This is a genomic window from Streptomyces sp. NBC_00236, assembly GCF_036195045.1.
Lineage (GTDB): Bacteria > Actinomycetota > Actinomycetes > Streptomycetales > Streptomycetaceae > Streptomyces.
Genome location: NZ_CP108100.1, coordinates 1600078 through 1657220, shown reverse-complemented (window position 1 = coordinate 1657220; position 57143 = coordinate 1600078). Strand labels below are relative to the sequence as shown.

Genomic DNA, 57143 nt, shown 5'->3' with positions numbered 1-57143 from the left:
ATGTGGATCTGCCGGCGTGGATGTGGAGGACGGCATGGTGACAAGGACGCGTTTCGACGACAGCGACTGCCCCGTCGCGCGGTCGGTGGACGCGATCGGCGACTGGTGGTCTCTTCTGATCGTGCGGGACGCCTTCGACGGGAGTCGGCGCTTCGGGGAGTTCCAGCGCAGCCTCGGCGTGGCGAAGAACATCCTCACCGCACGCCTGCGCGCCCTGGTCGCCGGCGGTGTCCTCGAATCCGTCCCCGCTTCGGACGGCAGCGCCTACCGGGAGTACGTACTGACTCCGAAGGGCGAAGCGCTCTTCCCCGTCATCGTGGCGCTGCGGCAATGGGGGGAGCAGAACTTCTTCGCCCCGGACGAACCGCACTCGCAGTTGCTCGACCGCCGGCAGGGACAGCGTCTGCGCGCGCTGGAGGTCCGGGCGGCGGACGGGCGGCGGCTGAACCCCGAGGACACCACCGTCCACAAGGTCTCCCCCCGGTGATCCTGGGGGGCGGCCCTCAGGCCAGCGGGGCCCCGTGCCACTTCCATGACGTGACGCGCTCGCGGCCCGGCAGGTCCGCGCGGCCGGTGGACCAGAGCAGGACGGTCCACCGGTCCTCGTCGGCCGGGGCGTCGGGGAAGAGCCGGGCCAGCACCCGGTCGCACAGGTCGGCGGGCGGCGTCCAGGTGACGCCGAGGCCCTGGGCGATGTCGTGGGTGTGCACGAGGGTCTCCACGATGCCCATCGCGGCGAACCCCTCCGGGTCCGAGACGCCGTAGGAGTGGTACGAGCGGACATCGGGGGAGGCCGTCCGCACCATCGCGGACAGCAGGGCGCCGCTCGCCTCCAGGGTCTGGAGCAGCCCCGCGGTTCCCGCCTCAGGGTCCGCGAAGATCGCGTTCCAGGGGCCGCCCTCACGCTCCGGAGCCCAGCGATAGGGAACCTCGGTCTCCAACGGGGGCCTGCGCGGGCCGAGCTGGACGGCGTACGCGAAGAGGTCGTCGCTCAGGTGCTCCACGGTCTCCCAGCAGTCCCAGGTGAGCGTGCCCGCGGGAATGCGCCAGTCCTCGGCCGGCGAGCCCGCGAGCGTGTCCACCGCCAGGCTCACCGCCGATGTCACGTCGTCCGCGGTGACCGGCAGCCGCTTCCCGGTCAGCCGCGCCCGCTCACGCGCACCGCACTCCACACAGAACTCGTTGCCCTCCGGATCGGCCAGGGTCGCCCAGCCCCGCCCGTCCGGCCTGCGGCGGTCGGCGACCAGCGTGGCGCCGAGGCCGAGCAGCCGCTCGACCTCCTCGTCACGGGTGCGGTCCTCCGGCTGGATGTCGAGGTGGATGCGGTTCTTGACGCTCTTCGGTTCGGGCACGGTGACGAACAGCAGGGCGGCATCGGGGGTCTCGACCAGAGCCTCGGGATCGCCGGGGAAGTCGTCGTCGGCGAGGGAGGAACCCAGCACCTCCGCCCAGAACGCGCCGAGCTTGTAGGCGTCGGCGCAGTCGATGGTGACGTGGTGTACGTGTGAAGTCATGGGGGTCACTGTCGCCGCTTACCCGTGCGGAGGTCCAACGAGTTGAAGCGCCGGGGGCATCCGCGTCGATCCGGATCCCTTGCGCACCACCGGGAGCCGGCCCGCGGCCCGGTCACTCCCTTTCCTCCCGGCTGTACAGCCGCCGCCCCTGCCCGCTCTCGTCCGCTCCCCAGAAGTCGGTGTACTCCTTGTCGTCGAGGCTGCCGGAAACCCGGAAGACGCCGACGCCGGTACCTGGCTCGTTCACGACGAGAGAATGCTGACTGCCCTTTTTGTCAAGGTAGTTCACCTTCAGGTGGTATTCGACGTACTCCCTGCCCAGGAGTTTCGCCTCGACGGCCATGACGAAACCCTCTCCCGCCTTGAGGACCTGTGACTGACGGGTGAAGTAGGGCCTCCCGCGATCACCGTGCGCGCCGAGTTCCGGTCGGCTTCCGGCCTTCCTGCGGCTCGCCGTCGTTCGGACACCCGCCGAAGGTGTTCACGTTGGCTGACCCGTCGCACCATGCTGCCCCCGCTCCGGAAATTTCTTGATCCTAGCGCGGTCCACGAGGGTGGGCCCAGCGGATTCGCGGCGGGTCGAGGGCAAGCCCAAGGGGCGGGACGCATCGCCGCGTCCCGCCCCGACCAGCTGTCGTACGCCCCTACTTCACCGGCGTGAAGTCGCGCGCCCCGATGAACTCCGGGCGGCGGATCGGAGCCGCGAACGGCTCCTGTGCCGTGTTCTCCACACTGTTGAACACGATGAAGACGTTGCTGCGCGCGTACGGGGTGATGTTGTCGCCCGACCCGTGCATCGCGTTGCAGTCGAACCAGGTCGCCGAACCGGCCTTGCCCGTGAAGAGCCTGATGCCGTGCCGGTCGGCCATCTTCGTCAGCGCCTCGTCCGACGGGGTGCCGGCGTCCTGCATCTGAAGGGACTTCTTGTAGTTGTCCTTCGGCGTCTCGCCCGCGCAGCCGAGGAACGACTTGTGCGAACCGGGCATGATCATCAGCCCGCCGTTGGTGTCGTAGTTCTCGGTCAGCGCGATCGACACGGACACGGTCCGCATGTTCGGCAGTCCGTCCTCGGCGTGCCAGGTCTCGAAGTCCGAGTGCCAGTAGAAACCCGAAGCCCCGAAGCCCGGCTTCACGTTGATCCTCGACTGGTGGACGTACACGTCCGAGCCCAGGATCTGACGGGCCCGGCCCACCACGCGCTCGTCGCTGACGAGCCGGGCGAAGACCTCGCTGAGCCGGTGGACCTCGAAGACCGACCGTACGGAGTCCGACTTCGGCTCGATGATCGAGCGCTCGTCGGCCCGCACCGCCGGATCGGCGATCAGCCGCTCCAGCTCGGCGTGGTAGCCGGCCACCTCGTCCGGGGTGATCAGCTGGTCGACGGTGAGGAAGCCGTCGCGCTCGAAGCCCTGGAGCTCCTTGGCGGCGACCGGACCCGGCGCGCCCGGCGCGGACCAGATGACCGGGTCCTGGCGCGGAGTGGTCATCTCGGCGGCGCCGCGCGAGGGGTACAGGTCGGCGCGTACATCAGTGGTCATGGTGGTTCAGCCCTCCTCGGTCAGCAGTGGGTAGACACCGTTCTCGTCGTGCTCCTCCCGTCCGGTGACGGGCGGGTTGAAGACACAGACGCAACGGAAGTCCGTCTTCGGGCGCATGGTGTGGTGCTCATGGCCGTTGAGCAGGTACATCGTGCCGGGCGTGATCCAGTGCTTCTCACCGGTCTCGTCATTGGTGAGCTCGGCCTCGCCCTCGACGCACAGGACCGCCTCGATGTGGTTGGCGTACCACATCGACGTCTCGGTACCCGCGTACATCGTGGTCTCGTGGAGCGAGAAGCCGACCTTCTCCTTGGCGAGCAGGATGCGCTTGCTCTCCCAGGTGCCTGAGGCGGCCTTCACATGCCGGTCGGTGTTCTCGATGTCACTGAACGATCGGACGATCACGGTGGGTCAGTGCCTTTCTCTCTACGGTGTTTCTCGTCGGGCCCGCCCGGGGCGGGCCCGGGTCAGGCGGTCTCCCGGACGCAGCGGGCCAGCGTGCGCAGGCCCTCGTCCAGCTCCTCGGGGGTGATGGTCAGCGGCGGCAGCAGCTTGACGACCTCGCTCTGCGGACCGGAGGTCTCCAGCAGCAGTCCCAGCTCGAACGCGCGGGCGCAGACGGCGGAAGCGCGGGCCGGGTCGTTGAACTCCATGCCCCACACCAGTCCGCGGCCGCGGAACTGCGCGCTGTCGTGCTCGGCGCAGATCGCCAGCAGGGCCTGCTCGACCTGCTCGCCGCGCGCCAGCGTCTGCTTCTCCATCTGGCCGTCCGCCCAGTAGGCGTCGAGCGCCGCGGCGGCGGTGACGAACGCCGGGTTGTTGCCGCGGAAGGTGCCGTTGTGCTCGCCCGGCTCCCAGATGTCCAGCTCGGGCTTGAACAGGCAGAGGGACATGGGCAGTCCGTAGCCGCTGATGGACTTCGACAGCGTCACGATGTCCGGCGTGATGCCCGACTCCTCGAAGGAGAAGAAGCCGCCGGTGCGGCCGCAGCCCATCTGGATGTCGTCGACGATCAGCAGCATGTCCTGGCGGTGGCACAGCTCCTGGAGCGCGCGCAGCCACTCGGCGCGGGCGACGTTGATGCCGCCCTCGCCCTGGACCGTCTCCACGATCACCGCCGCGGGCTTGTTGAGCCCGGAGCCCTGGTCCTCCAGCAGCCGCTCGAACCAGAGGAAGTCCGGGACGGTGCCGTCGAAGTAGTTGTCGAACGGCATCGGCGTGCCGTGCACCAGCGGGATACCGGCCCCCGCCCGCTTGAAGGCGTTGCCGGTGACGGCGAGCGAGCCGAGCGACATGCCGTGGAAGGCGTTGGTGAACGAGACCACGGACTCGCGGCCCTTGACCTTACGGGCCAGCTTCAGCGCCGACTCGACCGCGTTGGTGCCGGTCGGGCCGGGGAACATCACCTTGTACGGCAGGTCGCGGGGCCGCAGGATGACGTTCTGGAACGTCTCCAGGAAGGCCCGTTTGGCGGTGGTCGCCATGTCCAGGCCGTGGGTGATGCCGTCGCGCTCGATGTAGTCGATCAGTGCGCGTTTCAGCACCGGGTTGTTGTGGCCGTAGTTGAGGGAGCCGGCCCCGGCGAAGAAGTCGAGGTACGAGTGGCCGTCCTCGTCGGTCAGCCGGGCGCCCTGCGCGCGGTCGAAGACGGCGGGCCAGCCTCGGCAGTAGCTCCGTACCTCGGACTCCAGGGTCTCGAAGACACTGAGGGCGGGCGGGGTGATGGTCACAGCGGGTCTCCTGCGTGAGGGGGTGTGACGGGCGGCGGTGAAGGTGACTGCGACGGGCGGCACCCGCCGGGAAGGGCCTGCTCAGGCGTGGAACGGGCCGATGCTGTAGAGCACTTCCGGCAGGTGGGTGCCCTCGGGGAACAGGCCGCCGTCGAAGAGCACCTCGCGTTCCAGTGCCACGTCGTGGCGCTGTGCGTAGGAGGTGAACAGGCGGTCCGATGCCTTGTTGTCCGGGGTGATGGTCGTCTCGACCGAGGCGAGGCCCTGCTCCGCGGCGACGCGTGCGGTCAGGTCGTCCAGCAGCTTCGCGGCCAGTCCGGTACCTCGGTGGCCGTGGTCGACGGCCACCTGCCAGACGACGAGCGTCTCGGGGCGGTCGGGCCTGATGTACCCCGTCACGAAGGCGACCGGGGAGCCGGTCTCGTCGCGGGCGACCACGGAGGTCGCCGCGAAGTCACGGCACCACAGCAGGTAGCTGTACGAGGAGTTGAGGTCCAGGACCTCGGAATCGCGGGCGATACGCCAGATCGCGGCTCCGTCCTCCACTCGTGGGGTGTCGATGGTGATGAATTCGCTTCGGGCACGTGCAAAATCTGCTGGTGCGGCGGTCATGCGAATTGAATTTACCCAGCAAATTTCGAAATTGCATCGGGCCAAGGGGTTGGGTGAGGCGATGTGCTGTGTTATCACGCGAGCGTGCGCCCCGGCGCGAAACCGCTACGCTTTCTTCCGATTTGGTACGCATTTATCCGGCATAACGCCCCCGGTTGTGGAGTCGGTCACAAGGTCGTAACTCTCGCGCGACGCAACCGAATTGTGGAGATGGAGTCCCGTGGAAACTGGGGTGTTTAGCCTCCGGGAAAGCGGGCAGAAGAATGCGGGGAGCTGCTCTGAATAAGGCAGCTCCCCGCATTTGTGGATTGAGCCTGAATTTATGCGGCGGTCCAGGTTTCCGAAACGGCCTTCCGGGCAGCTTCCAGATCGACCTGCCGGCCGGTATCGGCCAGCGCCGCCCCCAGAGCCGCGAGCGAGGAGAGCACCGCGCCCCGCGTCGCATCCACACCGTAGTGATTGACCCGGATCATCTCCTTGGCCAGCGCCCCGCCCCCCGCGATCAGCGGCAGCGACGGGTCGGCCGCCCGTGCCTGCGCGACCAGTTCCGCGGCGTCCACGCCGTCCGGCGTCCGCAGTGTGGTCGCCACCGGAGCGGCATCCCGCGCCTCGTGCACGTACGGCGTGAGGCCGCCGCCGAGCGCCACCGCGCCGGCCCGGGTCGCCGCGGCCGCGGCGGCGTGGCGGGCCATCAGCGCGTCCAGTCCCTCCGCCTCGATCCGCTCCACGCAGGCCTCCAGGGCCAGCATCTCCAGCTGGGCCGGGGCGTGCAGCAGCGCCCGGCGGCCGCCGTCGATCCAGCGCTCCTTCCAGTCCAGCAGGGAGAGGTAGGAGCGGCGTGGGGCCTGCGCGTTGGCGGCGATCCGCTCCCAGGCGCGTGCGCTCACCGACACCGCGGACACCCCGGCCGGACCGCCCATCGCCTTCTGCGCCCCGATCACACACAGGTCCACGCCCCAGGCGTCCGGCAGCAGCGGCTCGGCGCCCACCGAGGCGACCGCGTCCAGCATGAACAGCGCCCCGTGCGCCCGGACCACCTCACCGATCTCCGCGACCGGGTTGGTGTTGCCGGTCGCCGCCTCCGCGTGCACCAGGGACACGAAGTCGATCTCGGGGTGCGCGGCCAGCGCGTCCGCGACCTGACCGGCGGTGACGGCCGTGTGGAAGGGCACCTCCAGATCGATGACCTCGGCACCGCAGTCGCGCAGCCAGTTGCCGAACGTCTGCCCGTACGGGCCCGTGACGACGTTCAGCGCCGTCGATCCGGGCCGGGCACCGCCCCTGATGCAGCCTTCGAGGGGGAGGAGCGCCTCGCCCTGCATGATGACGACGTCCTGCTCGGTGGCGAGGAGACCGGCCACGCGCCGCTCGATCGCCGCGAAATGCGCGGCGGTGAGCGGGGTCAGGTCGAGGAAGGGGTGCGTCACGGTGGTGCTCTCTTCGGGATCGGGTCGGTGTGCGGGCCGGCCTGTGGGCCAGGCCTGCACCGAGGGTACCGAGCCCTCCGGGGGCGGCCCGGACCCGTCCGCCGGACGCCGTCCGGCGGGGCGCGGCCCGCGGACCGGTGCCTCGTACAGTGCTGTCCATGAGCGATCACGAGGCGCCGCGGGTGCTGCAGGTGAAGGGGCGGGTGCTCGTCGGCCCCGAGGACGTCAGGGACGAGATCTGGGCGGTCGACGGGAGGGTGACCTACGAGCGGCCCCCGGGCGCGGACGAGGCGGTCGTCGTCACCGGCTGGGCCCTGCCCGGACTGGTGGACGCCCACTGCCACGTCGGGCTCGACCACCACGGCGCCGTCGACCCGGCGACCACCGAGAAGCAGGCCCTCGACGACCGGGAGGCGGGCGCGCTGCTCCTGCGGGACGCGGGATCGCCCGCCGACACCCGGTGGATCGACGACCGCGAGGACCTGCCGAAGATCATCAGGGCCGGCCGGCACATCGCCAGGACCCGGCGGTACACCAGGAACTACGCGTACGAGATCGAGCCGGACGAACTGGTGGCGTACGTCGGGCAGGAGGCGCGCCGCGGAGACGGCTGGGTGAAGCTCGTCGGCGACTGGATCGACCGCGAGGTGGGCGACCTGACCGCCTGCTGGCCGCGCGAGGAGGTCGGGGCCGCCATCGCGGAAGCGCACCGGCTGGGGGCCCGGGTCACCGCGCACTGCTTCGCCGAGGACTCGCTGCGTGATCTCGTCGAGGCAGGGATCGACTGCGTCGAGCACGCGACCGGGCTGACCGAGGAGACCATCCCGCTCTTCGCCGAACGCGGGGTCGCGATCGTCCCCACCCTGGTCAACATCGCCACCTTCCCCATGCTCGCCGAGGGAGGCGACGCCAAGTACCCCCGCTGGTCCGCCCATATGCGCCGGCTCCACGAGCGCCGCTACGACACCGTGCGCGCCGCGTACGACGCGGGGGTGCCGGTCTTCGTCGGCACCGACGCCGGCGGGGTGCTCGCGCACGGTCTGGTGGCCGACGAGGTGGCGGAGCTCGTCAAGGCGGGCATCCCGGCCCTGGAGGCGCTGTCCGCGACGACGTGGGCGGCCCGCGCCTGGCTCGGCAGGCCGGGGCTGGAGGAGGGCGCGCCGGCCGACCTGGTGGTGTACGACGAGGATCCGCGGGCGGACGTGCGCGTGCTGGCGGCCCCGCGCCGGGTCGTCCTGAACGGGCGCGTGATCGGCTGATCCGGGTGTCCCGGGCCGGGGTCGGCCCGGGATGCGCCGTGTTGACCGCCAGTGACCCGGAGCGCGCGCGCTCGTTGAATCACTCCGCGAACTCGGCGTGGTCCGGTGCGAGACCCTTCCGAGCCGCCCGCGTTCAGTGAAACGGGTGAACTCAAGGAACGCACGTGCCGGATTATTCGAATACAGACACGGAAACCCCCCTTTGGGGTGAACTCACGGCAGGTGTCTGCCAGTTCACCCTCTGTGCGTAAAGATTCACGGAGTCGAGGCCACCGGTGCCCGCGATGTCCCCCATTGGACGGCGCCGGTGGCTCCATGTCTCTTGTGGGGGTTCCACCATCTTGAACAGCAACACCTTCCGCCTCGCCGCCCTGGCGGTCGCCGCCGCTCCCGTCGCCCTGCTGGTCGCCGTCCCGGCGCACGCCACCACCACCACGACCACCGGCGACGGGAAGGCGAGCGCGGTCGTGCTCCGCACCGCACTCGACGTCTCGCTCCTGAACAAGACGATCGACGTGCCGCTCAAGGCCACGCTCAACGAGGTGCAGGCGCCGCGGAGCGCGGAGAAGACCGCGCTCAGCGTGAAGCTCGACGGGGTGGAGGGCGGAAAGCCGGTCCGGGTGCTGCGTGCCGATGTGGCCACCGCGAAGGCGACCGTGGACGGGCATCGTGCCGAGGGCTACAGCAATATCGTCAGGGCGCGGCTGCACCTGCCCGGTCTGCCGCTGCTCTCGCTGGTCGAGGTCGAGCAGGTCACGTCGAAGGCGGTCTGCGAGGTGGGCCACAAGCCGGTCGCCGAGTCGAACGTGCTGGGGCATGTGAAGGTCCTCGGCAAGCGCGTCACCCTCACCGCCGCGGGCACCACGCAGATCGCGGTGCCCGGCGTCGGCTCCGTGACGCTCGACCTGTCGAAGACGAGTACCACCTCCCGCACCGCCGCCGCGGTCGCGCTGCAGCTGAAGGTCTCGGTCAACCCGCTCGAACTCAACGTCGCCGATGTGAAGGGTGAGGTCACGCTCGCCGAGGCCACCTGTGAGACGCCGAAGGCGGCCTCCACGGGCGGCGGTGAGAACGGTGGCGGCGACAACGGTGGCGGCGACAACGGGGGTTCGACCGACGGCGGTTCGACCGACGGCGGTTCGGGCAACGGGGGCTCCACCAACGGAGGCTCCACCGACGGCGGATCCGGGACCGCAGGCTCCACCGAGGGCTCCACGGCCGGTGACACGGCCGGCGACACCGGGGGCGACGTGAAGCCCCAGACCGGCACCGATGACGCACCGCGGACCACCACCGACGCCGACCTCGCCGAGACGGGCAGCAGCTCCACCACGCCGTACGTCGCCGGAGGCGCAGCCCTCCTGCTGGCCGTCGGCGCCGGCGCCATGGTCGTGGCCCGGAGGCGTGCACAGGGCTGACACCCGAGGCCCGAGGGGGCGGTCGGGGGGCCGTAGGGCCTGTCGTCACACTGCTGTCCGCCTCTCGGGCGGCGACGGCAGCGTGGCGACGGGCCCCAGGAGGGGAGGGAAGCGGCGTTCCGCAGACGGAGCGCCGCTTCCCACTTGTGCGACGGCAGCGCCGAATTCGGACGAATGTTCACGGGGCGGCGGGGATCGGCGCTATGTTCGGCTGCCATGGACCAGACCACAGATCCGGCGGCCCCGGACGAGTCGGCGCCCGAGACCCCCGCCGCGCAGCCGGACACCCTCTTCGAGCGGATCGGCGGCGCCGCAGCCGTCGCCGCCGTGGTGGACCTCTTCTACGCACGTGTCCTGGCCGACCCCGAGCTGACGCCCTACTTCGCGGGGAAGGACGTGACCCGCCTCAAGGCGCACCAGCGCTTCTTCGTCGGCAGCGCCCTCGGCGCCACGGCCCCCTACACCGGCCGGGCCATGAGCCACGCCCACCAGGGGCTCGGCATCACCGGGCCCCACTTCGACCGGGTCGTGGACCATCTCGCCGCAGCGCTGGCCGACGGCGGCGTCGATGCCGCCACCATCGGCCTGATCGCCGCGAAGCTGGCCCCCCTCAAGCCGGACATCGTCAGCGGCTGACCGCGGACAGTGCCTGAAGGGCCTGGTCGAACACCTGGAGGAACCGGTTGGTCGTCGTGCGGTCCCGTACGGCCAGCCGGAGCCACTCCTCGCCGAGCCCCGGAAACGTGTCGCCGCGCCGTGCCGCGAAACCCAGCATCCGCAGCCGCTCACGTATCTCCCCGGCCCGCTCCAGCCGGATCAGCACGAACGGTCCCTGTGCCGGCTCCACGACCCGTATCTCGGTGAACTCCCGCAGACCCGCCACCAGATGGCAGCGGTCCACCGCGATCCGGTCCGCCGCCGCGGCCGCCTCGGCCAGCGCCCGCGGTTCCACACAGGCCTCGGCCGCCGCCAGCGCCGGGGACGACACGGGCCACAACGGCTGCGCCTCCTCCAGCGTGCGGATGGTCTCCGGCGCGGCCGCCACGTACCCGATCCGCAGCCCGGCGAGCCCCCACGTCTTGGTCAGGCTGCGCAGCACCACGAGCCCGGGGATGTCCGTACGGCCGCACAGCGCCTCGCGCTCGCCCGGCACCGCGTCCATGAACGCCTCGTCGACCACCAGCGTCCGCCCGGGACGCGCCAGCCGCTCCAGCACGGCCGCCGGATGCAGCACCGACGTCGGGTTGGTCGGATTGCCGACCACCACCAGATCCGCGTCGGCCGGCACATCCGCCGGATCCAGCCGGAAGCCGTCCCCGGCCCGCAGCAGCACCCGTCCCACCTCGTGCCCGGCCGCGCGCAACGCCGCCTCCGGCTCGGTGAACTGCGGATGCACCACGACCGGTCTTCGGGCCGGCAGCGCGCGGGCGATCAGCACGAACGCCTCCGCCGCACCCGCCGTCAGCAGGAGCCGCTCCGGCGGCAGCCCGTGCCGGGCGGCGACCGCGGCACGCGCGACACGCCCGTCCGGGTACGCGGCGAGCGTGCCCAGGGACGCGGCTATCCGCTCCTTCAGCCAGGCCGGTGGGGTCCCGGCCCGTACGTTGACGGCGAGATCGGTCAGATCCCGGCCCCGTCCCCGTACCTCCGCGTCACCGTGATGACGCAGATCGTGCGCGCCCGCGCCTGTGGCGTCGGGACTCTCAATGGGAGTGTGCATGACCGCCATGGTGGGGGTGGTGGTGATGGCCGTCGTCGTCAGGGTGGAAGTGCGGCTGCTGCGGCAGTCCCACCTTGTCCTCGAAGCCCGGCAGTGCGATCCGGTACACGCAAGAGTCGCAGTTCATCCGCAGATCGCCCTTGACGGCCTCCCGGTAGCGCTCCATGACCAGATCGAGCAGTTCTTCCGCGGCACCGATCACCTCGGCCGACCGGACGTCCAGCCCGGGGTGGGCGGCGGCCCACTCCGTGGTCTGGTGACGCACCCGGTCCGGCAGGATGCCCGTGAAGAGGAAGTACGGCAGAACGACTATGCGCCCCGCACCCAGCTTCACGCAACGGTCGAGACCGGACGGCACATCAGGGGCGGCCAGCGAGACGAAAGCGGTTTCCACACCCGCGTAGCCCCGGCCCTCCCAGAACAGCCGTGCGGCCTTGTGCACCTCGGCGTTGGCGTCCGGGTCGGTGGAGCCGCGCCCCACCAGCAGAATCGTCACCTCGGAGCGGTCCGTGTCGCCCAGCACCTCGTCCACCCGCCGCTCCAGCACCTTCAGCAGCGCCGGATGCGGTCCCAGCGGACGCCCGTACGTGTACGAGATGCCCGGGTGGCGCTCCTTCTCGCGGGTCAGCGCCGCCGGGATGTCGCCCTTGGCGTGCCCGGCCGACACCAGCATCAGCGGGACGGCGGCGAAGTGCCTGACGCCCTGCTCGACGAGCTCGGTCACCGCGTCGCCCAGCGGTGGCGGCGACAGTTCGATGAATCCGCCCGCGACGGGCAACTGCGGGTTACGGGCGCCGAGTTCGGCCACGAAGTCACGGAAGGCGGCGGCCCCGCCCTCGTCCCGGGTGCCGTGGCCGGCGATGAGCAGTGCGGGCCGGTCGGACGGGGTGTTCACGGATGCTCCTGGGTGCTCATGGGGGGTGGGGTTGGGGTACGGGGTGGTGGTGGCCCGGTTCACGAAGCCGCCTCCGGTGCCGGGGCGGCCGTGGCCGACTGCCAGCGGTAGCCGCGCGGGGTGACCATGCGGCCCGCGATCTCACGGGTGGCGGTGTTGCCCACGGTGACGACGGTCATCATGTCGACGACCGCCGGGTCCAGGGCCGCGAGCGAGGTCACCCGGCTGGACTCGTCGGGCCGGGAGGCGTTGCGTACGACCCCGACCGGAGTGGCCGGATCCCGGTGCTCCGACAGGATCGACAACGCCTTCGGGAGCTGCCAGTCGCGGCCCCGGCTGCGCGGGTTGTAGAACGTCACGATGATGTCGGCCTCGGCCGCGGCCCGGACCCGGCGCTCGATGACCTCCCACGGGGTGTGCAGGTCGGAGAGGCTGATCGAGACATGGTCGTGGCCCAGCGGGGCGCCCAGGATCGCCGCCGCCGCCAGCGCCGCCGTCACCCCCGGCACACCCACCACGTCGATGTCGGCGCCCGCCTCGGCCAGCGCCGGCGACGCCATCGCGTACACCCCCGCGTCACCGCTGCCGATCAGCGCCACGGCGTGGCCCTTGCGCGCCTCGGCGACCGCCGTACGGGCCCGCTCCTCCTCGGCCCCGAGGCCCGACTCCAGAACCGTCGTACCCGGCCGCAGCAGATCCCGGATCTGGTCGACGTACTGATCGAGCCCGACCAGCACCGACGCCCGCCGCAGCTCGTCCCGGGCCCGCGGCGTCAGCAGGTCACGCGCCCCGGGACCGAGGCCCACGACCGCGAGCCGCCCACGCGGCGCCCGGCGCACGACAGCACACGTGGCCATCGCCGCCCGCCCCTCGGGGGCCGACTTCCGCTTCGGCACGAGGAGTTCACCGCCGCCCGCGAGCGCCGCGGCCTCCGCGACCGAGGGCGTACCGACCGCGGCGAGGGGCGCTTCCGACGGATGCGGGACCTCGATCCGGGCCAGCTCCTCGGCCGGGTACGTACGCAGCGGCACGCCGAGCCGTGCGGCGGCGGCCACGATCCCGGGCTCCTGCGCCTTCGCGTCCACGGTCACCAGCTCCGCGATGCTCAACGGCGAGAGACCTGCCCCCGCCAGCGCGTCCCGGATCAGCCCGAGCACCTCGTCCGCGGGCGCGTCCTTCGACGCACCGACCCCGACGACGAGCGAGGCGGGCCGCAACGCGGCCTCCCTTGACCCGAGTTCCACGATCCGGTCGGTGAGGTGCAGCACCGCCGATCCGGTCGCGCCGGGGCGCACATTCGGCGGCAGGGCAGGCAACGGCCGTACCGCGTCCGCCCGCAACGCCACCGGAGCACCGTCCAGCATCGCCCGCGACACCCCGGCGACATCTCCCTCCACGGGGAGGCCCAGCATGTCCAGACCGGGCACGCCCACCGCGTCCGTCGCCGTCGTCACCACCGGCGCCGCGCCCAGCACCTCACCGACCGCCACCGCGAGGGCGTTCGCCCCGCCGCCGTGCCCGCCGAGCAGCGCCACCGCGTGGCGCCCCGCCTCGTCGACGCAGACGACACCGGGGTCGGCCGCCTTGTCCGTGAGCAGCGGCGCGACCAGCCGCACCACGGCCCCCGTCGCGAGGAAGCACACCAACTGCTCGCACTCGCCGAACGCCCGCTGCACGGCCTCGCGCACCGGACCGTCGTAGACCGCGGCACGGCCGGGCCAGGCCGCGGCCAGCCGGTCACGGGCGACGGCGCCCGCCGCCGTCGCGGAGATCAGGCCGATCACTGGGTTGCTCCTTCATTCGCACCGGCCGAGGGGCGGACGCCCCACAGCAGAAAGACCGGGTTGGCCGCGGCGAGCCGGGTCACGTCACCGGGCAGGGGCGCCAGCCGCGACGACTGCAGCAGCACACCCTCGGGCTCCAGCCCGGCGGCGGCCAGCGCCGACCGCACCGGCCCCACCCGGTCCAGGGCCGCCACCGCGACCACGACGGCACGCCGTGCCCGCCGGGCACACGCCGTCACGATCGCGGGCAGCTCATGACCGCCGCCCCCGATGAACACCGCGTCCGGGTCCGCCAGATCGGACAGCACTATGGGCGCGGCACCGTGCACCGCCCGCACGTACACGCCGTGCGCGGCGGCGTTCGCCCGGATCCGCTCGACCCCGTCCGCCGTCTTCTCGACAGCGACAGCGGCCGCGCCGAGCCGCGCGCACTCCACCGCCACCGAACCCGAACCGGCACCGATGTCCCACACCAGATCACCCGTGCGCGGCCCGAGACGCGCCAGCGCCAGCGCCCGCACCTCGAACTTGGTGATCATCGAGTCACGGTGCTCGAACTCCGCCTCGGCCAGCGCCCAGCCGGCCGGACCGGCCGCCGGACCCGCCACCGTGCGCACCGGCGAAAGGGCCCGCGACTCGTCCAGGCACAGCACCACACTCACCGGATCCGGCCACTCACGGCCCGCCGCCTCGTGCAGCGTCAGCCGCTCGACGCGCTCGTGCTCCGGATCCCCGAGCGCCGTCGCGACGACCAGGGTCCGCTCCTGGCTCCGGTACAGCAGCCCGGCCGCCAGCTCGGCGGGCCCGGCGCCCGGCCCCGTCAGCACCGCGACCTTCGGGTGCGCGAAGCAGACGTTGACCGCGGTCCGCGGATCCCGCCCGTGCGCGCTGACCACGACCGCGTCGTCCCACGGCAGGCCCAGCCGGGCGAACGCCACCGCGATCGACGGGGCCCCCGGCCGCACATCGAGCGCCTCGGGCCCGAACCGTTCCGCCAGCGCCCGCACGATCCCGAAGAACCCCGGATCGCCGGAGGCCAGCACGACCACCCGCGCCCCGTCGTCCTCGGCGAGGTGCCTCCCGATCCGGTCGAGTGCCGGGGCCAGCGGCCCCAGCACCACCCGCCCGGCGCCCGCCGGAAGCGGGCCGGCGTCCAGATGACGCCGGGCCCCGGCCACCAACGTGGCCCCGGCCACCGCCCGCACGGCCTCGGGCGTGGGCGGCGCCCCCGTCCCCGTACCGAAGACCCGGATCACGAGCCGGACCGCTGGGCGCGCAACTCGGCCCGCGCCGCCCTGTCGGCCTTGCGGTACCCGTGGAAGTGGCCCGGGTGGTACAGGTGCGAACGCGTCCCGGACGCCGACAGCGCCGGGCCGACCAGGAACAGCGTGTGCTTCCAGAGCTTGTGCTCCTTGACCGTGGCCTCCAGCGTCTCGATCGTGCAGTGCAGGATCAGCTCCTCCGGCCACGTCGCCTGGTACGCGATCACCACCGGAGTCGACGTCGGATAGCCGCCCTCCAGCAGCTCCTGCGTCAGCTGACCGGACCGGGCCGCCGACAGGAACAGCGCCATCGTCGTGCCGTGCCGGGCGAACTCCCGCACCTCCTCGCCGGGCGGCATCGGCGTCTTGCCGCCACCGAGCCGGGTCAGGATCACCGACTGCGCCACCTCCGGAATCGTCAGCTCGCGCTGCGCGATGGCCGCGACCGCCGAGAACGACGACACCCCGGGCACGATCTCGACCGCGACCCCCAGCTCGCCGCACCGGTCGACCTGCTCCTGGGTGCCACCCCACAGCGCCGGGTCACCGGAGTGGATCCTGGCGACCTTCAGTCCTTCCTCCGCCGCCCGCCGGTACACGGCGACGACCTCTTCGAGGGACATCTGCGCCGAGTCGAGGATCTCGGCCCCCTCCCGGGCGTGTTCGAGGACCTCCTCCTGCACGAGGCTGGCCGCCCAGATGACGATGTCGGCGGCCGCGATGGCCCGCGCCGCCCGGAAGGTCAGCAGATCGGCGGCGCCGGGGCCGGCACCGACGAACGTCACGGTGCCACGGGTGGGCGCGGCGGCTGCGTCGACTGCTTCGGACATGGAACGGGTCCTTTCGAGAACGTGGATCGTGGGATTCGGGGATGCGCGCACCGGGGTCAATCGGCTAGCAAGAGCCCATGGCGGTGTTCGTCGCGCTCGGCGCGTTCCTGATGACCCTGGTCGGCGGCTGGGTCGCCCAGCGCGTCACCGACCGCCGCCACCTGGTGCTCGGACTCGCCGGCGGACTGATGCTCGGCGTCGTCGGCCTCGACCTGCTGCCGGAGGCCATCGAGGCAGCGGGCGGCCTCGTCTTCGGCGTACCGGCCGCCCTGCTGCTGTTCGTGGGCGGCTTCCTCTTCGCGCACCTGGTGGAGCGTCTGCTCGCCGTACGCCAGGCGGCACACGGCGCGAGCGAGGAACGCGTGCCCCAGGTCGGTCTGACGGCGGCGGCCGCGATGGTCCTGCACAGCCTGATGGACGGCGTGGCGCTCGGCGCGGCCTTCCAGGTCGGCGGCGGCATGGGAGCGGCCGTCGCCCTCGCCGTCATCACCCACGACTTCGCGGACGGCTTCAACACGTACACGATCACCAGCCTGTACGGGAACGCCCGCCGCAAGGCCATGACGATGCTGTACGCGGACGCGGCGGCGCCCGTCGTCGGCGCGGCGACGACGCTCGTGTTCACCCTTCCGGAGCAACTCCTCGGCTGCTATCTCGGCTTCTTCGGCGGCGCCCTGCTGTACCTCGCCGCGGCCGAGATCCTGCCCGAGGCGCACCACGAGCACCCGGCCCGCTCGACCCTGCTGTGCACGGTCGCCGGAGTGGGCTTCATCTGGCTGGTGGTGGGCCTGGCGCAGTGACCCCCGGGGCGAACGCCTCACAACTTGCCGCCCCGTCCGCCGTCGCGCGGCGCCGGCGCGATCAGCGTGGAGAGGTACGGCAACGGTCCGTCGGCCAGCTCAGCCGCCGGCCGGATCGACTCCTCCGGCAGCCCGAGCGCCGAACCCCACACCGCGTCCTCGGTCCGCCCCGTCTCCCGCAACGCCGTGGCGACCTCCTCGGCCAGCCGCCCGAACTTGTACGCGACGACCGTCCCGGGCCCCTTCAGGGCCTCCCTCAGCACGGCCGCCCCGGCGGTCACCGGCACCAGCGTCAACGGCTCGGTGCCCTCGGTCAGCACCGCGCCGCTGCGCGCGGCCAGGTCCTGCATCGCCGTGATCCCCGGCACCGTCACCACGGCCGTACCCGGCAGCAGCTCACCGATCGTGTGCGCGAGATACGTGAACGTCGAGTACACGTTCGGATCGCCGATGGTCGCGAACGCCACCGAACCATGCGTACGCAGCAGCTCCGCGACCCGCGCACCCGCCGCGTCCCACGCCGCCTCGCGGCGCGCCCGGTCCGTGCGCTCGTTGAGCGCGAACACGACCCGCACGACCTTCTCGGCACCGACGTAATGCAGCACCGTCGCCTCGGCACGCCCCCGCTCACCGGTGTCCATCACGGGCACCACGACGACGGCGGCATCACGCAGCGCGTTGACGCCCTTGACGGTCACCAGCTCCGGATCACCGGGTCCGACTCCGACCCCGACCAGCGTGTTCATCCCTTGCACCTCTCCACGAATCGGCGGGCCGTACCGGGCGCCGAGGCCCAGTGCGTATGCAGATAACTCGCGTGCACGCCCTGCTGCACGAACCCCTCGACGCGCCGCTCCGGCTGATGCATGCCCCAGGCCGGAGCATCCCCGGACCCGGGTTCCAGCACGGTGCGGTGGAACTCGTGCCCCCGCATCCGCGTCCCGGCCACCGCCAGCACACTGTCGGAGAGCGCCACGGCGTCCCGGTAGCCGAGCGTCAGCCGCTCCGACATCCGCGCCTCGGAGTCCAGGACCCCGCACATCGGCAGCCCGTCCAGCGACCGCGCCAGATACAGCAGCCCCGCACACTCGGCGGCCACCGGGGCCCCGGAGGCGGCGAGCTCCGCCACGGCCTTGCGCAACGGCTCGTTGGCCGACAGTTCGGGGCCGTACACCTCGGGAAACCCGCCCCCGATGACCAGCCCCCGAGTCCCTTCGGGCAGCGCCTCGTCCCGCAACGGATCGAACGGCACGACGGTGGCCCCGGCGGCGGCGAGCAGCTCGCCGTGCTCGGCGTAGGAGAAGGTGAACGCCGGCCCGGAGGCGACGGCAATCTTCAGCCGTTCCGGCGTGCTTTTCAGCCCCGTCGGCATACCTTCCGTGCCTCCCCGCGTACGTCCCAGCCCTTCCGGGGCACAATCCAGCCCCTCCGGCGTTTGAGGAGCGGGGGTCCGGGGGCGGAGCCCCCGGACACGGGAAGGGGCGGGGAGGGGAACAGGCCCGCCGCAGGCGCCCACCGCCTCAGCCGCACTCCACGCACCCGCACCCGGCACAGCAGGCGCGGACCGCGCCAAGGCAAGCAACGCCTCCAGGTCACATCCGGCCCGCACCCGATCCCCCATCGCCGCGACAGCGGCCACCGCATCGCCCCGCCGCTCGGCCACCGGCACCAGCCCCAGATGCCGCGACGGCACAGCCACCTGCTCGGCCCGCCGCAACACCCCCAGCACCGGCACCCCGGACTCGTCCAGCGCCTCCCGCAGCAACGCCTCGTGCCGGTCGGAGCCCACCTTGTTCAGGATCACCCCGCCGATCCGCACCTGCGTGTCCCACGAGGCGAAACCGTGCACCAGCGCTGCCACGGACCGCGACTGCGACGACGCGTCGACGACGAGCACCACCGGCGCCCGCAACAACTTCGCGACGTGCGCGGTCGAAGCGAGCTCGCCCTGGCCCGACGCCCCGTCGTACAGCCCCATCACGCCCTCGACGACCGCCAGGTCACACCCCTGCGCACCGTGCGCGAACAGTGGAGCGATCAGCTCGGGCCCGCACATGTACGCGTCGAGATTGCGCCCCGGCCGCCCGGTGGCGAGGGTGTGGTAGCCCGGATCGATGTAGTCGGGCCCCACCTTGTGCCCGGACACGGCGAGCCCCCGCCCGGCGAAGGCGGCCATCAGGCCCGTCGCGACGGTGGTCTTGCCGCTGCCGGACGACGGCGCGGCGATGACCAGGCGCGGAACGTTCACCACTCGATGCCCCTCTGGCCCTTCTGTCCGGCGTCCATAGGGTGCTTGACCTTCGACATGTCGGTCACCAGATCGGCGGCCTCCACCAGCGCGGCAGGCGCGTTGCGCCCGGTGATCACCACGTGCTGGCTGCCCGGCCGCCGACGCAGCACCTCGACGACCTCGTCGGTGTCGACCCATCCCCAGTGCATCGGGTAGGCGAACTCGTCGAGTACGTACAGCCGGTACGTCTCGGCTGCCAGGTCACGCTTGACCTGCTCCCAGCCCTCCCGCGCCGCCGCCTCGTTGTCCAGCTGCTGGTCGCGCTGGACCCAGGACCAGCCCTCGCCCATCTTGTGCCAGGCGACGGAACCGCCCTCGCCGCTCGCGCCGAGGACCTTCAGCGCGTTCTCCTCGCCGACCTTCCACTTCGCCGACTTCACGAACTGGAAGACCCCGATCGGCCACCCCTGATTCCAGGCACGCAGCGCCAGCCCGAAGGCCGCCGTCGACTTGCCCTTGCCGATGCCGGTGTGCACCACCAGCAGCGGACGGTTGCGACGCTGACGCGTGGTGAGTCCGTCGTCCGGCACGCTGACCGGCTGTCCCTGCGGCATTACGCGGCCCTCCTGCTGTAGCCCTGAACGTCCTTGACCAGACCCGCGATCGAGTCGGCCCGCAGCTCGTCGAGCGTGACGGCGGTACCGCCCAGCTCGCCCGCGAGGCTCACCGCGAGCCCGAGGCGCACGGGCCCCGACTCGCAGTCCACGACGACGGAAGCCGTGCCCTCCACCTCGTGCAGCCGGGCCGCCCGCGCGGCCAGCGCCACCGGCTCCGGCCCCCCGGTCGCCCGCCCGTCCGTCACCACGACCAGCAACGGCCGCCGCGAAGGATCGCGCAGCCGCTCCACCCGCAGCACGTCATGGGCCTTGAGCAGCCCGGCGGCCACCGGGGTACGCCCGCCGGTCGGCAGCATCTCCAGCCGCGCGGCAGCCGCGTCCACCGACGACGTCGGCGGCAGCACCACCTCGGCGTCCTTGCCCCGGAAGGTGATCAGCCCGACCTTGTCGCGCCGCTGGTAGGCATCCATCAACAGGGAGAGCACCGCACCCTTCACCGCGGTCATCCGCTGCCGGGCGGCCATCGACCCGGAGGCGTCCACGACGAACAGCACGAGGTTCCCCTCACGCCCCTCCCGCACCGACTGCCGCAGATCGTCCCGCCGCACCACCAGACCCCGGCCCGACCGGCCCCGCGCCCGCTGATGCGGTGCGGCGGCCTGCACGGTCGCGGCCAGGTGCAGCTTGGTCAGCGCGCCCTGCGGACGCCGCGCACCGGTCGTCCGCCCGTGCTCGGTACGCGCCCGGGACCGCCGCCCCGCCGCGCCCTCGCCGAGACCCGGCACGCTCAGCATCTTCGTACGGAACGGCTCACCGGCCCGTACGGGCTGCTGCTCACCGCTTCCGCCGCCGGGCTGCCCCTGTTCCTTCTCGCCGCCCTGCTCGGGGACGGACTGCGCGGGCGTGTCTTCGGCGCCGCCCTCGGGCTGCGGCGGCGTGTCCGGCCCGTCGCCCTCCGGCGGCCGGCCGCCTCCACCAGGCCCGTCGGGGTCCGGATCGTCGTCCTCGCCGCTGTTCTGCTCCAGCGTGTCGTCGAGCTTGTCCTCGTCGAGTCCCGGCGCGTCGAACGGGTTGCGCCGACGCCGGTGGGGGAGCGCGAGCAGGGCGGCCTGCCGCACGTCCTCGGCCAGTACATCGGTACGCCCCGCCCAGGCGGCCAGAGCGGTGGCGGTCCGGGCCATCACGATGTCGGCCCGCATCCCGTCGACCTCGAAGGCGGCGCAGGTGGCCGCGATCTGCCGCAACGCACCGTCGCCGAGCCGTACTTGGGGAAGCAGGGCCCGTGCGGCAACGATCCGGGCCCGCAACGCGCCTTCCTCGTCGGCCCACTGCGCGGCGAACGCGGCCGGATCGTCGTCGTACGCGAGCCGGCGTCGCACGACCTCGACCCGCAGATCGGTCTCACGGGAGGCGGCGACCTCGACGGTCAACCCGAACCGGTCGAGCAACTGCGGGCGCAGCTCCCCCTCTTCGGGGTTCATCGTTCCGACCAGCAGGAAGCGGGCGGCATGCCGTACGGAGACGCCTTCGCGCTCCACGTACGAGGCACCCATGGCCGCGGCATCCAGCAGCAGATCGACCAGGTGGTCATGGAGGAGGTTGACCTCGTCCACGTACAGGATCCCGCGATGCGCGTCCGCGAGGAGCCCCGGCTCGAAGGCCTTCACGCCCTCGGCGAGCGCCCGCTCGATGTCCAGCGCCCCGACGAGCCGGTCCTCGGACGCGCCGACGGGCAGCTCCACGGTCCGCGCCGCGCGCGACGCGCCGGACGAGGCTTCGTGGGGGCCGTCGGGACACGCCGGGTCGGGTGACGTCGGGTCGCACGAGAAGCGGCAGCCGGGGACGACGGACACCTCGGGCATGAGCGCGGCGAGCGCGCGCACGGCGGTGGACTTGGCGGTCCCTTTCTCGCCGCGCACGAGGACGCCGCCCACGGCGGGGGAGACGGCGTTGAGCAGCAGCCCGAGCCGGAGGTCGTCCTGCCCGACGATGGCGGTGAAGGGATAAGGCGTACTCACAAGGCCTCCTTGGCAAGGGAACAATCAAGTCCCCGCAGGGCGAACTCCAGCCCCTCCGGCGTCTGAGGAGCGGGGCCCGGGGCGGAGCCCCGGTTCGGGAAGGGGCGGGCAGGGGACAGCCCCGCCGCAGGCGCCAGGCGGGGCCCCCTCACGCGTCCCCCTCCAGTTCGCCCTCGAGCTCCAGGTACGTCGCCCGCAGCCGCTCCAGCGTCTCCGCGTCCGGCTCCGCCCAAAGCCCCCGCTCCGCCGCCTCCAGCAGCCGCTCCGAGATCCCCCGCAGCGCCCACGGGTTGGACTTCTTCATGAAGTCCCGGTTCTCCGGATCGAACACGTACTCCGCCGACAACTTCTCGTACATCCAGTCGTCGACCACCCCCGCCGTCGCGTCGTACCCGAACAGGTAGTCCACGGTCGCGGCCATCTCGAAGGCGCCCTTGTAGCCGTGCCGGCGCATCGCCGCCATCCAGCGCGGGTTCACCACCCGCGCCCGGAACACCCGGTGCGTCTCCTCGCCCAGCGTCCGCGTCTTCACCTGGTCCGGCGTCGCCGAATCGCCCACGTACGCCTCGGGCGACTCACCCGTCAGATGCCGCACCATGGCGACCATGCCGCCGTGGTACTGGAAGTAGTCATCGGCATCCACCAGGTCGTGTTCGCGCGTGTCGACGTTCTTGGCCGCCACCGCGATCCGCCGGAACGCCGTCTCCATGTCCCCGCGCGCCGCCCGCCCCTCCAGCCCGCGCCCGTACGCGTAACCGCCCCAGACCGCGTACACCTCGGCCAGGTCCGCGTCCGAGCGCCAGTTGCGCGCGTCGATCAGCGGCAGCAGCCCCGCCCCGTACGCCCCCGGCTTCGAGCCGAAGATGCGTGCCGTGGCCCGGCGGCGGTCGCCGTGCTCCGCCGTGTCCTCGTCGGCGTGCGCCCGTACGTAGTTGGAGTCGGCCGGCTCGTCCAGCTCCGCCACCGCGCGCACCGCGTCGTCGATCAGCCCCACCACATGCGGGAACGCGTCCCGGAAGAAGCCCGAGATCCGGACCGTCACGTCGATGCGCGGCCGGCCCAGCTCGGTCACCGGCACCACCTCGAAGCCCGTCACCCGCCGCGAGGCGTCGTCCCACACCGGGCGGCAGCCGAGGAGCGCCAGGATCTCCGCGATGTCGTCGCCCTGCGTGCGCATGGCGGAGGTCCCCCACACGGTCAGGCCGACCGACTTCGGGTAGTCGCCCGTGTCGGCGAGGTACCGGGCGATCAGCGAGTCGGCGAGCGACTGGCCGACCTCCCACGACAGCCGGGACGGAATCGCCTTCGGGTCCACCGAGTAGAAGTTGCGGCCCGTCGGCAGCACGTTGACGAGCCCGCGGGTCGGTGAACCCGAGGGGCCCGCCGGGACGAAGCCGCCGTTCAGGGCGAGCAGGATGTGGTCGATCTCGTCGGTCGTCCGGGCCAGCCGGGGCACGACCTCCTCGCAGGCGAAGCCCAGGACGGCGACGGCGTCCGGGAGTTCGAAGCCCAGTACCTCGCGTACCAGCCCGGCCGCCGCGGTCACGTCCCAGCCGCGCGCCTCCATGCCCTCCGCGAGCCGGCGGCACAGCTGCTCCAGCAGGTCGATCGCGTCCGCGCCCGTCCTGGCCGGGCCGTCCACCAGCTCACTCAGCTCGGCCGGCACCTTCACGGCCGCGCCCGGCTCGCCCAGCAACTCCTTCTCGCTGAGCCCGAAGTGCTCGGCGATGGCCGCCCGCAGACCGGGCAGCGCGTTCGCCGTGCCGCCCCACACCTGCGAGGCCCGCAGCACCGCGAGGACCAGGTTGACCCGGGCCTCGTCGACCGGGCCGCCGCCCAGGACGTGCAGACCGTCGCGGATCTGGACGTCCTTGATCTCGCAGAGGTAGCCGTCGATGTGCATGACGAACGAGTCGAAGTCGTCGTCGCCCGGCTGCTCGTCGACATGCAGGTCGTGGTGCAGCTCCGCGGCCTTGACCAGCGTCCAGATCTGCGCCCGCACCGTCGGCGCCTTGGTCGGGTCCAGATCGCTGACCAGCGCGTACTCGTCGAGCAGCTGCTCCAGCTTCGCCAGATCGCCGTACGTGTCGGCACGGGCCATCGGCGGGACGAGGTGGTCCACCACCGTGGCGTGGCCGCGGCGCTTGGCCTGGGTGCCCTCGCCCGGGTCGTTGACGATGAACGGGTAGATCAGCGGCAGTTCGCCGAGCACCGCGTCCGGGCCGCAGCCGGCGGACAGGCCGAGGCCCTTGCCCGGCAGCCACTCCATCGTGCCGTGCTTGCCCATGTGGACGACGGCGTCCGCGCCGAACGTGTTCTCCAGCCAGCGGTACGTCGCCAGGTAGTGGTGCGAGGGCGGCATGTCCGGGTCGTGGTAGATCGCGATCGGGTTCTCGCCGAATCCGCGCGGCGGCTGGATCAGGACCACCACGTTCCCGAACTGGAGCGAGGCGAGGACGATGTCGTCGCCGTCCACGTACAGCGAGCCCGGCGGCTCGCCCCAGTGCTCCAGCATCGAGTCGCGCAGTCCCGGCTCCAGTTTCGCGAACCACGCGCGGTAGTCGGCCAGCGGCACCCTGGCGGGGGCCGCCGCGAGCTGCTCCTCGGTCAGCCACTCCACGTCGTGGCCACCGGCGTTGATGAGCCGGTGGATCAGCTCGTCGCCGTTGTCCGGGTGGCCGTCGACCCCGTAGCCGGCGTCGCGCAGGGCGTCCAGGACACGGATCGCGGAGGCGGGGGTGTCCAGGCCGACCGCGTTGCCGACGCGGGAGTGCTTGGTGGGGTACGCGGTGAAGACCAGGGCGAGCTTCTTCTCGGCGTTGGTCTTGTGCTTGAGAACGGCGTGGCGGACGGCGATCCCGGCGACGCGGGCGGCGCGCTCGGGGTCGGCGCGGTACACCGGCACTCCGTCCGGGCCCTGCTCCTTGAAGGAGAACGGCACGGTGATGAGCCGGCCGTCGAACTCCGGGATGGCGACCTGCATCGCCGCGTCCATGGGGGAGAGCGCGGCGTCCGACGCGTCCCACGCCGCCCGCGAGGACGTCAGGCAGAGCCCCTGCAGCACCGGCACGTTCAGATCGGCGAGCGCCCCGATGTCCCAGGCCTCGTCGTCGCCCCCGGCGGAGGCGTCCGACGCACGGGTGCCGCCGGCCGCGAGCACCGTGGCGACCAGGGCGTCGGCCCGGCCGAGGAGCTCGTACAGACCGGCGTCCGCGCCGCGCAGCGAACCGCAGTACACGGGAAGGGCGTTGGCGCCGCGTGCCTCGACGGCGTCGCACAGCACGTCGACGAACGAGGTGTTGCCGGAGAGGTGGTGCGCCCGGTAGAAGAGCACGCCCACGGTCGGGCGGCCCTCGGTGAACGCACGGCTGCCGTGCAGACCCCACTCGGGCATCTTCTGCGGTTCGGCGAAGCCGTGCCCGGTCAGCAGGACGGTGTCGGAGAGGAAGCGGGCCAGCTCGACGAGGTTGCCCGGGCCGCCCTCCACCAGGTAGCGCAGCGCCTCGGCGACGACGCCCGCCGGTACGGACGACTCGGCCATCAGCTCGGCGTCCGGCACGGTCTCACCGCCGAGCAGCACGGTGGGGATGCCCGACGCCTTCAGCGCCGCGAGGCCGTCCTCCCAGGCGCGCTTGCCGCCCAGCAGACGGACCACGGCGACGGAGCAGCCCTCGATCAGTGCGGGCAGTTCGCCCTGGACGTCGATACGGGTCGGGTTGCCGATCCTGTACGGCGCGCCCGAGGCGCGCGCGGCGAGGAGGTCGGTGTCGGCGGTCGACAACAGCAGCACGGTGCTCATGGGGGCGGTCAGTGGCGCGTTCATGCGCGTGCTCCAGGTGCTCCGGGGGCGATGAAGGGAAGTCCTGCCGGTGCGCCCGACTCGATGAGTCGCCACAGCGCATCGGTGTCCGCGTGTTCCTCGATCAGGTCGCCGAGGCGGTCGAGCTGTTCCTCGCGCAGTCCGGCGAAGCAGGTGCCGGGGGCGGGGACGAAACGGCGGCCGGCGGCCTTGGCGATCTCGGTCAGGAAGCGGCGCCGGAAGGTGTCGCTCTCCAGCGAGCCGTGCCAGTGGGTGCCCCACACGGCGCCGGACCGGCAGCCGTCGAGGCGCTGTCCGTGCCCGTCGGTGAGGAAGGGTTCGCCGCCTCGTACGTCCGCGACGCCGTGGTGGATCTCGTACCCCTCGACCGGGGCGCCGAGCGCTTCCCCGGCCGGGCGGGCGAGGGTCTTCTCGCGGTCGAACCGGATGCGTACGGGCAGCAGTCCGAGCCCGTCGACCTGCCCGGCGCGCGACTCCACGTCGTCCTCGATGTGCTCGCCGAGGATCTGGTAGCCGCCGCAGATGCCGAGGACCGGACGGCCTTCGGCGGCGCGCCGCAGCAGTGCGTCGGCGAGCCCGCGCTCGCGCAGCCAGGCGAGTGCCTTCACCGTGCCCCGGGTGCCGGGCACGATGACGAGGTCGGCGTCGTGGAGTTCCTCGGGACGGTCCACGAACCGCACGACGACGCCCGGTTCGGCGGCGAGCGCGTCCACGTCGGTGAAGTTGGACATCAGCGGCACGGCGCACACGGCGACGCGCAGGATGTCCTCGCCGTGCGGCGGGGCGACGACCGACTCGCGTACGGTGCCGCGCAGCGAGACCCGCAGACCGTCCTCCTCGTCGATGCCGAGGCCGTGGGCGAACGGCAGCACCCCGTAGGTCGGCCGTCCCGTCAGTTCGCGCAGCATGTCCAGGCCGGGCTCCAGCAGCGAGACGTCGCCGCGGAACTTGTTGACCAGGTAGCCGGCGATCAGCGACTGGTCCTCGGCAGAGAGCAGCGCCGTCGTACCGAAGAACGAGGCGAAGACCCCGCCGCGGTCGATGTCGCCGACGACCACCACCGGGAAGCGTGCCGCCCGGGCGATGCCCATGTTCACGATGTCCGTGCGCCGCAGGTTGATCTCGGCCGGACTGCCCGCCCCTTCGCAGATCACGGCGTCATACGTGCCCCGAAGCTGCTCCAGGCAGTCCACGACGGTGGACAGGAGCGACTCCTGCCGGCCGCCGTGGTAGCCGCGTGCGCTCATCTCGCCGACCGGACGGCCCATCAGGACGACCTGGCTGGAGCGGTCGCTGCCGGGCTTGAGCAGCACCGGGTTCATCAGCGCGGTCGGCTCCACCCGGGCGGCCTGGGCCTGCATGGCCTGGGCGCGGCCGATCTCGGCGCCTTCGCGGGTGACGAAGGAGTTGAGTGACATGTTCTGCGCCTTGAACGGCGCCACCTTCACGCCCCGGCGCACCAGCCAGCGGCAGATGCCCGCCGTGACGACGCTCTTGCCCGCGTCCGATGTGGTCCCGGCGACCAGCAGTCCGCCGCTCATGTCGGTCTCCGTCCTGAGAGTCGAGGTGTCGTGCTGCGGGAACCGGCCGTACGGGCCCCCGCGATGCCTCGTGCCGCGAACCCCGCGCCCAGCCGGGCCGCCACGCTCACGCCGAGGGCCAGCGCGCTCACCCGGCGCGACAGCCGTACGGCCCGTTCGATGTCGGCGGGCTCCACCGCGCGGCCCGTCTCCCCGTTGAGCACGGGACGGTGCTCGACCCGGCCGCCGTAGGCGAGCGTCCCGCCGAGCCGTACGCCGAGCGCACCGGCGAACGAGGCTTCCACCGGGCCCGCGTTCGGGCTCGGGTGCTTGGCGGCGTCGGCCCGCCAGGCGCGGACCGCTCCCCGTGGCCGCCCCCCGGCGGTCACGGCGAGCAGGGCCGTCAGCCGGGCGCCGGGCCAGCCCGCGAGGTCGTCGAGGCGGGCCGAGGCCCAGCCGTAACGCCGGTAGCGGGGCGACTTGTGACCGACCATCGCGTCGAGCGTGTTGGCGGCCCGGAACCCGACGAGTCCGGGCACCCCGCCCAGCGCGCCCCACACCAGGGCGCCGACCACGGCGTCCGAGGTGTTCTCGGCGACGGACTCCACGACGGCGCGGGCGATCTGCGGCCCGTCCAGGGACTGCGGGTCGCGGCCGCACAGATGCGGCAGCCGCTCCCGGGCCAGTTCGATGTCCCCGGCGGCGAGCGCGCCACCGATGGCCCGGGCCTCGCGCCCCAGCGACGTACCACCGATGACGGACCAGGTGGCGGCGGCGGTCAGGGCGACGGACGCGGCGGGGTGGCGGCGCAGGGCACGGGAGGCCAGCGCGGCGCCCCCGGCGGCGCCTCCGGCGCAGACCAGGGTGTGCAGGGCGCCCCACCCGCGGTGGTCGCGCCACAGACGGCGTTCGACGCCTGCCGCGGCCCGCCCGAAGGCGGCGACCGGGTGTCCCCTGCGGGGATCACCGAGCAGCAGATCGCCGATCAGACCGGCCGTGGCGCCGTACGCGAAGATGCGATCGGCACGCACGGTTCAGCCGGCCGTTGCGCCTCGAAGGACCTCAGGACCTGTTCTGCGTTGCACAGGAATGGACGCACGGCAGCCGGGCATGGCGATATGTCCTCACTCAGGGTCCGCGCCCTGGTTCGACGTGACGGCGACGAGAGTCTCCTGGCTTCCGGATCCGCAGTTCCCCCGGCCTTCCAGTCCGCTTGCGTGGACCGTGACTTCCAGTGGTGGGGGACTGCTCCCCGGTGACAGTGGCGGGACCGCGCCGGATTCGCACCGGCTTCCTCTGCTGTCGCCGTAATGGCTCCGGCAGTCCACCACGCTCTGCGAACGCCCGTCAACTTGCCGTTGACCTGCGACGGTGCAGTGTGCTGAGACGCACATCGGGCCGGACGCACCTCAGGTGCGTCCGGCCCGATGAGGGTGGGACCGGTGGGGCTCAGGCAGTGGTCAGGCGACGATCAGGTAGATGCCGTAGGCCACGGCCGCGGCGCACAGGCCGAAGCAGACGTACGCGCCGGCGCGGACCAGCATGAGCGAACCGCCCGCAGGGCCGCCCGTCGAGCCGCCCTGTGCGGCCGGTTCGGGCTGCTTGGAGAGGCCGACGATGCCGAGGGTGAAGAGGCCCACCAGCGCGACGGTGGCGACGAGGGAGACGCCGAAGACGGTGCCGAGGGCTGCCCAGTCGATGTTCATGGGGATCTGTCCTTACCGGGGCTCTTAGACCGTGGCGGGTCGGGCCGGGTCGGCGACCGGCCCGGCGGGGGCCGGGATGGTGGCCGTGAGGTCGTGGGGCTGAGCGGCCGCGGTGGGCGGCGGGCTGACGGCCGCGATGGCCGTGGTGACGACGCCCGCGGGCTCGGCGTCCTCACCGGCCGGGGCGACGTCGTCGTGGCCGACGGGCTTGCGCCGCGACAGCATCCAGATCGCACCGGAACCGGCGATCAGCAGTGCCGCGACGACCACGACACCCCAGGTCCCCTGCTTGGTGAGCAGCTCCGCGCCCGCGCCGACCAGACCGGCGGCCGGCAGGGTCAGGCCCCAGGCGACGAACATCCGGGTGGCGGTGGACCAGCGGACCACGCCGCCCTTGCGGCCGAGGCCCGCGCCCATGACGGCGCCGGAGCACGACTGGGTCGTGGACAGGGAGAAACCGAGGTGGGAGGAGGCCAGGATGACGGTGGCCGCGCTGGTCTGGGCGGCGAAGCCCTGCGGCGGCTTCAGTTCGGTCAGGCCGCTGCCCATGGTGCGGATGATGCGCCAGCCGCCCAGATAGGTGCCGAGCGCGATGGCGAGGCCCGCGGAGACGATGACCCAGACCGGCGGGTTGGAGCCGGGGGAGAGGACGCCGCCGGTGACCAGGGCGAGCGTGATGATGCCCATGGTCTTCTGCGCGTCGTTGGTGCCGTGCGCGAGCGACACGAGCCCGGCCGAGGCGATCTGGCCGGCGCGGTACCCCTTCGCGGTGGCCTTCTCCTGGGCGCCGCCCGTGACCTTCCCGCCGATGCGGTACGTCAGCTTGGTGGCCAGCAGCGCGGCCAGACCGGCGACGACCGGTGCGGCGACCGCGGGGAGCAGCACCTTGGTGACGACGGTGCCGCCGTCGACCGACGACCAGCCCGCGGACATCACCGCGGCGCCGATCAGGCCGCCGAACAGCGCATGGGAGGAGCTGGAGGGCAGGCCGACCAGCCAGGTCAGGAGATTCCACAGGATGGCGCCGACGAGCGCCGCGAAGATGACCTCGGTTCTGAGCCCGTCTTCGTTGATGATCCCGCCGGAGATCGTCTTGGCGACCTCCACCGACAGGAACGCGCCTACGAGGTTGAGAACGGCGGACATGGCCACCGCTGTCTTGGGTTTGAGTGCGCCGGTCGAGATGGTGGTGGCCATCGCGTTGGCGGTGTCGTGGAAACCGTTCGTGAAATCGAACACTAGAGCTGTCACGATCACAATCGCGAGCAGCAGCGTGATGTGTTCCATTTACCCAGGCAATCGTTCGACGTCAGTGGCACGTGGACCGTAGGCAATCTGAGTGAACGGAAGATGAACTGGGCAGGGCGTTGCGGTGACCCCAACCGGAGTGCCGTCGCTCTTTTCGTCCGCCGGAAGACGGCGGGATTCCGGTACGGGCCGGTGTGGGCCCGGAATCCGGCGCCCGGGGAGGCTGTCGCGGGAGGGGTGGCAGAGGGCCGCTCATCCGTTGAAAGGATCTTCGTATGAGCGGTGAGTGGCGGGATTCGATCGAACGGGCCTGGGACGCGGTCGTCGCCACCGCCCGCCGGACGGCCTCCGAGGGACTGGTCGTGGGCACCTCGGGCAACGTGTCGGCACGGGTCGGCGAAACCGTACTGGTCACCCCGAGCGGAGTGCCGTACGACCGGCTCCGCCCCGAGGACCTGACCGGCGTCGATCCGGAGGGCAACCAGGTCCTCGGCACCATGGCCCCCACCAGCGAGCTTCCGCTCCATCTCGCGGTGTACCGGAACACCGACGCGGCCGCCGTGGTGCACACCCACGCGGTGCACGCAACGGCCGTCTCCACGCTGGTCGCCGAGGTGCCGTCGGTGCACTACGCCGCGGCGATGCTGGGCGGCCCCGTCCGGGTCGCCGCCTATGCCCGCTACGGCACGGACGAACTGGCCGAGAACATGCTCACGGCCCTGCGCGACCGCACCGGCTGCCTGCTGGGCAATCACGGAACGGTCACCTACGGTGCCTCCCTCGACGAGGCGTACGACCGCACCGCCCAGCTCGAATGGCTGTGCCGCCTCTGGCTCACCGCGAGCTCGGTGCCCGGCCGCACTCCGGCCCTGCTCACGCCGGAGCAGCTGAGCGACGTCGGGGAAGCGCTGAAGGGGTACGGGCAGCCGCACGGAAACCGGTAGGTCCTGTCGTCGAACTCCCGCCGTCGCCCGAAAGGCAGGCGGGAGTTCGACGACAGGACCTGGGGGACCCGGCCGGCCACCGGACGGCCCCGCCCGCTGGCCGTGCGCGGTGAAGCCCGTGACACTGAAGCCGTGCGCCCCGCTACAGCAACGGCAGCAGCCGTCACCACGATCCTCGGCGTCGGCGCGGCGGCGGCGGTCGCCGCCGGCCGGTACGCCGGCGACGTCGCCCTCAAGGCACCGTCCGGACGCCCCCTCCCCGCCGACCGCCGGCTGACCGTGCATGCGACGGCGGCCGGGCAGGTCACCCTCACCCGGTCCTTCAGCTCACTCAGGCCGGGCACCTACGGGCTGGTGGGCGACGACGTGCACGCCGTCGTGGGCCCGGTGATCGACCAGGCCCACCAGGCGGCCGACACCGTCGTGCGCCGGCTGGAGCGCGTGAACCACGGCACCCTGCGCCCCGGCGCCAAGGTCCGCATCACGCCTGAACTCCACAGCGGCGACCCCGCCACCGCCCTCGGCCTCGAATTCCGCGAGGTGGAGATCCCCGGGGAACTCGGCGGCCTGCCCGCCTGGTTCGTACCGGGGCCTCGCGACACCTGGGTGATCACCGCACACGGCCTCGGCACCACCCGGGAACACCCGCTGAACGTGACGGCCTTCCTGCACGGGCAGCAGCTGCCGGTGCTCGACCTCGCCTACCGCGGCGACCCCGGAGCTCCCCGCTCCCCGGACGGGCTCGCCCATCTCGGTGAGTCCGAGTGGCGGGACCTGGACGCGGCCATCCGCTTCGCCGTGCGCTACGGCGCCGAGAAGGTCGTCCTGCACGGCTGGTCGACCGGCGCCTCGATGGCCCTGCACGCCTGCGTGAACTCCGCGCTGCGCGACCGGATCTGTGGACTCGTCCTCGATTCGCCGGTGCTGGACTGGCAGGCCACGCTGCGCGCCCTGGCCGCCGCCCACGGCGTCCCCTCCGCCCTGCTCCCCCTCGCCGTCCGCGCCGCCCAGGGGAAGACCGGACTGCACGGGGCCCGGCTCCTGGACACCTCGCTGCCCGCGACCCTGCACGTGCCGACGCTGATCTTCCACGGGCCCGACGACACCCTGGCCCCCTGGCAGCCGTCCAGGGAGCTCGCCGCCCGCCGCCCCGACCTGATCTCCCTGCACGCCGTGCCCCAGGCTCCGCATGCGGCGATGTGGAACGCCGGCCCGGCCCACTACGAAGAGACGCTGCGGCGCTTCCTCACGCCCCTGATGTGAGCTGATGTGCCGCTTCGGCCGATTGGTCCCGGCCGGTGCGGCACCGCCCCGACACCGGTGATCCGGGTTCCGTTTGGGCTTTCGGGCCGTCAGAGGCAAGACTGCTCCCCGTGACGTCCCGTACCCCGCGCGACTCCAGGCTGCGACTTGTCCGCCCGCGACCCCTCGCCACCGCTCGCAAGGCCGTGAGCACCCGGCGCACCAGGCCGGCGCCCCGCCCGCCCGAGGGCACCCCGCCCCGGGCGGAACTGGCCCGTCAGGCCAGGGCCGCTCTCGCCGACGCCGTACGGATCGCCCGCTGGGCGGCCGGCGGCGCGAGCCCCGGCACGCCACCCCTGGCCGCCCAGGCCCTGGAACGGGCCGCGGCGGCGCTGGCGTTGTCCCCGGCCCAGGTGCGCTCCGGCTGGGACCGGGCCCGGCTCGCCGGCCTCGTGGAACTGCACGGCGAGAGGGCCCGGCCCGGCTGGCGGCTGCGTGCCTGGGACCGCGACGACTCCGCCGTGCTCCGTGGCTGGGTGGCGCTGTTCGACGCATGGTCGCTCGTCCACCCCGCACCCCAGGACATCGAGTCCACCGCGGTCGCCGAGGCCGTCGAGGCCGTGCCCCAGGTGCTCTCGCTCCTTCAGCTCTCGGCCGGCCCCGTCACCGTGCCCGCCCTCCTGGACCTGCTCGGCCAGCGTGTGGCGGAACTGCACGAGGAGCGCTGCGAGGTGCCGTACGGGCCGCAGCCGCTGCCCGCCCCCGCCGAACCGGCGCCCACCGCCCACCCCGCCGCACTGGTCGCGCTCCTGCTCGACTGGGCCCTGGAAGGGCTGGCCGCGGTCGGCGCGCTCACCCTCGGCGCCGGGACCGCCACCCTGACCCCGCTCGGCAACTGGGCGGTCTGGGTCAAGCTGGAACAGATCTGCGTCGCCGCCCAGAGCCCGGCCGGGAACATCGAGCAGTCCGCCGCCGACATGCTGCTCGGCTGCGCCCGCCTCACACCCGGGCCGGCCCGCGCCGAATACCGGGCCTGGCTGGCCGCCCGCCCCGTCGGCAGTGCCGTCGCCGAACTGCTCGGCGTGGCCCGCGGTGAGGACGCGCTGCTGCGCGGGCTCGCCTTCGAGGCCCTCAGAGTCGTCGGCGCACCGGCCGAGCCCGAGGTGCGCGCCGTCGTCGCCGACCCGTCACTGCGCCCGTACGCGCTGCTCTGGCTCGCGGAGTACGACGGAACCGACCCCGAGGACGCCCAGGAGGTCCTCAGCCGCGAGGAGGCCACCTGGCTCTGGGTCGACACCGCGGCGGCCGTCGCCGACCACGGTGAGACGGGACTGCTGGTCCGCCACCTCGACTCGGCCGTGCAGGGCACCGTCCCGGCGCTGCTGGACGAGGTACGGGCCGTGGGCCACCCGCGTACCGTCCAGGTCCTGGTCGCCCTCGCCGCCGCGCACCCCGACCCCGCGCTCGCCAAAGCGGTCCGCAAGGCGGCGTTCCAGGTGCACACGGGCGGCGCCTGAACCCGGGGGCTTCGCCCCCGAACCCCCGCTCCTCAACCGCCGGAGGGGCTTGGCCTTCCCCGCCGCCGCACCTTCGCGGCAGCGGGGGCACTCTCGGCCCCGCCGCAGGCGCCCGACCCCCTCAGCCCGCCGATCCCGGGGCGTACGTCCCGAAGCTCCACACATTGCCCTCCGCGTCCCGCGCCATGTAGTCCCGGGAGCCGTAGTCCTGGTCGGTGGGCGGCATGAGGATCTCCACCCCGTACTCCACGGCCCGTGCGTGGTGGGCGTCCACCTCGTCGACCACCACATAGACACCGGCCGGTCCGGCCCCCTGCATCGCCTTGGCGAAGACGCCCTCGCGACCGTTGGAGCCCAGCATCACCCTGCCGTTGCCGCAGGACAGCTCCGCGTGCATCACCGTGCCGTCCTCGCCCTCGTACACCGCTTCCTCGGTGAAGCCGAGCCCCTGGGTCAGCGTCCTGATCGCGGCCTTCGCGTCGTCGTACAGAAGCGTCGGATAGACCGTCGGTACGCCTGTCGTCGCGTCTGCCATCGTGCTCATTCCCTTCTCGCGCCGAACCGGGCCCCGCACGCCCCGGCTGTGATCTGCGTCTCAGTCTTGCACCGGGCACTGACAACGACCTGCGCAGCGCCGCTCCTCGTCGTTCGCGCAGGTCAGCGGAAGGTGTCGCAGGCGGCCATGTCGCCGCTGGTGAAGCCGGTGGTGAACCACTGCTGGCGCTGCGCGGCCGAGCCGTGCGTCCAGGACTCGGGGGTGACCCGGCCCTGGAACTTCTCCTGGATCCGGTCGTCCCCGACCGACGCGGCCGCGTCGAGCCCGTCCCGGATGTCCGCCCGGGTGAGTTCGGTGATGAGGGGGCGGCCGGTCGACTCGTCCGGCGTGGTCGTCGCGTGGTTCGCCCAGACCCCGGCGTAGCAGTCCGCCTGGAGTTCCACCTTCACCGCGTTGCTGTTCTCGCCGGTCCGTCCGTCCTGCGAGCGGGCCAGCGTCCCCATCTGGTTCTGCACGTGGTGTCCGTACTCGTGCGCGACGACGTAGGCCTCGGCGAACGGTCCGCCGCTCGACCCGAACTTGGTCCGCAGCTCGTCGAAGAAGCCCAGGTCCAGATAGACCTGCCGGTCACCGGGGCAGTAGAACGGCCCCACGGCCGAGGTCGCCGACCCGCAGGCCGTGCTGACCCGGTCGGTGAACAGGACCGTGCGGGCGCTGCCGTACGTGGCGTCGCGCCGCTGGAACTCCTGGCCCCAGTAGTCCTGCACGCTGTTGACCACCGCGACCGTCCGGCAGTCGTCCTTGGTGTTGGCGTCCCGGCCGGTCCGGCAGTCCTGCTGGACCTGTGCCGCCGACGAGGCGGTCGCGGTCGTGCCCGAGTCGCCGGAGGAGAGCCCGAGCTGATCGGGGCCGACCCCGAAGAGCAGCCCCAGGATCAGCGCGATGACCCCCGCGATCCCGCCGCCCACGGTGGCCCTGCCGCCGGGGATGCGGCTGCCGCGCGTGTCCTGGACCTCGGACGTGTCCAGATCGGCGTCGTCGTCGAACTGCATGGCACCACCCTCTGCTCCGCTCGCGGCTGCCGCACAGCCATGCGCCGAGTATCGGATAATTCACACCGCAATGCCCGTTTTTCCCTGTGGGGTGGGGCCGGTCGGGCGCGCTGGGCGAGCTTTCGGCAACTGCGGTGGGAGCAGGCGGAAAAGTGGTTGGACACCGCCAGTAGACTGGTTCTCATGGCAATTCTCCTTGTGCGTGTGCGTGAGTAACGGCGTCGAGTCGTGAATCGCTAGTCGTTCCTCCGCCGTCCATACCGCTCTGGAGTTTTCCCCCGTGATCACCGCTTCCGGCATCGAGCTGCGCGCCGGCGCCCGCATGCTCATCGAATCCGCCTCCTTCCGCATCGCCAAGGGTGACCGCATCGGCCTCGTCGGCCGCAACGGGGCGGGCAAGACCACCCTCACCAAGTGCCTCGCGGGCGAGGGCACCCCGGCGGCCGGCACCATCACCCGCTCCGGCGAGGTCGGCTACCTGCCGCAGGACCCGCGCACCGGCGACCTCGACGTGCTCGCCCGGGACCGCATCCTGTCCGCCCGCGGCCTCGACGAGATCCTGCGCAAGATGCGGGAGAACGAGGAGCGGATGGCGAACGGCAAGGGCGCCACCCGCGAGAAGGCGATGAAGAAGTACGAGCGCCTGGAGACGGAGTTCCTCACCAAGGGCGGCTATGCGGCCGAGGCCGAGGCGGCCACCATCGCCGCGGCCCTCAGCCTTCCCGACCGGGTGCTGGGCCAGCCGCTCCACACGCTCTCCGGTGGTCAGCGACGCCGTGTCGAGCTGGCCCGGATCCTCTTCTCGGACGCCGACACCCTGCTCCTCGACGAGCCCACCAACCACCTGGACGCCGACTCGATCGTCTGGCTGCGCGACTACCTCAAGAGCTACCGCGGCGGATTCATCGTGATCTCCCACGACGTCGAGCTCGTCGAGACGGTCGTCAACAAGGTCTTCTACCTCGACGCCAACCGCTCGCAGATCGACGTCTACAACATGGGCTGGAAGCTCTACCAGCAGCAGCGCGAGGCCGACGAGAAGCGCCGCAAGCGCGAGCGGCAGAACGCCGAGAAGAAGGCTGCGACGCTCAACGCCCAGGCCGACAAGATGCGCGCCAAGGCCACCAAGACCGTGGCCGCGCAGAACATGGCCAAGCGCGCCGACCGGCTGCTCTCCGGCCTGGAGGCCGTCCGGGTCTCCGACAAGGTCGCCAAGCTGCGCTTCCCCGACCCCTCTCCGTGCGGCAAGACCCCGCTGATGGCGGAGGGCCTCTCCAAGTCCTACGGGTCGCTGGAGATCTTCACCGACGTCGACCTCGCGATCGACAAGGGCTCCCGGGTCGTCATCCTCGGCCTCAACGGCGCCGGCAAGACCACCCTGCTCCGGCTGCTCGGCGGCGCGGAGAAGCCCGACACCGGCGACATCATCGAGGGCCACGGGCTGAAGCTCGGCTACTACGCCCAGGAACACGAGACCCTCGACCCGAACCGCACCGTCCTGGAGAACATGCGCTCGGCGGCACCCGACCTCGACCTGGTGGCGGTCCGCAAGACCCTCGGCTCGTTCCTCTTCTCCGGGGACGACGTGGACAAGCCGGCCGGGGTGCTCTCCGGCGGTGAGAAGACCCGGCTCGCCCTGGCGACGCTGGTCGTCTCCTCCGCCAACGTGCTGCTGCTCGACGAGCCCACCAACAACCTCGACCCGGCCAGCCGCGAGGAGATCCTCGGCGCGCTGCGCACGTACAAGGGCGCCGTCGTCCTCGTGACGCACGACGAGGGCGCCGTCGAGGCGCTCCAGCCCGAGCGCATCATCCTGCTGCCCGACGGCGTCGAGGACCTGTGGGGTGCGGACTACCGGGACCTGGTCTCGCTGGCCTGACCCGGTCCGGGCGCGTGCCGGGCTCCGTCCCGGCCGTCCGCCACGCGCGCGGCGGCCGTATTCCGGCCGTCGCGGCCCGCTGATCCACTCGCACTGGATCATTCGGCCTACGCGTGATCCATCATCTGTGTGAGGGCGTCTCGTACCTCGGCGCGGCACCCGGCGGCTAGCTGCCGGGTGCACGCATGAGGGGCCCCGGACCCTGTGCGGCCCTGACCTGGCCGTTCCTCCGCCGCGGTTGCTCCGTCCGCTCCACAGCCCAGCGGAATCCTGGATTCCGTTCGTGTCGCCGCCCTCCCGGGGTGCCGATCCGCTTGCACGGACCTTGCCGAATGGGTGGCCAGGACGGCCCCGAGGGGTGATCATGAGAGTCCAGAGCGCACTTCCCACGAGGAGGCACGGGTGGCCGAGACTCTGAAGAAGGGCAGCCGGGTAACCGGCGCCGCGCGCGACAAGCTCGCGGCAGACCTGAAGAAGAAGTACGACTCCGGTGCGAGTATCCGGGCGTTGGCCGAGGAAACGGGCCGCTCCTACGGATTCGTCCACCGGATGCTCAGCGAGTCCGGAGTGACGCTGCGGGGACGTGGCGGAGCGACACGAGGCAAGAAGGCCGCGGCGGCCTGACGGCCGTCCACGGATCGGGGCAGGTCGTAGGACCGGTCCCGGGGCTCACCGGTTTCGGCGGTGGCCACCCGGTCGATCGTGCGGTCGGTCGGGTGGTTACTGTTCAGTCACTTAGCTTCATGTGCTGACTGCACCCGATCCGGAGGCGCTCCATGACCTCGCTCGACACTGTGCTCGACAAGGACGGCGTACGACTCACCGTCGACGACGCGGTTGCCACGGTGACCCTCACCAATCCGGCCAAGCGCAACGCTCAGTCCCCCGCTCTGTGGCGGGCGTTGACAGAGGCCGGACGGGCTCTGCCCGGCAGTGTGCGGGTCGTCGTGCTGCGCGCCGAAGGTGTGTCCTTCTCCGCCGGACTCGACCGCCAGGCGTTCACCCCCGAGGGCTTCGACGGTGAGCCGTCGTTCCTCGACATGGGGCGTGGCCCGGAGGCCGAGCTCGACGCGGTCATCGCCGAGTACCAGGAGGCGTTCACCTGGTGGCGCCGCAACGACATCGTGTCGATCGCGGCCGTCCAGGGGCATGCCATCGGCGCCGGCTTCCAGCTCGCCCTCGCCTGCGATCTGCGGATCGTCGCCGAGGACGTGCAGTTCGCCATGCGCGAGACCAGCCTCGGGCTGGTCCCCGACCTCACCGGCACGCACCCCCTGGTGCACCTGGTGGGGTACGCACGCGCGCTCGAAATCTGCGCCACCGGCCGCTTCGTGCACGCCGCCGAGGCCGAACGTACCGGCCTGGCCAACCTCGTGGTGCCCGCCGCGGAGCTCGAGGGAGCCGCCCGCGATCTGGCCGGCGCCCTGATCGCGGCCCCGCGCGACGCCGTCATCGAGACCAAGGCCCTGCTCGGCGGCGCCGTCTCCCGTACGTACGAGGAGCAGCGCGCCGCCGAGCGTGCCGCGCAGGGCCGTCGGCTGCGCGACCTCTCGGGCACGGCCGACTGAAAGCACCCGGCAGCGGGGCCGGACGCATCACCCCGGGCCCGCTGCCGGGTCGGCTCCCGGCGGGACGTGTCCCTCCGTCACCGCCGTGACCAGTACCGCGACCGGCGGATGCCCGTCCACCGCCTGTGTCACCGCCGCCCGCACCGAGCGGGCCACGTCCAGCGCCCGGTGGCCGCCGTCCGTCGCCAGCTCGACCCGGACGTGGTCCGGGCCCGTGTGCACGGGCGCGCCGAGCGCCCGCGTCAGCGTCGCGACGCCCGTCACTCCAGCGGCCGCACGGCCCGCCGCGTTCTCCGGATCCGCCGGGCGCACCTCGACCGGGGGCGGTTCGGCCCCTTCCGGTTCGGTGTCCAGCAACTCGGCCACCCGGATGTCCACCTCGTCGACCACCAGCCCGAGCCGCCGGGCGGCAGCCGCCAGCAGAGCGGAGCGCAGCGCCGCGGCGGCGGCCGGAATCGGCAGGTGCGCCGTCGCGGCCACGGTGGCCTCGATGCGCAGCGGGCCCGGCGGCAGAGCGCTCGGGGGCGGCGGCACCTGCGGGGCGGGCGCCGCCTCGGCGTCGGCCACGGCGATGCGCAGCTCCATGAGCACCGGTCCCGAACCGTCCACCGCCCGGCGCAGTACGGCCGCCGCCGCCCGTTCCGAGATCCAGGCCCCGTCCGCCGGGCCGCCCAGCGGGAGAAGCCGGCCCAGACCGAGCCGCTGGCGAACCGCGGCCGTCCATCCTTGGGTCCTGCGCGAGCTGTCAGCCGTCGTCATTGCTCCAGCCTGCCGCATCCACGGCGCGAGACCGGGCAAGCGCACTTAATCTGGGCAAGGAAGTCCAATCTGCCCCGAAGGGAAGAACGGCGATGACCGAGACCCCACAGCGCAACCGGCCCGAGAACCCCGACAAGGACTCGACTGGCGGTGACAGCAGGAGCAGCTCGCTGAGCAGGCGTGGTGGGGGAGCCCCGGCCACCCGCGGCCGTACGACGATCGCCGACGGTGTCGTCGAGAAGATCGCCGGAATGGCGGCACGCGACGTGGTCGGTGTGCACGCGATGGGCAGCGGACTCTCGCGGACCTTCGGCGCGGTGCGTGACCGCGTCCCCGGCGGTTCCAAGTCGGTCACCCGCGGGGTGAAGGCGGAGGTCGGCGAGTCCCAGACGGCCCTCGACCTGGAGATCGTCGTCGACTACGGCGTGTCGATCAGCGAGGTCGCCCGCGATGTGAGGGAGAACGTTGTCGCGGCCGTCGAGCGGATGACGGGTCTCGAAGTCATCGAGGTCAACATCGCGGTGAGCGATGTGAAGCTGCCCGACGAGGACGACGACGAGGACCAGTCCGAGCCACGTGTCCAGTAGTCCTCCGTCAAAGGCAGTTGAGGAGCCCAGATGAGCATGGCTGTGGTCGGCATGGTGGCCGGCATGGCGCTCGGGTTCGCCGGGTACTTCGGCGGGTTCGGAGCCTTCCTGCTGGTGGCCGCCCTGGGGGCGATCGGCTTCATCGCCGGTCGCTTCCTCGACGGTGACCTGGAGCCCGGTGACTTCTTCCGGAGTCGCGATCGCGGCGACCGACGGCGGTGACGGCGTTGTCGGGGGAGAGCGGCCGGGTCGCCGCCGCGGAGCGAGGGGAGACCCGGGTCGCCGACCGGGTCGTCGCGAAGATCGCCGCGCAGGCGGCGAAGGAGGCGGTGGACGAGCCCGCCAAGGAAGCCGCGTCGCCGCGGGCCACGGTCACGGTTCACCGTGACACCGCCCGCGTACGGGTGACTCTGGAGCTCGGCTATCCCAGCGACATCGGGCGCCAGTGCGGTGCCGTGCGTCGCCGGGTCGCGATGCGGGTAGAGGCGTTGGCAGGGATGGAGGTGCCCGAAGTGGCCGTACAGGTCGAGCGCCTGCACCCCTCGGGAGCGAGCCTCGCGGCGCAGGGGAGGATCCGATGACCGAGCCCCGGAACCCGGAGAACAGCGCGGAGCACACCGTCGAACACGGGGACGTGCTCGCGCTCGACCAGTCGGCGTCGTCCGCGGCGTTCGACCCGGTCCCGTCCAAGGAACGGAGCGAGGGCGGAGCGGGCCGCTTCTGGTCCGCCCGCCGCATCCCGGCGGGCATCACCGCCCTGGTGGTCCTGGGCGGTACCGGACTGCTCCTCTACGACGTCGCGGCGGTCCGTGCCGACCACCCGGCGATGCAGTGGCGCCGCTCGCTGGCCGACGAACTGGCAGAGCGCCGGCTGGACGACGTGTGGGTGCTCACGGGCGCCTCGGTCGCGGTGGCGGCCGGCCTGTGGCTGCTCGTCCTCGCACTCACTCCCGGACTGCGCGATCTGCTGCCGATGCGCCGCGACCGCCCGGACGTGCGGGCTGCCCTCGACCGGACCGCGGCGGCCATGGTGCTGCGCGACCGGGCCGTGGAGGTCTCCGGAGTGCAGTCGGTCCGGGTCCGGATGGGACGCGGCAAGGTGGGGGTGCGGGCCGTCTCGCACTTCCGTGAACTCGACGACGTACGGGCCGATCTGGACACCGCGCTCTCCAGCGGCATCAAGGAACTCGGACTGGCCAGGCAACCGAGCCTGTCCGTCCATGTCCGCCGTCCGGCGAAGAAGGGGTGAGCCGCGTGATCGGGACCGTCAACCGCGTACTGCTGGGCCTGGCCGGACTGGTACTGGTCTGCGTGGGCGGCGGGGTGCTGGCCGCGGCGCTCGGTCTCTCCGTGCCGTCCTGGTGGCCGTGGTACGGCAAGCGCGACGTCCTCCTCAGCGACGCGGACCGGGACCGCTGGCGCTCCGAGGGCTGGTGGTGGCCGGTCGTGATCGCGGTCCTCGCGGTCCTGGTGGTGCTCGCCCTGTGGTGGCTGCTGGCCCAGCTGCGCCGGGCCCGCCTCGCCGAGGTGCTCGTGGACAGCGGCGACGGAGAGGGCGCGCTGCTGCGTGGCCGCGCCCTGGAGGGTGTGCTCGCACAGGAGGCGGGTGCCCTGGACGGGGTGGCCCGCGCCCAGGCCGTCCTGACCGGCAGACGCAGCGAGCCGCGGGCCAGGATCCGGCTCCTCATGGAACCGCACGCCGCCCCCGAGGAGGCGCTGGGCCGGCTCACGGACGAGGCGCTGGCCCATGCCCGGGACTCCGCCGGGCTGGCGAAGCTGCCGGCCGAGGTGCGGCTGAAGGCGGTCAAGCACCGGGCCGAGCGCGTGAGCTGACGGGCGGTACGCCACGCGGGAGGGGCCGGACGGCACAGGCCGTCCGGCCCCTCGCGTGTCGCGCGTCCGGGCGGAGGCTCAGAAGCCGCGCCGGGACCCGCCGTCGACCGGCACCATGAGGCCCGTCAGATACGAGGCGGCGGGCGAGAGCAGGAAGGCCGCCGTCCGGCCGAACTCCTCCGGAGTGCCGTAGCGCCGCAGCGGGATGGCGGCCTCGCTGGCGGCGCGGGAGGCGGCCGCGTTGCCGGACAGCGCGTCGAGTTCACGGACCCGGTCCGTGTCGATGCGGGCCGGCAGCACGCCCACCACGCGGATGCCCCGCGGGCCGAGCTCGTCGGCCAGTGACTTCGCGAAGCCCGCCAGGCCGGGCCGCAGTCCGTTGGAGATGGTCAGTCCGGCGATCGGCTCGTGGACGGAGCCCGAGAGCACGAAGCCGATGACCCCGCCCTCGCCGAGCGCCGCCGCCGCCGTCCGGGCCAGGCGCACCGCGCCCAGGAACACCGACTCGAACGCCGACTGCCACTGCGCGTCGGTGTTGTCCGCGGCGGAGCCCGGCGCGGGGCCGCCGACGCTGATGAGGATGCCGTCGAGCCGGCCGAACCCTTCCTGCGCGGACTCCACCAGCCGCCGTGCCACGTCCGGGTCGGCGTTGTCGGCCGCGAGTCCGACGGCGTCGGGGCCCAGCTCGTCGGCGGCCTCCCGGACGCGCTTCTCGTCGCGGCCGGTGATGATCACTTTCGCGCCGTCGGCGACCAGAGCGCGCGCCGTGGCGTTGCCCAGCCCCCGGGTCGCTCCGGTGACGACGTACACACGGTCCTTCAGTCCAAGATCCATGGTCCTATCCTGCCTCCTGCTCCCGCGCCCTGTCCTCGGCGGCCTGCGCTTCGGCCAGTGCCACCGCCGTGCCGACCAGCCCGATGTGGCTGAAGGCCTGCGGGAAGTTGCCGAGCTGGCGCATGGCCGCGGTGTCGTACTCCTCGGCGAGCAGCCCCACGTCGTTGCGGAGCGCCAGCAGCCGTTCGAAGAGTTCGGTGGCCTCGTCGGTGCGTCCGGTCATCCGCAACGCGTCCGCCAGCCAGAACGAGCAGGCGAGGAACGCGCCCTCGCCGCCCGGGAGTCCGTCGACCGCGGTGCTGTCCGTGCTGTAGCGGCGCACCAGTCCGTCGCTGCCCAGCTCGTCGCGGACGGCGTTCACCGTTCCGACGACGCGCGGGTCGTCCGGCGGCAGGAACCCGGTCCGGGCGATCAGCAGCGTCGCGGCGTCCAGCTCCCGCGACCCGTACGACTGGGTGAAGGTGTTGCGTGCCGGGTCGTACCCCTTCTCGCACACCTCACGGTGCACGGCGTCCCGCATCGTCCGCCAGCGGTCCGCGTCGCCGGGCAGCGAAGGGTCCTCCTCAAGGCTGCGCACCGCGCGGTCCGCCGCCACCCAGGCCATCACCTTGGAGTGCACGAAGTGGCGGCGTCGGCCGCGGATCTCCCAGAGCCCCTCGTCCGGCTCGCGCCAGGTGGACTCCAGGAAGCCGAGCAGGCTGAGCTGGAGGCTCCAGGCGTGCGGCGCGTCGTCCAGGCCCGCGGTCCGGGCCAGCCGGAGGGAGTCGATGACTTCTCCGTACACGTCGAGCTGACGCTGGCGCACGGCGGCGTTGCCGATCCGGACCGGGGCGGAGTTCTCGTAGCCGCGCAGCCACGGAAGTTCCGCCTCGGGCAGCCGGCGCTCGCCCGCCAGTCCGTACATGATCTGCAGGTCGGCCGGATCCCCGGCGACCGCGCGCAGCAGCCAGTCCCGCCACGCGGCGGCCTCCTCCAGGTAGCCGGCCGAGGTCAGCGCGCCGAGGGTCAGCGTGGAGTCCCGCAGCCAGCAGAAGCGGTAGTCCCAGTTCCGTACGCCGCCGATGTCCTCCGGGAGCGAGGTGGTCGGGGCCGCCACGATGCCGCCGGTCGGACCGAAGGTGAGTGCCTTGAGGGTGATCAGTGAACGGATCACGGCTTCCCGGTAGGGCCCCTCGTACGTGCACCGGTCGGACCACTCGGCCCAGTCGGACAGGGTGTTCTCCAGCGCCTCGTACGGGTCGACGAGATCGGGGCGCGGTGAGTGCGAGGGATGCCAGGTGAGGACGAAGGCCACCTGTTCGCCCGCGGAGACGCTGAACGACGAACACGTGGAGAACTGCTGGCCCCAGGTCTTGACGGGTGGTTCGCTGCGCAGCCAGGCGGAGTCGGGCCCCGCGACCGCCACCCGCTGGCCCTGCGAGCGGCGCATCCACGGCACGACGGAGCCGAAGTCGAAGCGCAGCCGGATCACCGAGGCCATGTCGACCGTGCCGCTGATGCCCTCGATGATCCGCATCACATCGGGCTCGTGGTCGCGCTGCGGCATGAAGTCGATGACCTTGACGGTGCCGGTGCGGGTCTCCCAGAACGTCTCCAGGACGAGCGAGTCACCGCGGTACGCACGGCGCGTGCAGGTGTCCGCACCCTTCGGGGCGATGCGCCAGTGGCCGTTCTCCTCGTCGCCGAGCAGCGCGGCGAAGCAGGCGCCCGAGTCGAAGCGGGGCAGGCACAGCCAGTCGACAGAACCGTTCCTGCCGACCAGGGCTGCTGTCTGGAGATCGCCGATGAGGGCGTAGTCCTCGATGCGTGGGGTCACGTTCTGGCGTGTTCCCGAACCTGGCGCCCGTTAAGCAGCCACGGGGTCAGGAGAGGCGGGTGTCACCCCCGCGGACGTCGTCCCCGACGTGCGGTCAGGCCTTCGCCGGCTCGGGCTCCGCCGCATCGGCCTGCTCGGCGGCCTCGGCCGCCGCCGCGAGCCGGTCGCGCTTCTCCCGGCGGGCCAGCACCACGTAGCCGACCGGGACACCGGCGGCGAACAGCCACCACTGCACGGCGTACGCCATGTGCGGGCCGATGGAGCTGTCGTCGGGAGCCTCGATCAGCTCGGGGGAGTCGCCCTTCGGCTCCGGCCCGGTCTGCTCGATGTAGCCGCCGAGCACCGGCCGGGAGAGGAGCTTCGCCTGCTGGGCGCTGTTGATCAGCATCACCTGGCGGTCCGGCAGGTCCGAGATGTCCTTGATGCCGCTGGCGCTCGTCGTCTCGTCGGCCTTGAGCCGCCCGGTGACGGTCACCTCGCCCTTGGGTACGGCCGGTACGTCGGGGAAGGCGTGCTGGTCGGCGGCGGACGGGACCCAGCCGCGGTTGATCATGACCGTGCCGCCGCCCTTGAGGTCGAACGGGATCAGCACATGGACGCCGATGGAGCCGTCGATGGCGGTGCGGCGCCGGACGACGACCTGGTGCTTCTCGTCGTACGTCCCGGTGGCCGTCACCGCCCGCCAGTAGTCCGAGCGCGGAACGACATGACCCGGTGAGGTGAGTCCCGCGACCGGCACGGGCTTCGCCTTGAGGTTGTGCGTGATCAGGGCGTTCTGCGCGACCTTGTGCTCATGCCGGTGCAGCTGCCAGAAACCCAGTTCGACCATCGTCGGAATCAGGACGAGGGCGATGAGGGCGAGAATCAGCCACTGCCGGGTCAACAGGAAGCGGTACACCCCATGACGGTACAACTGCGTCATGGGGTGCATCGCGGAGGGGGTGGGGGCACGAGCCCGGCATGACCCGAACGAGAGGCCCCAGGCGCTCAGACTTTGTCGATGATGCCCACCTTCCCCTCCGCGCGGGCGCAGTGGCCGCCGCAGAACCAGTGCCCGTCGACCTCGACACCCTGGCCGATGACCTGGACCCGGCAGTGCTCACAGATGGGCGCCATGCGGTGGATGGCGCAGGAGAAGCAGTCGAAGACATGCACCGCGCCCTGCGCGTGCACCTCGAAGGACATCCCGTAGTCGTTTCCGCATACCTCGCAACGTGCCATGCGCCACAGGGTGGGACGCTGGGGCGGCGACGGGCGAGCGGTGGGCGGGCGAGTCGCCCCCGGTTCACTCCGATGACGGCGTCGGCGCCGGCACCCTGGTGGACGCGGCCACGTCCCGCAGGAGATGGGTGAAGGCGCTCTCGTCGATGATCGGCGTACCGAACGACTTCGCCTTCACGGTCTTCGAGGTCGCCGCGTCCGGGTCGTTGGTGACGAGCAGGCTCGTCAGCCGGGAGACGCTCGTCGCCACGTGCAGCCCCGCCTCCACGGCCCGGTCCTCCAGGAGCTCGCGGTCGATCGAGGTGTCGCCGGAGAACGCCACCCGCATGCCCTGCATGAGAGGTTTCTCCTTTTCGTACCGCCCCGGGTTCGGATACGGGCAGGCCGGGCGCTTGCGCGAGGGGCGCCAGCTGTTCTGCGCGCCGTACGAGGGCTGGTAGCCGATCCGCGGGGTGACGGGGGAGTCCGACCACTCGGTCAGCGGCCGGCACTCCAGCAGCGGCAGCCGCATTCCGTCCCGGGCCGCCGCGTGCAGGCTGGGGCGGAACGCCTCGGCGAGCACCCGGGCGTCGTCCAGCGCGTGGTGCGCGCGCTCCTGCACCACGCCGAAGTGCGCGGCCAGCGACTCCAGCTTGTGGTTGGGCAGCGGCAGCCGCAGTTCCTTGGAGAGCGCGATGGTGCACAGCCGCTGCTGGACGGGCGCGATCACCGCGGCCCGTGCGTACTCCCGGGCCAGCATCGACCAGTCGAAGGCGGCGTTGTGCGCGACGAGCACGCGGTCGGCGAGCCGCTCGGAGAGCTGGGCGGCCACCTCGGGGAAGAGCGGGGCGCCTTCCAGGACATCGCTCGTCAGCCCGTGGATCCAGACAGGGCCGGGATCGCGCTCCGGGTTGACGAGGGTGTACCAGTGGTCCTCGACGTTGCCCCGGGCGTCGAGGCGGTAAACGGCGGCGGAGATGATCCGGTCGTCCCGTGCGAGGCCGGTGGTCTCCACGTCGACGACCGCGTACCCCTGCGGGTAGGCGGTCGGCCACGGTGCTGCGGTCTGGCGGTCGTCGAGCATGGTCACAGAGAATACGGGCCGACACCGACAGCCCCCTATTCGGCCGTCACCCCCGGCCCCCCCCCCCCCGCCGGCGAGCAGCCCCTCCACCAGGGCCCGTACAGACGTGACGAACAGTCGTTCCTGGTCGGCCGGCCGGGCCAGCGCCCGGGCCAGTGCCGGGTCGCCGCCGGCCGTCGACGCGCTCCACAGATCGCCCTCGGCGGGCGACTGCACGGGGGACCGTTCCCGGTTGCGCTCGACGAGCAGGAAGCCGACGGTGTGGAACTGCACCGCCCGTACCGCGTCCGCCGCCCGGGCGCCGCGCAGCCCGGCGGCGTGCACCTCGTGGGCGAGCGCCTGCTGGGCCGGCAGGAACATGCGTTCCGTCAGCCCCCGTTCGTGGACCATCGCGATCAGGTGCGGCCGGGCGCGCAGGTCCCGGCGGAGCCCGCGGGCCACGGAGACGATCCTGGCCGCCGGGGTGCGGCCGGTGGGGCGCAGGGTGCCCATGTCCAGGACGGTGCGCTCGACGAGGGCGTCCAGCAGTGACTCGCGGTTGCCGACGTGCCAGTAGATCGACGTGACGGCGGTGCCCAGTTCGGCAGCCAGCTTGCGCATGGTGAGGGTCTGCGGACCGTGCTGCCGTACGAGCCCGGCAGCGGCCGCGAGGACCTCCTCGCGGGTCAGCGACGAACGCGCCACAGCTCCTCCAGTATCCAGAACTCCGTTACACGCACGGCTATTTACCCTTCGCGAGCTCCGGTGTAACTGTGTTACAGAACCCGGCGCGGACAACCGAGAAGGGTGGCACCACATGGCACGTGTACGGTACGGCGCGCGCACCGAGGCCGAGATCGCGGAGGCCCGCGAGGCCCGCTCCCGGCTCCCGGACATCTGGTCCACCGGCGTGGCCGCCGTCTGGGAGAGCGACCCGGACGCGGTGGCCGCCGTCCTCCCACCGCCCCTGAAACCCTCCGCCCGCCCGCTCGTCCGGGCGAACATCAGCAAGGTCGATCTGCCCGGTTATCCGCTCGGCGCGGGCTCCGTCGCCGTCGCCGCCGTCCATGACGGGCACGAGGGCTGGTACCCGCTGGTCATGCCGATGACCCACGAGCGGGCCCTGACCGGCGGCCGTGAGGTGTTCGGCGAGCCGAAGAAGCTCGGCGAGGTCAGCGTGGAGCGCGAAGGACTCGTCGTGCACGCCTCGCTCGCCCGCCACGGCATCGCCTTCGTCGAGATCCGCGGCGCTGTCGGCGAACAGCTCCCGCTGCCCGCACCGGCCACCAAGCTCGACTTCTACTTCAAGTTCCTGCCCGCGGTGGACGGCGAGGGCTTCGACGCCGACCCCGTCCTGATCCACTGCACCCGCCACGAGAAGGTCCGCCGGCTGGAGCGGATCACCGGCGACGTGGTGCTGCGCGAGTCCATGTACGACCCGGTCGCCGACCTCCCCGTACTCCGCGTCCTCGACATCACCATCGGCGAGAAGACCAGCGACCAGCAGGGCCGGGCCGTCGAGCGGGTGAGCGCCGACGCGCTCCTGCCGTACATCCACCAGCGCTACGACGACCCGCAGCAGATCCACGACGGCCCGCCGCGAGGGAGCGTCCGATGAGGCTCCAGGAGGGGCAGGTCGCCGTCGTCACCGGCGCCGCGAGCGGAATCGGGCTCGCGATGGCCCGGAGGTTCGCGGCCGAGGGGCTGAAGGTCGTCCTCGCCGACGTGGAGGAGGGCGCGCTCGACAAGGCGGCCGGCGAACTGCGCGCGGAGGGCGCACACGTGCTGGCCCGGCCCGTCGACGTCAGCGAGCGCGACTCCGTACAGGCACTTGCCGACGCCGCGTACGAGACCTTCGGCGCCGTGCACGTGCTGTGCAACAACGCCGGGGTCGGCTCCGGAGCCGAGGGCCGGATGTGGGAGCACGAGCCCAACGACTGGAAGTGGGCCTTCGCCGTCAACGTGTGGGGCGTCTTCCACGGCATCCAGGCATTCCTGCCGCGCATGCTCGCGGACGGCGGGCCCGGCCACGTCGTCAACACCTCGTCGGGCGACGGCGGGATCGCCCCGCTGCCCACCGCGTCCGTGTACGCCGTCACGAAGTCGGCCGTCGTCACGATGACCGAGTCGCTGTACGCGCACCTGAGGGCGGAGGGCGCGGCGGTCGGCGCCTCGGTCCTCTTCCCCGGCCCGCACATGCTGCGCACCGGACTGTGGGAGTCGCACCGCAACCGGCCCGACCGGTACGCCAAGGAGCGCCCGCGCAGGACCCCGTACCGCAGCCTCGACCAGTGGGAGAAGGCCATGAAGGCGGGCGGCCACGAGGTGGAGTTCACGCCCGTGGAGGACGTCGCCGCCACCGTCGTGGACGGGATCCGCGCCGACCGCTTCTGGATGCTGCCCGACAGCGAGCACAGCGACCGTCAGATCCGCGCCAGGTCGCAGTCGATGCTCGAGCGCTCCAACCCGTCCTACCTGGAGAACTTCATACTCGACTGAGGGGACAGGACCCAGCGATGACCCACGACGACCCGTACCTGATCATCTCCTCCGACTGCCACGCCGGACTCCCCACCGAGGAGTACCGGCCCTACCTGGACAGCCGCCACCACCGCGAGTTCGACGACTTCCTGGCCGGCCGCGACCGCCGCCGCGAGGAGATGACCCGCCTCGGCGTACGCAACGAGGCCTTCGCCGACAAGTGGTTCCACGACAACGAGGAGGGGCTGAAAGGCGGTTGGGACGCGACGCAGCGTCTCAAGGAGCTCGACGGCGACGGTGTGGCGGCCGAGGTCGTCTTCCCCGACGCGGACGCCGTCGACAGCCGCACCGCGGCCCCCTTCGGGGTCGGTCTCGGCCTCTCCGGGGACCAGGACCCCGAGCTGGGCATGGCCGGAGCGCAGGCCCACAACCGCTGGCTCGCCGAGTTCGTCTCACAGCACCCCGAACGCCACTGCGGTGTCGCCCTGCTGCCCGTCACCGGTGAGACCGACCGGGTCGTCGCCGAGATCCACCGGGCGAAGGAGTCCGGCCTCGGCGCCCTGATGATCCCCTCCATGTGGGTGGACAAGGCCCCGTACCACGACCGCCGTTACGACCCCGTGTGGGCGGCCGCCGCCGAGACGGGCATGCCGATCGTCACCCACTCCGGCGCCGCGCCCCGCCACGAGTACGGCGACCACCTCGGCATCTACGTCTCCGAGGTCACCTGGTGGCCCTCCCGCCCGCTCTGGTTCCTCCTCTGGTCGGGCGCCTTCGAGCGGCACCCCGGGCTGAAGTTCGGCGTCGCGGAGTCCGGCTGCTGGTGGCTGCCGAACCTCCTGTGGTTCATGGACCGGCTCTACCTCGGCGCCCACGGCGGCAAGAAGCTCTCCCCGTTCGCCGAACTGAAGCGCCCGCCGCACGAGTACCTCGACCGGCAGGTGTTCGTCTGCGCCACCAACACCAAACGCCGCGAACTCGCCCAGCGGTACGAGATCGGCGTCGGCAACATCCTGTGGGGAAGCGACTTCCCGCACCCCGAGGGCACCTGGCCCGACACCGCCAACTGGCTGCGCAACACCTTCCACGACATCCCCGTCGCCGAGACCCGCGTGATGCTGGGCCTCGCGGCCGCGGAGGTCTTCGGCTTCGACACGGACAGGCTCGCCCCCATTGCCGCGCGCATCGGCCCCACCCCCGCCGACCTGGGCCAGAGCACCGACCAGGCCGCGGTCGAGGCGTCCTGGGCCCGCTCGCGCGAGGTCGGCCGGCACTGGCTGACCGACCACGACTTCCCGGTCCTGGGGGCGTCATGACCGACCACGACTTCCCGGTCCCGGGGGGCGTCATGACCGACCACGACGTGCTGATCCCGGGGGCGTCATGACCGACCGCTACACCGTCATCTCCGCCGACTGCCACGCCGGCGCCGACCTGCTCGACTACAGGCCGTACCTGGAGTCGAAGCACCACGACGACTTCGACGCCTGGGCGGCGGCCTACGTCAACCCGTACGAGGACCTGGTCGCCGACACCGCCGACCGCAACTGGAACTCGGACCGCCGCCTCGCCGAACTGGAGGCGGACGGCATCGTCGCGGAAGTCGTCTTCCCCAACACCATCCCGCCCTTCTTCCCGTCCGCCTCCCTGATGGCCCCCGCGCCCTCCCGGCAGGAGTACGAACAGCGCTGGGCGGGCCTGCGCGCCCACAACCGCTGGCTCGCCGACTTCTGCGCCGCCGCACCGGGCCGGCGGGCGGGAGTCGCCCAGATCCTCCTCAACGATCCGGCCGAGGCGGTCCGTGAGGTCCGGCGCGCCAAGGAGGCGGGCCTCACCGGCGGTATCCTGCTGCCCGGCACCCCGCCGGGCTCCGGCATACCGGAGCTGTACTCCGCGGTGTACGACCCGCTGTGGGCGGTCTGCGCGGAGCTGGACGTACCCGTCAACCACCACGGCGGCTCCGCCTCCCCGCCGCTCGGCGACGAACCGGCGGCCCGCGCGGTCTTCATGGTCGAGACGACGTGGTTCTCGCACCGGGCGCTGTGGCACCTGATCTTCGGCGGTGCCTTCCGCCGCCACCCCGACCTGAAGCTGGTGCTCACCGAACAGGGCTCCGGCTGGATCCCGGGCATCGTGGAGATGCTCGACTACTACCACGGCCGGCTGGTCGCGGCGGCGACCCGCGCGGCCACCGCCGAGTCCAAGTTCGGCGCGGGGCTGTCGGCTTCCATGGGCGCACGCCCCAGCGAGGTCTGGCGCGACAACTGCTTCGTCGGCGCCAGCTTCATGCGCCCGCACGAGGTGCCGCTGCGCGACCGGATCGGCCTCGACAAGATCATGTGGGGCAGCGACTACCCGCACGACGAGGGCACCGCCCCGTACTCACGAGAGGGCCTGCGGATCGCCTACGCGGGACTGCCGCCCGCGGAGATCGCCGCCATGACCGGCGGCAACGCGGCCCGCGTCTACGGGTTCGACCTGCCGGCGCTGGACCGCATCGCCGCCACCGTCGGCCCGACGGTCGAGGAGATCGCCGAACCCCTGAAGGAGGTCCCGCAGGATGCCACCAGCCCCGCCTTCGCGCCGGGTGGGTCGGTACGCGTCTGGTGACGCCGAGGGTCTTTCGCCGCGAAGGAGCCCGGAGATGAGACCATCCCCGGGTGACGGACACCCAGGCGCACCACGAACCGCACGGCAACGGGCTGGGCGCGCGGCTGAACTGGCTGCGCGCCGCGGTCCTCGGGGCCAACGACGGTGTGGTCTCCACCGCGGGCCTCGTCGTCGGCGTCGCGGGCGCCACCGGCGACCGGGGCACCCTGCTGACGGCGGGGCTGGCCGGGCTGCTGGCCGGCTCCATGTCGATGGCGGCGGGCGAGTACGTGTCCGTCTCCACCCAGCGTGATTCGGAGAAGGCCGCGCTGGCGACGGAGAAGCGCGAGCTCCAGGAGACCCCGGAGGCGGAACTCGCCGAGCTCACCGGCCTGTTGGAGGGCAAGGGGCTCAGCCGCGAGGTGGCCCGCGAAGCCGCCGTCCAGCTCACCGAACGCGACGCGCTGCGCGCCCACGCCGAGGTCGAGCTGGGCATCGACCCGGACGACCTGACGAACCCGTGGCACGCGGCAGGGGCCAGCTTCCTCGCGTTCACGGTGGGCGCGCTGCTGCCCCTGCTGGCGATCGTGCTGCCGCCGTCGTCGCTGCGCCTGCCGGTGACCGTGCTGTCGGTCCTCGCCGCCCTGGCCCTGACGGGCTGGTGGAGCGCCCGGCTGGGCGAGGCGAAGGCGGGCCCGGCGGTGCTGCGGAACATGGGCGGGGGAGCGGTGGCGATGGCCGTGACGTATGTGGCGGGGGAGCTGCTGGGGGCGGCGGGGGTCTAAGAGATTGCAGATCATCAAGGTGTTGCTTCCCGACCTGGGGCTCGTTGGTCCGGTATGCGCATCCCGGACGAGGCCCGTGATCAACTCTCCGCGAAATTGGCGGTGTTGTTCCCGCATCTGGACGAGCGGCAGCGACTGCTGAGGGGAACCGAGGCCCGGCTGCTGGGGCATGGTGGCATCAGCGCTGTCGCTCGGGCGGCCCAGGTCAGCGAGACGACGGTCCGCAATGGCGTGTTCGAGCCGGAACCCGGAGAGGAGCCGTTGGGGCGGGTCCGGCGTCCCGGCGGAGGACGCAAACGGGTCGCCGATCTGGATCCGGGGCTGCGGCCGGCGCTACCGGCTCTGGTCGAGCCCGAGGAGAGAGGCGACCCGATGTCGCCGCTGCGGTGGACGGTGAAATCGCCCCGTACGCTCGCGGCGGAGCCGGGCTGCCTACCCGAGGGCGACACGGCTGCTGATCACCGCCGACGCCGGCGGATCCAACGGCTACCGCACCCGGTCCTGGAAGCGCGAGCCGGCCCAACTCGCAGCTGAAACCGGACCGACGATCACCGTGTGTCACCAACCGCCAGGCACGCTGAAGGTCGGGCAGTCGGAGAGGTTCGCACCCTCCGGCTCCCACAGATCCCCAGGCACAGGCTGGCAAGGACAACAGGAGCAGGACGACGTGTAAATGATCGGCAATCCCCTTAGACCGTTACTGACCGGTGCGGGCGCATGATCCGGCCGGGCGGAAAGAGGTCTTCCCCGACGGTGTGTGTGTCTCTGCCGACGGTGATGGTGAGGCGGTCGAGAGCGGCCAGGGGGGTCAGGTCGATGACGCTGTCGACGTCGGCAGGGGTTCCTTCGGACCGGGGGTAGAGGGAAAGCGTTGTCAGCTCTGTCAGTTCTCTCAGGGGCGTCAGCTCCCCGGACAGCCGGCAGCGGAAGAGAACGAGCTTTCCGAGGGAGGGGAAGCCGCTCAGGACGGCCGGGTCCAGGTCGTCCAGACCGTCGAGAGTGAGCGAGCGAAGACGAGACCGGGACGGCGCTGCGGCCATGTACCGAAGCTGGGACGAGCTTTCGATGCGGAGCTCCTCCAGCTCGGTCCACCGCTCGATTCCCTCCAGGTTCAGTTCGCTGGCCTGCCCGATCAAGTAGAGGGACTTGAGGCGGGTGTGCAGCGGTAGTTCGCCGAAGCTTCCGACGGCGAAGCGGTGGCCGAGAACCACGGTGCTTGCTGTGAGGGGTTCCAGCTGTCCGGCTGACAGGCCGGGATGCAGCTGGATCAGGGAGAGCAAGGTCAGCGGGAGGCCGTACAACGGACTCAGATCGCGAACCTCCGGGCATTGGCTGAATCCGGCCTCGGTGAGCGAGCGCATCGAGGCCACGGGGGAGATATCCGTCAGCTCTCTGTTGTCGAAGACGAAGAGCTTCCTCAACTCACGGCGGGACACCAGCGGGGACAGGTCGCGATGGCTGCCCTGCAGACGGACCGAGTGGGCCTCGGGGACATGGCGCAGAGCACTCATCTGCTCGGCGGTGGCGGCGGAGACGTACGGTTGTTCCCAGGCCTGTGCTGCCAGGATCTCCCGTGCGTAGGTCTCGGCGTCGAAAGCACCCCATGCCTCGCACAGCTGCCCGGCGACCCACGGCCGCTCGTCCTCCCTGTACTGCCTGATCACCTCGTATGCTGTTTCGCCCCCCACCAGACCCGCCGTCATCACCACATAACCCGCCGAAAACTCATCCTCCACGTCCTGAGGCCCCGGCAGCAGCTCGAGGACCAGTTCGCCGACGGCCGCCAGCTGCTCCGCCTCCTCGCGTGTGCGCGGTGGCAGTAACTCCTCCGTCCGGCGCCGGACGTCGTCCCGCACTGCGGCATCGAGCTCCGGCGCGTGCTCCACGCTCGCCGCCGCCAGCAGCACGAGCCGGTGGCGGTACGTGGGCGTTCGGTCCGCTCGCTTCAGCAACTGCCGCAGCAGCCTGCCACGTTCGTCCGGGCGGGCGTGCCCCACCGCCATCTGTACGACATCGTGCCACTGGTCGTCGTGCGCCTGCCTGACCAGCACCCCGAAGTCACGGGCCTCCACGGCCGCCTTCGCCCCCAGGTAGTCCTGGAACGTCCGGTGCACGAACCCGACCGCCCCCGGCGCGGGTTCCCGCAACAGCCCGCTTCTGATCAGGAGGTGTTGGAACACGTTCTCGGGGCTGCCCTGAATCTGGGACATGGCCGCCAGCCACTCGGTCACCATCGCCAAGGCCTCGTCGTGCTCCGCCTCCGCCTGACCGTTGCGGATCAACCAGTACGCCAGCCGCTGCAACAGCGCCGTCTGTTCTTCCCTGGTCAGGTCGACGCCCTCGACCCCGTTGACGTCGCGTTCCGTGTCGCGCCGAACGAGCAGCATGTCCAGCGCCGCGTCGTACAACTCCTTCCGCGCACGCGGAAGTTGCGTGCGGCGGTCCCGATTGAGGGCGCACAGCAGCGCACACATCAGCGGGTTCGTCGCGAGCCGGCCCAGGTCGCGCCGCGTCCCCACGGCGTGCCGCAACGAGGCTTCGTACGCGTCGAGCTGCTCGCGCTCCTCGTCCGACCGGCACTCGGAGCGTGCGGCCGTGTGCCAGTGGTCGACGAATGCGCGGATGTCCTTCGTCGTCATCGGCATCAGGGAATGTGCCTCGAATCCGGAGCCGGACAGCCAGCTCTCCGGCACGGCGGACGGCCGGGTCGTCACCACGTAACGGGACCTCGGATACGCGGTGAGCAGGTCCTTCAGCCATTTCTCGGTACGCTGACGCAGCCGTGCAGGGACTTCGTCGACCCCGTCCACCAGCACCAGGCCGCGGCCTTCGGACAGCAGCCGGTCCGCCCACCCGGCGGGCGCAGCGCCATGCAGTGGGACGCCCGCCGCGTGCAGGAAGTCCTCCGGACCCGGCAGCTTTCCGTCCGATGTGAATGCGCGAAGGCGCAGGACGAATGGCACGCAGCGGTTCAAGTCGGCGAGGTCCCCGCCGAACGTCTGCCGGGCCGCATTCACCGCCAGCCACTGGACGAGGGTGCTCTTGCCCGAACCGGCCGTCCCTCGCAGCAGCAGTCGGCCGGTCCCCGCGAGGGCCTGCTCCGCCGTGACCGTCACCCGCTCCGGCGCGGTCGCCTCCCACCACTCCGGTCCGCTGTCCCGGGAGCTCACCGACAGGCTGATGTAGCCCGTCTCCAGCGGCCACTCGCCCGTCGACCGCCCCAGCGTCAGCCCGAACAGCCCTATCCGGCTGTGCGCCGTGGCCATGAACTCCGTGTACCGCCGCTCGAAGTCCAGCGCCGCCGTGCCGGGGCGCGGGCCGACCCGTTCCCGTACGTCCGCCACCAGCTCCCGCGTCCGCTCTGCCGCGCGCACCTGCTCCACCGCCGCCCGTGCCGTGAACGACGGCTCGGCGGTCAGCTGCTCCATGGCGTGCGCGCAGCAGCGGTCCAGGAGCTCCCCGTAGAGCCCGGCCGCCCGGTCCGACAGCCCGGCCGGGGGCGCCGACAGTTCGGCGGACAGCCGGTCGGGATCCAGGTTCAGGCCGAACAGCCGGTCGGCCGTCAGCTCGCCCGCCGCGACGAAGGTGTCCTGGACCGCTTCCACGGCGGCCAGCCGTTCGTTCTCCGGCAGCCCGGTGTACGACTCCGCCAACCGGCCGGCGAGTACCCGCGCCAGCCGGTCCGGCTTCGCCGGGCGGGGGAGCGGCCGCACCGGGTCCGGGACCAGGCCCGCGCCCGGCTTCGGGGTGATCAGTGATCGAGCGACCGAGCCGATCACCGTCGTCGCCAGCCGGACCAGCGCAACTTCCAGACCCTGCACGGCAGTTCCTCCCCCTGTCGGACTCCGGTGGAGGGATCGTACGACGGCCGCGCTGTCGGAAGGTGCCAAAAGCTGCTGACAGCATGTCTCGCATACTTGTTGGTAACAACGTCTAGTCGGGGGCCGACCTGCGGCTCTACGGTGCAGGCATGCCGACGAACCTGCCCGATGTAGTGCTCTGGTCCATACCGGCCTTCGTCCTGCTCACCGTTCTGGAAATGGCGCTCCACCACTTCCACCCCGACGAGGACGCCGCCGGTTACGAGGCGAAGGACGCCACCACCAGCATCACCATGGGGCTGGGCAGCCTGGCCTTCGACCTGCTGTGGAAAGTGCCCATCGTCGCGATCTACACCGCGGTCTACGAACTGACCCCGCTCAGCATCCCCCTCCTGTGGTGGACCGTCCCGCTGATGCTGCTGGGGCAGGACTTCTTCTACTACTGGTCCCACCGCGGCCACCACGTCATCCGGATCCTCTGGGCCTGCCACGTGGTCCACCACTCCAGCCGGAAGTTCAACCTCTCCACCGCGCTGCGCCAGCCCTGGACCTCGCTGACCGTGTGGCCGTTCTACCTCCCGCTGATCGCGTGCGGCGTCCACCCGGCGGCACTGGCCTTCTGTTCCTCGGTCAATCTCGTCTACCAGTTCTGGGTGCACACCGAGCGGATCGACAAGCTGCCCCGGCCCTTCGAGTACGTCCTGAACACGCCCTCCCACCACCGGGTGC

At 72.0% G+C, this 57143-nt stretch carries 51 protein-coding genes, 3 pseudogenes and 1 riboswitch (1 of these 55 running past the window's edge); of the genes and pseudogenes, 23 read left to right on the top strand and 31 right to left on the bottom strand.

Going from position 1 to position 57143, the window contains the following annotated elements; translation table 11 throughout:
* Positions 1-34: 34 nt before the first annotated feature.
* Entirely contained in the window at positions 35-487 is a 453-nt protein-coding gene (locus OG446_RS07285) for a winged helix-turn-helix transcriptional regulator (RefSeq protein ID WP_328893240.1), read from the top strand.
* A gap of 16 nt (positions 488-503) precedes the next feature.
* Here the strand turns inward: OG446_RS07285 and OG446_RS07280 are convergent, their stop codons facing one another.
* The 7 genes from OG446_RS07280 to OG446_RS07250 form a co-directional block, all read right to left on the bottom strand.
* Positions 504-1514, bottom strand: a complete 1011-nt coding sequence (locus OG446_RS07280; RefSeq protein ID WP_328893239.1) for a VOC family protein — start codon at positions 1512-1514, stop codon at positions 504-506.
* Between the two features lie 112 nt (positions 1515-1626).
* Positions 1627-1857, bottom strand: coding sequence for a hypothetical protein (locus OG446_RS07275; protein ID WP_328893238.1), 231 nt, complete (start codon positions 1855-1857; stop codon positions 1627-1629).
* 301 nt (positions 1858-2158) lie between these two features.
* Positions 2159-3052 carry an ectoine hydroxylase gene (gene thpD, locus OG446_RS07270; RefSeq protein ID WP_328893237.1) on the bottom strand — a complete coding sequence of 298 codons (894 nt, stop codon included), beginning with the start codon at positions 3050-3052 and terminating at the stop codon, positions 2159-2161.
* Between the two features lie 6 nt (positions 3053-3058).
* A complete protein-coding gene (locus tag OG446_RS07265) occupies positions 3059-3457 on the bottom strand; it encodes an ectoine synthase (protein ID WP_148015956.1) in 399 nt (132 codons plus the stop codon).
* A gap of 62 nt (positions 3458-3519) precedes the next feature.
* Positions 3520-4782, bottom strand: coding sequence for a diaminobutyrate--2-oxoglutarate transaminase (gene ectB, locus OG446_RS07260; protein WP_328893236.1), 1263 nt, complete (start codon positions 4780-4782; stop codon positions 3520-3522).
* Between the two features lie 81 nt (positions 4783-4863).
* The gene (gene ectA, locus OG446_RS07255) at positions 4864-5394 is read right to left on the bottom strand and encodes a diaminobutyrate acetyltransferase (protein WP_261991328.1); all 531 of its coding nucleotides are present in this window, start codon (positions 5392-5394) and stop codon (positions 4864-4866) included.
* Between the two features lie 320 nt (positions 5395-5714).
* Positions 5715-6821, bottom strand: coding sequence for a pyridoxal-phosphate-dependent aminotransferase family protein (locus tag OG446_RS07250; RefSeq protein ID WP_328893235.1), 1107 nt, complete (start codon positions 6819-6821; stop codon positions 5715-5717).
* A gap of 182 nt (positions 6822-7003) precedes the next feature.
* Between OG446_RS07250 and OG446_RS07245 the strand changes: the two genes are divergently transcribed.
* The 3 genes from OG446_RS07245 (at position 7004) to OG446_RS07235 (ending at position 10134) form a co-directional block, all read left to right on the top strand.
* The gene (locus tag OG446_RS07245; protein ID WP_443050265.1) at positions 7004-8080 is read left to right on the top strand and encodes an amidohydrolase family protein; all 1077 of its coding nucleotides are present in this window, start codon (positions 7004-7006) and stop codon (positions 8078-8080) included.
* A gap of 341 nt (positions 8081-8421) precedes the next feature.
* Positions 8422-9498 carry an SCO1860 family LAETG-anchored protein gene (locus tag OG446_RS07240; protein WP_328893233.1) on the top strand — a complete coding sequence of 359 codons (1077 nt, stop codon included), beginning with the start codon at positions 8422-8424 and terminating at the stop codon, positions 9496-9498.
* 216 nt (positions 9499-9714) lie between these two features.
* The gene (locus OG446_RS07235; RefSeq protein WP_328893232.1) at positions 9715-10134 is read left to right on the top strand and encodes a group I truncated hemoglobin; all 420 of its coding nucleotides are present in this window, start codon (positions 9715-9717) and stop codon (positions 10132-10134) included.
* On the opposite strand, the pseudogene cobC reads toward OG446_RS07235, so the two are convergent.
* From cobC to cobM, 5 genes and pseudogenes are all read right to left on the bottom strand, one after another.
* A pseudogene (cobC, locus tag OG446_RS07230) lies at positions 10124-11233 on the bottom strand (Rv2231c family pyridoxal phosphate-dependent protein CobC); the annotation flags it as partial. The gene OG446_RS07235 and the pseudogene cobC sit on opposite strands and share 11 nt — an antisense overlap.
* Positions 11202-12113, bottom strand: a complete 912-nt coding sequence (locus OG446_RS07225; RefSeq protein WP_328893231.1) for a sirohydrochlorin chelatase — start codon at positions 12111-12113, stop codon at positions 11202-11204. The gene OG446_RS07225 and the pseudogene cobC, both read right to left, overlap by 32 nt.
* A gap of 59 nt (positions 12114-12172) precedes the next feature.
* Entirely contained in the window at positions 12173-13897 is a 1725-nt protein-coding gene (gene cobJ, locus OG446_RS07220) for a precorrin-3B C(17)-methyltransferase (RefSeq protein ID WP_328893230.1), read from the bottom strand.
* Complete coding sequence (gene cbiE, locus OG446_RS07215; protein WP_328893229.1) at positions 13894-15153, bottom strand: precorrin-6y C5,15-methyltransferase (decarboxylating) subunit CbiE; 1260 nt, start codon at positions 15151-15153, stop codon at positions 13894-13896. The genes cobJ and cbiE overlap by 4 nt, the downstream gene beginning before the upstream one ends.
* Positions 15150-15989, bottom strand: coding sequence for a precorrin-4 C(11)-methyltransferase (gene cobM, locus OG446_RS07210; RefSeq protein WP_328893228.1), 840 nt, complete (start codon positions 15987-15989; stop codon positions 15150-15152). Before cobM ends, cbiE begins: the two co-directional genes overlap by 4 nt.
* A 77-nt stretch (positions 15990-16066) precedes the next feature.
* Here cobM and OG446_RS07205 point away from each other — a divergent pair, with 77 nt between their 5' ends.
* On the top strand, positions 16067-16789 hold the full coding sequence (locus OG446_RS07205; RefSeq protein WP_328893227.1) for a ZIP family metal transporter: 723 nt from the start codon (positions 16067-16069) through the stop codon (positions 16787-16789).
* A gap of 17 nt (positions 16790-16806) precedes the next feature.
* Here the strand turns inward: OG446_RS07205 and cobI are convergent, their stop codons facing one another.
* From cobI to OG446_RS07160, 9 genes are all read right to left on the bottom strand, one after another.
* A complete protein-coding gene (gene cobI / locus OG446_RS07200) occupies positions 16807-17535 on the bottom strand; it encodes a precorrin-2 C(20)-methyltransferase (RefSeq protein ID WP_328893226.1) in 729 nt (242 codons plus the stop codon).
* Positions 17532-19040 carry a cobyrinate a,c-diamide synthase gene (locus tag OG446_RS07195; RefSeq protein WP_328893225.1) on the bottom strand — a complete coding sequence of 503 codons (1509 nt, stop codon included), beginning with the start codon at positions 19038-19040 and terminating at the stop codon, positions 17532-17534. The genes cobI and OG446_RS07195 overlap by 4 nt, the downstream gene beginning before the upstream one ends.
* Positions 19034-19633 (bottom strand): cob(I)yrinic acid a,c-diamide adenosyltransferase, encoded by a 600-nt coding sequence (cobO, locus tag OG446_RS07190; protein ID WP_328893224.1) that lies wholly within the window; start codon positions 19631-19633, stop codon positions 19034-19036. The genes OG446_RS07195 and cobO overlap by 7 nt, the downstream gene beginning before the upstream one ends.
* Positions 19633-21654 carry a putative cobaltochelatase gene (locus OG446_RS07185; RefSeq protein ID WP_328893223.1) on the bottom strand — a complete coding sequence of 674 codons (2022 nt, stop codon included), beginning with the start codon at positions 21652-21654 and terminating at the stop codon, positions 19633-19635. Before OG446_RS07185 ends, cobO begins: the two co-directional genes overlap by 1 nt.
* Positions 21655-21802: 148 nt before the next feature.
* Complete coding sequence (gene cobN, locus OG446_RS07180) at positions 21803-25453, bottom strand: cobaltochelatase subunit CobN (RefSeq protein WP_328898231.1); 3651 nt, start codon at positions 25451-25453, stop codon at positions 21803-21805.
* 20 nt (positions 25454-25473) lie between these two features.
* A complete protein-coding gene (locus OG446_RS07175; protein ID WP_328893222.1) occupies positions 25474-27015 on the bottom strand; it encodes a cobyric acid synthase in 1542 nt (513 codons plus the stop codon).
* Complete coding sequence (locus OG446_RS07170; RefSeq protein ID WP_328893221.1) at positions 27012-28025, bottom strand: cobalamin biosynthesis protein; 1014 nt, start codon at positions 28023-28025, stop codon at positions 27012-27014. The genes OG446_RS07175 and OG446_RS07170 overlap by 4 nt, the downstream gene beginning before the upstream one ends.
* A 134-nt stretch (positions 28026-28159) precedes the next feature.
* A riboswitch (cobalamin riboswitch) is annotated at positions 28160-28291 on the bottom strand.
* A gap of 163 nt (positions 28292-28454) precedes the next feature.
* On the bottom strand, positions 28455-28700 hold the full coding sequence (locus OG446_RS07165; protein ID WP_328893220.1) for a hypothetical protein: 246 nt from the start codon (positions 28698-28700) through the stop codon (positions 28455-28457).
* A 24-nt stretch (positions 28701-28724) separates the two neighbouring features.
* Positions 28725-29987 carry an inorganic phosphate transporter gene (locus OG446_RS07160; RefSeq protein ID WP_328893219.1) on the bottom strand — a complete coding sequence of 421 codons (1263 nt, stop codon included), beginning with the start codon at positions 29985-29987 and terminating at the stop codon, positions 28725-28727.
* A gap of 236 nt (positions 29988-30223) precedes the next feature.
* Between OG446_RS07160 and OG446_RS07155 the strand changes: the two genes are divergently transcribed.
* The 3 genes from OG446_RS07155 to OG446_RS07145 all read left to right on the top strand — a co-directional run bounded on the left by OG446_RS07155 (position 30224) and on the right by OG446_RS07145 (position 33651).
* Positions 30224-30892 carry a class II aldolase/adducin family protein gene (locus tag OG446_RS07155; protein ID WP_328893218.1) on the top strand — a complete coding sequence of 223 codons (669 nt, stop codon included), beginning with the start codon at positions 30224-30226 and terminating at the stop codon, positions 30890-30892.
* Positions 30893-31024: 132 nt separating this feature from the next.
* Positions 31025-32155 (top strand): alpha/beta hydrolase, encoded by a 1131-nt coding sequence (locus OG446_RS07150; protein WP_328893217.1) that lies wholly within the window; start codon positions 31025-31027, stop codon positions 32153-32155.
* A 185-nt stretch (positions 32156-32340) separates the two neighbouring features.
* Positions 32341-33651 carry a hypothetical protein gene (locus tag OG446_RS07145; protein ID WP_328898230.1) on the top strand — a complete coding sequence of 437 codons (1311 nt, stop codon included), beginning with the start codon at positions 32341-32343 and terminating at the stop codon, positions 33649-33651.
* A 121-nt stretch (positions 33652-33772) separates the two neighbouring features.
* On the opposite strand, the gene OG446_RS07140 is transcribed toward OG446_RS07145, so the two are convergent.
* Entirely contained in the window at positions 33773-34186 is a 414-nt protein-coding gene (locus OG446_RS07140) for a VOC family protein (protein ID WP_328898229.1), read from the bottom strand.
* A gap of 122 nt (positions 34187-34308) precedes the next feature.
* The gene (ypfJ, locus tag OG446_RS07135; RefSeq protein ID WP_328893216.1) at positions 34309-35199 is read right to left on the bottom strand and encodes a KPN_02809 family neutral zinc metallopeptidase; all 891 of its coding nucleotides are present in this window, start codon (positions 35197-35199) and stop codon (positions 34309-34311) included.
* A gap of 280 nt (positions 35200-35479) precedes the next feature.
* Here ypfJ and OG446_RS07130 point away from each other — a divergent pair, with 280 nt between their 5' ends.
* The 3 genes from OG446_RS07130 to OG446_RS07120 all read left to right on the top strand — a co-directional run bounded on the left by OG446_RS07130 (position 35480) and on the right by OG446_RS07120 (position 38646).
* Positions 35480-37078 carry an ABC-F family ATP-binding cassette domain-containing protein gene (locus OG446_RS07130; RefSeq protein ID WP_328893215.1) on the top strand — a complete coding sequence of 533 codons (1599 nt, stop codon included), beginning with the start codon at positions 35480-35482 and terminating at the stop codon, positions 37076-37078.
* A 402-nt stretch (positions 37079-37480) separates the two neighbouring features.
* The gene (locus OG446_RS07125) at positions 37481-37702 is read left to right on the top strand and encodes a helix-turn-helix domain-containing protein (protein WP_007263382.1); all 222 of its coding nucleotides are present in this window, start codon (positions 37481-37483) and stop codon (positions 37700-37702) included.
* Positions 37703-37854: 152 nt separating this feature from the next.
* Entirely contained in the window at positions 37855-38646 is a 792-nt protein-coding gene (locus OG446_RS07120) for an enoyl-CoA hydratase/isomerase family protein (protein ID WP_326663721.1), read from the top strand.
* A 27-nt stretch (positions 38647-38673) separates the two neighbouring features.
* On the opposite strand, the gene OG446_RS07115 is transcribed toward OG446_RS07120, so the two are convergent.
* A complete protein-coding gene (locus OG446_RS07115) occupies positions 38674-39405 on the bottom strand; it encodes a hypothetical protein (protein ID WP_328893214.1) in 732 nt (243 codons plus the stop codon).
* A gap of 92 nt (positions 39406-39497) precedes the next feature.
* Here OG446_RS07115 and OG446_RS07110 point away from each other — a divergent pair, with 92 nt between their 5' ends.
* From OG446_RS07110 to amaP, 5 genes are read left to right on the top strand one after another with little or no spacing between them, the layout of a single operon-like run.
* Positions 39498-39992, top strand: coding sequence for an Asp23/Gls24 family envelope stress response protein (locus tag OG446_RS07110; RefSeq protein ID WP_328893213.1), 495 nt, complete (start codon positions 39498-39500; stop codon positions 39990-39992).
* A 30-nt stretch (positions 39993-40022) separates the two neighbouring features.
* Positions 40023-40214, top strand: a complete 192-nt coding sequence (locus OG446_RS07105) for a hypothetical protein (protein WP_136330255.1) — start codon at positions 40023-40025, stop codon at positions 40212-40214.
* Entirely contained in the window at positions 40211-40573 is a 363-nt protein-coding gene (locus OG446_RS07100; protein ID WP_443050047.1) for a hypothetical protein, read from the top strand. Before OG446_RS07105 ends, OG446_RS07100 begins: the two co-directional genes overlap by 4 nt.
* Entirely contained in the window at positions 40570-41241 is a 672-nt protein-coding gene (locus OG446_RS07095) for a DUF6286 domain-containing protein (RefSeq protein WP_328893211.1), read from the top strand. Before OG446_RS07100 ends, OG446_RS07095 begins: the two co-directional genes overlap by 4 nt.
* A gap of 5 nt (positions 41242-41246) precedes the next feature.
* Positions 41247-41825 carry an alkaline shock response membrane anchor protein AmaP gene (amaP, locus tag OG446_RS07090; RefSeq protein ID WP_389260731.1) on the top strand — a complete coding sequence of 193 codons (579 nt, stop codon included), beginning with the start codon at positions 41247-41249 and terminating at the stop codon, positions 41823-41825.
* A 78-nt stretch (positions 41826-41903) separates the two neighbouring features.
* Here the strand turns inward: amaP and OG446_RS07085 are convergent, their stop codons facing one another.
* From OG446_RS07085 to OG446_RS07060, 6 genes and pseudogenes are all read right to left on the bottom strand, one after another.
* Positions 41904-42659, bottom strand: coding sequence for an SDR family oxidoreductase (locus tag OG446_RS07085; protein WP_328893209.1), 756 nt, complete (start codon positions 42657-42659; stop codon positions 41904-41906).
* 4 nt (positions 42660-42663) lie between these two features.
* Entirely contained in the window at positions 42664-44475 is a 1812-nt protein-coding gene (locus tag OG446_RS07080) for a glycoside hydrolase family 15 protein (protein WP_328893208.1), read from the bottom strand.
* Between the two features lie 94 nt (positions 44476-44569).
* A complete protein-coding gene (locus OG446_RS07075) occupies positions 44570-45373 on the bottom strand; it encodes an SURF1 family cytochrome oxidase biogenesis protein (protein ID WP_328898228.1) in 804 nt (267 codons plus the stop codon).
* A gap of 89 nt (positions 45374-45462) precedes the next feature.
* Positions 45463-45696: a hypothetical protein gene (locus OG446_RS07070; RefSeq protein WP_078852816.1), complete on the bottom strand. Its 234-nt coding sequence runs from the start codon at positions 45694-45696 to the stop codon at positions 45463-45465.
* Between the two features lie 64 nt (positions 45697-45760).
* The gene (locus tag OG446_RS07065; RefSeq protein ID WP_328898227.1) at positions 45761-46765 is read right to left on the bottom strand and encodes a DEDDh family exonuclease; all 1005 of its coding nucleotides are present in this window, start codon (positions 46763-46765) and stop codon (positions 45761-45763) included.
* Between the two features lie 519 nt (positions 46766-47284).
* Positions 47285-47557, bottom strand: a pseudogene (locus OG446_RS07060) (TetR/AcrR family transcriptional regulator); the annotation flags it as partial.
* On the opposite strand from OG446_RS07060, the gene OG446_RS07055 reads away from it, so the two are divergent.
* From OG446_RS07055 to OG446_RS07030, 6 genes and pseudogenes are all read left to right on the top strand, one after another.
* Complete coding sequence (locus OG446_RS07055; RefSeq protein ID WP_328893207.1) at positions 47556-48356, top strand: acetoacetate decarboxylase family protein; 801 nt, start codon at positions 47556-47558, stop codon at positions 48354-48356. The pseudogene OG446_RS07060 and the gene OG446_RS07055 overlap by 2 nt on opposite strands.
* Complete coding sequence (locus OG446_RS07050; RefSeq protein WP_328893206.1) at positions 48353-49237, top strand: SDR family NAD(P)-dependent oxidoreductase; 885 nt, start codon at positions 48353-48355, stop codon at positions 49235-49237. The genes OG446_RS07055 and OG446_RS07050 overlap by 4 nt, the downstream gene beginning before the upstream one ends.
* Before the next feature lie 17 nt (positions 49238-49254).
* On the top strand, positions 49255-50535 hold the full coding sequence (locus OG446_RS07045; RefSeq protein WP_328893205.1) for an amidohydrolase family protein: 1281 nt from the start codon (positions 49255-49257) through the stop codon (positions 50533-50535).
* Positions 50536-50602: 67 nt separating this feature from the next.
* Positions 50603-51829, top strand: coding sequence for an amidohydrolase family protein (locus tag OG446_RS07040; RefSeq protein WP_328893204.1), 1227 nt, complete (start codon positions 50603-50605; stop codon positions 51827-51829).
* Between the two features lie 50 nt (positions 51830-51879).
* Positions 51880-52593 (top strand): VIT1/CCC1 transporter family protein, encoded by a 714-nt coding sequence (locus tag OG446_RS07035; protein ID WP_328893203.1) that lies wholly within the window; start codon positions 51880-51882, stop codon positions 52591-52593.
* 54 nt (positions 52594-52647) lie between these two features.
* Positions 52648-53191: pseudogene (locus OG446_RS07030) on the top strand (ISAzo13-like element transposase-related protein); the annotation flags it as partial.
* A 91-nt stretch (positions 53192-53282) separates the two neighbouring features.
* Here the strand turns inward: OG446_RS07030 and OG446_RS07025 are convergent.
* A complete protein-coding gene (locus OG446_RS07025; RefSeq protein ID WP_328893202.1) occupies positions 53283-56414 on the bottom strand; it encodes an NACHT domain-containing protein in 3132 nt (1043 codons plus the stop codon).
* Between the two features lie 149 nt (positions 56415-56563).
* Between OG446_RS07025 and OG446_RS07020 the strand changes: the two genes are divergently transcribed.
* On the top strand, positions 56564-57143 hold the 5' portion of the coding sequence (locus tag OG446_RS07020) for a sterol desaturase family protein (protein ID WP_328893201.1). 305 nt of this gene lie beyond the right edge of the window; the window shows 580 of its 885 coding nt (coding positions 1-580); it begins with the start codon at positions 56564-56566; its stop codon lies off the right edge, out of view.

Coding starts and splice junctions, on each gene's coding strand:
- OG446_RS07165 (WP_328893220.1), bottom strand. CDS start 28,700: ATGAACATCGACTGGGCAGCCCTCGGCACCGTCTTCGGCGTCTCCCTC.
- OG446_RS07050 (WP_328893206.1), top strand. CDS start 48,353: ATGAGGCTCCAGGAGGGGCAGGTCGCCGTCGTCACCGGCGCCGCGAGC.
- ectA (WP_261991328.1), bottom strand. CDS start 5,394: ATGACCGCCGCACCAGCAGATTTTGCACGTGCCCGAAGCGAATTCATC.
- cobI (WP_328893226.1), bottom strand. CDS start 17,535: ATGAACACGCTGGTCGGGGTCGGAGTCGGACCCGGTGATCCGGAGCTG.
- OG446_RS07115 (WP_328893214.1), bottom strand. CDS start 39,405: ATGACGACGGCTGACAGCTCGCGCAGGACCCAAGGATGGACGGCCGCG.
- OG446_RS07055 (WP_328893207.1), top strand. CDS start 47,556: ATGGCACGTGTACGGTACGGCGCGCGCACCGAGGCCGAGATCGCGGAG.
- OG446_RS07085 (WP_328893209.1), bottom strand. CDS start 42,659: ATGGATCTTGGACTGAAGGACCGTGTGTACGTCGTCACCGGAGCGACC.
- OG446_RS07105 (WP_136330255.1), top strand. CDS start 40,023: ATGAGCATGGCTGTGGTCGGCATGGTGGCCGGCATGGCGCTCGGGTTC.
- cobO (WP_328893224.1), bottom strand. CDS start 19,633: ATGCCGCAGGGACAGCCGGTCAGCGTGCCGGACGACGGACTCACCACG.
- OG446_RS07205 (WP_328893227.1), top strand. CDS start 16,067: ATGGCGGTGTTCGTCGCGCTCGGCGCGTTCCTGATGACCCTGGTCGGC.
- OG446_RS07155 (WP_328893218.1), top strand. CDS start 30,224: ATGAGCGGTGAGTGGCGGGATTCGATCGAACGGGCCTGGGACGCGGTC.
- OG446_RS07235 (WP_328893232.1), top strand. CDS start 9,715: ATGGACCAGACCACAGATCCGGCGGCCCCGGACGAGTCGGCGCCCGAG.
- OG446_RS07140 (WP_328898229.1), bottom strand. CDS start 34,186: ATGGCAGACGCGACGACAGGCGTACCGACGGTCTATCCGACGCTTCTG.
- OG446_RS07070 (WP_078852816.1), bottom strand. CDS start 45,696: ATGGCACGTTGCGAGGTATGCGGAAACGACTACGGGATGTCCTTCGAG.
- OG446_RS07040 (WP_328893204.1), top strand. CDS start 50,603: ATGACCGACCGCTACACCGTCATCTCCGCCGACTGCCACGCCGGCGCC.
- OG446_RS07045 (WP_328893205.1), top strand. CDS start 49,255: ATGACCCACGACGACCCGTACCTGATCATCTCCTCCGACTGCCACGCC.
- OG446_RS07160 (WP_328893219.1), bottom strand. CDS start 29,987: ATGGAACACATCACGCTGCTGCTCGCGATTGTGATCGTGACAGCTCTA.
- OG446_RS07175 (WP_328893222.1), bottom strand. CDS start 27,015: ATGAGCGGCGGACTGCTGGTCGCCGGGACCACATCGGACGCGGGCAAG.
- cobN (WP_328898231.1), bottom strand. CDS start 25,453: ATGAGCACCGTGCTGCTGTTGTCGACCGCCGACACCGACCTCCTCGCC.
- OG446_RS07280 (WP_328893239.1), bottom strand. CDS start 1,514: ATGACTTCACACGTACACCACGTCACCATCGACTGCGCCGACGCCTAC.
- OG446_RS07120 (WP_326663721.1), top strand. CDS start 37,855: ATGACCTCGCTCGACACTGTGCTCGACAAGGACGGCGTACGACTCACC.
- thpD (WP_328893237.1), bottom strand. CDS start 3,052: ATGACCACTGATGTACGCGCCGACCTGTACCCCTCGCGCGGCGCCGCC.
- cobM (WP_328893228.1), bottom strand. CDS start 15,989: ATGTCCGAAGCAGTCGACGCAGCCGCCGCGCCCACCCGTGGCACCGTG.
- OG446_RS07095 (WP_328893211.1), top strand. CDS start 40,570: ATGACCGAGCCCCGGAACCCGGAGAACAGCGCGGAGCACACCGTCGAA.
- OG446_RS07275 (WP_328893238.1), bottom strand. CDS start 1,857: ATGGCCGTCGAGGCGAAACTCCTGGGCAGGGAGTACGTCGAATACCAC.
- ypfJ (WP_328893216.1), bottom strand. CDS start 35,199: ATGCAGTTCGACGACGACGCCGATCTGGACACGTCCGAGGTCCAGGAC.
- OG446_RS07110 (WP_328893213.1), top strand. CDS start 39,498: ATGACCGAGACCCCACAGCGCAACCGGCCCGAGAACCCCGACAAGGAC.
- OG446_RS07285 (WP_328893240.1), top strand. CDS start 35: ATGGTGACAAGGACGCGTTTCGACGACAGCGACTGCCCCGTCGCGCGG.